The 57,410-nt window shown below is 34.3% G+C and carries 65 protein-coding genes and 2 pseudogenes (1 of these 67 running past the window's edge); 31 read left to right on the top strand and 36 right to left on the bottom strand.

All coding sequences use genetic code 11. The features are described from left to right. Positions 1 to 260: 260 nt before the first annotated feature. Entirely contained in the window at positions 261 to 743 is a 483-nt protein-coding gene (locus tag NBG71_RS03895; RefSeq protein WP_250916553.1) for a MarR family winged helix-turn-helix transcriptional regulator, read from the bottom strand. Positions 744 to 842: 99 nt separating this feature from the next. Between NBG71_RS03895 and NBG71_RS03890 the strand changes: the two genes are divergently transcribed. Next, a complete protein-coding gene (locus tag NBG71_RS03890) occupies positions 843 to 1,718 on the top strand; it encodes an EamA family transporter (RefSeq protein WP_196563724.1) in 876 nt (291 codons plus the stop codon). A 69-nt stretch (positions 1,719 to 1,787) separates the two neighbouring features. After that, positions 1,788 to 2,243 carry a YaiI/YqxD family protein gene (locus NBG71_RS03885; protein WP_075672841.1) on the top strand — a complete coding sequence of 152 codons (456 nt, stop codon included), beginning with the start codon at positions 1,788 to 1,790 and terminating at the stop codon, positions 2,241 to 2,243. A gap of 102 nt (positions 2,244 to 2,345) precedes the next feature. Here the strand turns inward: NBG71_RS03885 and NBG71_RS03880 are convergent, their stop codons facing one another. Beyond that, on the bottom strand, positions 2,346 to 3,584 hold the full coding sequence (locus tag NBG71_RS03880) for a TerD family protein (RefSeq protein ID WP_196563723.1): 1,239 nt from the start codon (positions 3,582 to 3,584) through the stop codon (positions 2,346 to 2,348). Between the two features lie 173 nt (positions 3,585 to 3,757). Here NBG71_RS03880 and NBG71_RS03875 point away from each other — a divergent pair, with 173 nt between their 5' ends. Both NBG71_RS03875 and NBG71_RS03870 read left to right on the top strand, forming a co-directional pair. After that, positions 3,758 to 5,158, top strand: a complete 1,401-nt coding sequence (locus NBG71_RS03875; RefSeq protein WP_075672868.1) for an amidohydrolase — start codon at positions 3,758 to 3,760, stop codon at positions 5,156 to 5,158. A gap of 361 nt (positions 5,159 to 5,519) precedes the next feature. Beyond that, positions 5,520 to 7,172 (top strand): DUF4139 domain-containing protein, encoded by a 1,653-nt coding sequence (locus NBG71_RS03870; RefSeq protein WP_250916552.1) that lies wholly within the window; start codon positions 5,520 to 5,522, stop codon positions 7,170 to 7,172. Between the two features lie 247 nt (positions 7,173 to 7,419). Here the strand turns inward: NBG71_RS03870 and NBG71_RS03865 are convergent. Next, positions 7,420 to 7,533 (bottom strand): annotated as a pseudogene (locus NBG71_RS03865) (helix-turn-helix domain-containing protein); the annotation flags it as partial. A gap of 83 nt (positions 7,534 to 7,616) precedes the next feature. Between NBG71_RS03865 and NBG71_RS03860 the strand changes: the two are divergent. Beyond that, positions 7,617 to 8,360: a DUF4184 family protein gene (locus NBG71_RS03860; RefSeq protein WP_075672835.1), complete on the top strand. Its 744-nt coding sequence runs from the start codon at positions 7,617 to 7,619 to the stop codon at positions 8,358 to 8,360. A 91-nt stretch (positions 8,361 to 8,451) separates the two neighbouring features. On the opposite strand, the gene mnmH is transcribed toward NBG71_RS03860, so the two are convergent. Then, a complete protein-coding gene (gene mnmH, locus NBG71_RS03855) occupies positions 8,452 to 9,537 on the bottom strand; it encodes a tRNA 2-selenouridine(34) synthase MnmH (protein WP_099660438.1) in 1,086 nt (361 codons plus the stop codon). Between the two features lie 486 nt (positions 9,538 to 10,023). Continuing rightward, positions 10,024 to 11,111, bottom strand: a pseudogene (locus tag NBG71_RS03850) (linear amide C-N hydrolase). Between the two features lie 102 nt (positions 11,112 to 11,213). On the opposite strand from NBG71_RS03850, the gene NBG71_RS03845 reads away from it, so the two are divergent. Continuing rightward, positions 11,214 to 11,627 (top strand): DUF6122 family protein, encoded by a 414-nt coding sequence (locus tag NBG71_RS03845; RefSeq protein WP_191902064.1) that lies wholly within the window; start codon positions 11,214 to 11,216, stop codon positions 11,625 to 11,627. A gap of 27 nt (positions 11,628 to 11,654) precedes the next feature. Here the strand turns inward: NBG71_RS03845 and NBG71_RS03840 are convergent, their stop codons facing one another. After that, complete coding sequence (locus NBG71_RS03840; protein WP_250916551.1) at positions 11,655 to 12,086, bottom strand: DMT family transporter; 432 nt, start codon at positions 12,084 to 12,086, stop codon at positions 11,655 to 11,657. 3 nt (positions 12,087 to 12,089) lie between these two features. After that, on the bottom strand, positions 12,090 to 12,545 hold the full coding sequence (locus tag NBG71_RS03835; protein WP_191902063.1) for a DMT family transporter: 456 nt from the start codon (positions 12,543 to 12,545) through the stop codon (positions 12,090 to 12,092). A 98-nt stretch (positions 12,546 to 12,643) separates the two neighbouring features. On the opposite strand from NBG71_RS03835, the gene NBG71_RS03830 reads away from it, so the two are divergent. Next, positions 12,644 to 13,567 (top strand): LysR family transcriptional regulator, encoded by a 924-nt coding sequence (locus tag NBG71_RS03830; RefSeq protein WP_250916550.1) that lies wholly within the window; start codon positions 12,644 to 12,646, stop codon positions 13,565 to 13,567. On the opposite strand, the gene NBG71_RS03825 is transcribed toward NBG71_RS03830, so the two are convergent. Beyond that, positions 13,568 to 14,044, bottom strand: a complete 477-nt coding sequence (locus NBG71_RS03825; protein ID WP_223672429.1) for a hypothetical protein — start codon at positions 14,042 to 14,044, stop codon at positions 13,568 to 13,570. Between the two features lie 236 nt (positions 14,045 to 14,280). On the opposite strand from NBG71_RS03825, the gene yegD reads away from it, so the two are divergent. The 5 genes from yegD (at position 14,281) to NBG71_RS03800 (ending at position 21,640) form a co-directional block, all read left to right on the top strand. Then, positions 14,281 to 15,633, top strand: coding sequence for a molecular chaperone (yegD, locus tag NBG71_RS03820; protein ID WP_191902060.1), 1,353 nt, complete (start codon positions 14,281 to 14,283; stop codon positions 15,631 to 15,633). 140 nt (positions 15,634 to 15,773) lie between these two features. Further along, entirely contained in the window at positions 15,774 to 16,799 is a 1,026-nt protein-coding gene (locus NBG71_RS03815) for a threonine aldolase family protein (RefSeq protein ID WP_250916549.1), read from the top strand. Between the two features lie 172 nt (positions 16,800 to 16,971). Continuing rightward, positions 16,972 to 17,235, top strand: a complete 264-nt coding sequence (gene yjbD / locus NBG71_RS03810) for a DUF3811 domain-containing protein (protein WP_250916548.1) — start codon at positions 16,972 to 16,974, stop codon at positions 17,233 to 17,235. A gap of 293 nt (positions 17,236 to 17,528) precedes the next feature. Beyond that, on the top strand, positions 17,529 to 19,937 hold the full coding sequence (locus tag NBG71_RS03805; protein WP_156733400.1) for an SMC family protein: 2,409 nt from the start codon (positions 17,529 to 17,531) through the stop codon (positions 19,935 to 19,937). Then, the gene (locus NBG71_RS03800; protein ID WP_075672823.1) at positions 19,937 to 21,640 is read left to right on the top strand and encodes a LeoA/HP0731 family dynamin-like GTPase; all 1,704 of its coding nucleotides are present in this window, start codon (positions 19,937 to 19,939) and stop codon (positions 21,638 to 21,640) included. The genes NBG71_RS03805 and NBG71_RS03800 overlap by 1 nt, the downstream gene beginning before the upstream one ends. A 75-nt stretch (positions 21,641 to 21,715) precedes the next feature. Here NBG71_RS03800 and xylB read toward each other — a convergent pair whose 3' ends face one another. From xylB to NBG71_RS03780, 4 genes are all read right to left on the bottom strand, one after another. Further along, positions 21,716 to 23,170 carry a xylulokinase gene (gene xylB, locus NBG71_RS03795; protein ID WP_075672822.1) on the bottom strand — a complete coding sequence of 485 codons (1,455 nt, stop codon included), beginning with the start codon at positions 23,168 to 23,170 and terminating at the stop codon, positions 21,716 to 21,718. A 71-nt stretch (positions 23,171 to 23,241) separates the two neighbouring features. Further along, positions 23,242 to 24,558, bottom strand: a complete 1,317-nt coding sequence (xylA, locus tag NBG71_RS03790; protein WP_075672821.1) for a xylose isomerase — start codon at positions 24,556 to 24,558, stop codon at positions 23,242 to 23,244. Between the two features lie 10 nt (positions 24,559 to 24,568). Next, complete coding sequence (gene nhaC, locus NBG71_RS03785) at positions 24,569 to 26,044, bottom strand: Na+/H+ antiporter NhaC (RefSeq protein ID WP_075672820.1); 1,476 nt, start codon at positions 26,042 to 26,044, stop codon at positions 24,569 to 24,571. Between the two features lie 6 nt (positions 26,045 to 26,050). Further along, complete coding sequence (locus tag NBG71_RS03780; RefSeq protein ID WP_164530483.1) at positions 26,051 to 27,220, bottom strand: MalY/PatB family protein; 1,170 nt, start codon at positions 27,218 to 27,220, stop codon at positions 26,051 to 26,053. 188 nt (positions 27,221 to 27,408) lie between these two features. Between NBG71_RS03780 and NBG71_RS03775 the strand changes: the two genes are divergently transcribed. Next, complete coding sequence (locus NBG71_RS03775; protein ID WP_075672818.1) at positions 27,409 to 28,575, top strand: XylR family transcriptional regulator; 1,167 nt, start codon at positions 27,409 to 27,411, stop codon at positions 28,573 to 28,575. 49 nt (positions 28,576 to 28,624) lie between these two features. Here NBG71_RS03775 and NBG71_RS03770 read toward each other — a convergent pair whose 3' ends face one another. Further along, complete coding sequence (locus NBG71_RS03770) at positions 28,625 to 28,915, bottom strand: VF530 family protein (RefSeq protein WP_088495627.1); 291 nt, start codon at positions 28,913 to 28,915, stop codon at positions 28,625 to 28,627. 456 nt (positions 28,916 to 29,371) lie between these two features. Here NBG71_RS03770 and NBG71_RS03765 point away from each other — a divergent pair, with 456 nt between their 5' ends. After that, entirely contained in the window at positions 29,372 to 30,160 is a 789-nt protein-coding gene (locus tag NBG71_RS03765) for an LEM-3-like GIY-YIG domain-containing protein (RefSeq protein ID WP_075673835.1), read from the top strand. A gap of 38 nt (positions 30,161 to 30,198) precedes the next feature. On the opposite strand, the gene NBG71_RS03760 is transcribed toward NBG71_RS03765, so the two are convergent. Continuing rightward, positions 30,199 to 30,870, bottom strand: a complete 672-nt coding sequence (locus NBG71_RS03760) for a Crp/Fnr family transcriptional regulator (RefSeq protein ID WP_083629120.1) — start codon at positions 30,868 to 30,870, stop codon at positions 30,199 to 30,201. A gap of 136 nt (positions 30,871 to 31,006) precedes the next feature. On the opposite strand from NBG71_RS03760, the gene add reads away from it, so the two are divergent. The 5 genes from add (at position 31,007) to NBG71_RS03735 (ending at position 34,634) form a co-directional block, all read left to right on the top strand. Next, on the top strand, positions 31,007 to 32,002 hold the full coding sequence (add, locus tag NBG71_RS03755) for an adenosine deaminase (protein ID WP_211839010.1): 996 nt from the start codon (positions 31,007 to 31,009) through the stop codon (positions 32,000 to 32,002). A 241-nt stretch (positions 32,003 to 32,243) separates the two neighbouring features. Continuing rightward, positions 32,244 to 32,480 (top strand): hypothetical protein, encoded by a 237-nt coding sequence (locus NBG71_RS03750; protein ID WP_159242199.1) that lies wholly within the window; start codon positions 32,244 to 32,246, stop codon positions 32,478 to 32,480. A 128-nt stretch (positions 32,481 to 32,608) separates the two neighbouring features. Next, a complete protein-coding gene (locus tag NBG71_RS03745) occupies positions 32,609 to 33,181 on the top strand; it encodes a hypothetical protein (protein WP_075673832.1) in 573 nt (190 codons plus the stop codon). A 353-nt stretch (positions 33,182 to 33,534) separates the two neighbouring features. After that, positions 33,535 to 33,849: an antibiotic biosynthesis monooxygenase family protein gene (locus tag NBG71_RS03740; protein ID WP_156733397.1), complete on the top strand. Its 315-nt coding sequence runs from the start codon at positions 33,535 to 33,537 to the stop codon at positions 33,847 to 33,849. A gap of 80 nt (positions 33,850 to 33,929) precedes the next feature. Further along, positions 33,930 to 34,634, top strand: coding sequence for an ArsR/SmtB family transcription factor (locus NBG71_RS03735; RefSeq protein WP_075673830.1), 705 nt, complete (start codon positions 33,930 to 33,932; stop codon positions 34,632 to 34,634). Positions 34,635 to 34,701: 67 nt separating this feature from the next. On the opposite strand, the gene NBG71_RS03730 is transcribed toward NBG71_RS03735, so the two are convergent. Then, positions 34,702 to 35,247 carry a toxin-antitoxin system YwqK family antitoxin gene (locus NBG71_RS03730; protein ID WP_075673829.1) on the bottom strand — a complete coding sequence of 182 codons (546 nt, stop codon included), beginning with the start codon at positions 35,245 to 35,247 and terminating at the stop codon, positions 34,702 to 34,704. A 337-nt stretch (positions 35,248 to 35,584) separates the two neighbouring features. Here NBG71_RS03730 and NBG71_RS03725 point away from each other — a divergent pair, with 337 nt between their 5' ends. Then, complete coding sequence (locus NBG71_RS03725; protein ID WP_075673828.1) at positions 35,585 to 35,941, top strand: DUF4186 domain-containing protein; 357 nt, start codon at positions 35,585 to 35,587, stop codon at positions 35,939 to 35,941. 259 nt (positions 35,942 to 36,200) lie between these two features. Here NBG71_RS03725 and NBG71_RS03720 read toward each other — a convergent pair whose 3' ends face one another. Further along, complete coding sequence (locus NBG71_RS03720; protein WP_250916547.1) at positions 36,201 to 36,500, bottom strand: hypothetical protein; 300 nt, start codon at positions 36,498 to 36,500, stop codon at positions 36,201 to 36,203. A 229-nt stretch (positions 36,501 to 36,729) separates the two neighbouring features. Between NBG71_RS03720 and NBG71_RS03715 the strand changes: the two genes are divergently transcribed. Then, positions 36,730 to 37,008, top strand: a complete 279-nt coding sequence (locus NBG71_RS03715) for a hypothetical protein (protein ID WP_235365882.1) — start codon at positions 36,730 to 36,732, stop codon at positions 37,006 to 37,008. Positions 37,009 to 37,069: 61 nt separating this feature from the next. Here NBG71_RS03715 and NBG71_RS03710 read toward each other — a convergent pair whose 3' ends face one another. From NBG71_RS03710 to NBG71_RS03670, 9 genes are all read right to left on the bottom strand, one after another. Next, positions 37,070 to 38,290 carry a type II secretion system protein GspD gene (locus tag NBG71_RS03710; protein ID WP_250916546.1) on the bottom strand — a complete coding sequence of 407 codons (1,221 nt, stop codon included), beginning with the start codon at positions 38,288 to 38,290 and terminating at the stop codon, positions 37,070 to 37,072. Further along, a complete protein-coding gene (locus NBG71_RS03705) occupies positions 38,287 to 39,324 on the bottom strand; it encodes a zonular occludens toxin domain-containing protein (RefSeq protein WP_250916545.1) in 1,038 nt (345 codons plus the stop codon). The genes NBG71_RS03710 and NBG71_RS03705 overlap by 4 nt, the downstream gene beginning before the upstream one ends. A gap of 11 nt (positions 39,325 to 39,335) precedes the next feature. Next, positions 39,336 to 39,623, bottom strand: a complete 288-nt coding sequence (locus NBG71_RS03700) for a DUF2523 family protein (protein WP_250916544.1) — start codon at positions 39,621 to 39,623, stop codon at positions 39,336 to 39,338. Between the two features lie 3 nt (positions 39,624 to 39,626). After that, positions 39,627 to 41,075 (bottom strand): hypothetical protein, encoded by a 1,449-nt coding sequence (locus NBG71_RS03695; protein ID WP_250916543.1) that lies wholly within the window; start codon positions 41,073 to 41,075, stop codon positions 39,627 to 39,629. Between the two features lie 91 nt (positions 41,076 to 41,166). Beyond that, positions 41,167 to 41,406: a hypothetical protein gene (locus NBG71_RS03690; protein WP_250916542.1), complete on the bottom strand. Its 240-nt coding sequence runs from the start codon at positions 41,404 to 41,406 to the stop codon at positions 41,167 to 41,169. A 7-nt stretch (positions 41,407 to 41,413) separates the two neighbouring features. Then, a complete protein-coding gene (locus NBG71_RS03685) occupies positions 41,414 to 41,632 on the bottom strand; it encodes a hypothetical protein (protein ID WP_250916541.1) in 219 nt (72 codons plus the stop codon). Between the two features lie 8 nt (positions 41,633 to 41,640). Then, positions 41,641 to 41,913, bottom strand: a complete 273-nt coding sequence (locus NBG71_RS03680) for a single-stranded DNA-binding protein (RefSeq protein ID WP_235365889.1) — start codon at positions 41,911 to 41,913, stop codon at positions 41,641 to 41,643. A 13-nt stretch (positions 41,914 to 41,926) separates the two neighbouring features. Further along, positions 41,927 to 43,042 carry a replication initiation factor domain-containing protein gene (locus NBG71_RS03675; RefSeq protein ID WP_250916540.1) on the bottom strand — a complete coding sequence of 372 codons (1,116 nt, stop codon included), beginning with the start codon at positions 43,040 to 43,042 and terminating at the stop codon, positions 41,927 to 41,929. After that, positions 43,030 to 43,230, bottom strand: a complete 201-nt coding sequence (locus tag NBG71_RS03670; RefSeq protein ID WP_250916539.1) for a hypothetical protein — start codon at positions 43,228 to 43,230, stop codon at positions 43,030 to 43,032. Before NBG71_RS03670 ends, NBG71_RS03675 begins: the two co-directional genes overlap by 13 nt. A 371-nt stretch (positions 43,231 to 43,601) precedes the next feature. On the opposite strand from NBG71_RS03670, the gene NBG71_RS03665 reads away from it, so the two are divergent. From NBG71_RS03665 to NBG71_RS03655, 3 genes are all read left to right on the top strand, one after another. Continuing rightward, complete coding sequence (locus NBG71_RS03665; protein ID WP_250916538.1) at positions 43,602 to 43,793, top strand: hypothetical protein; 192 nt, start codon at positions 43,602 to 43,604, stop codon at positions 43,791 to 43,793. 142 nt (positions 43,794 to 43,935) lie between these two features. Continuing rightward, positions 43,936 to 44,772: a DUF6236 family protein gene (locus NBG71_RS03660; RefSeq protein ID WP_137021598.1), complete on the top strand. Its 837-nt coding sequence runs from the start codon at positions 43,936 to 43,938 to the stop codon at positions 44,770 to 44,772. Between the two features lie 41 nt (positions 44,773 to 44,813). Further along, positions 44,814 to 45,041: a hypothetical protein gene (locus tag NBG71_RS03655; RefSeq protein ID WP_137021597.1), complete on the top strand. Its 228-nt coding sequence runs from the start codon at positions 44,814 to 44,816 to the stop codon at positions 45,039 to 45,041. 195 nt (positions 45,042 to 45,236) lie between these two features. Here NBG71_RS03655 and NBG71_RS03650 read toward each other — a convergent pair whose 3' ends face one another. Next, complete coding sequence (locus tag NBG71_RS03650; RefSeq protein WP_250916547.1) at positions 45,237 to 45,536, bottom strand: hypothetical protein; 300 nt, start codon at positions 45,534 to 45,536, stop codon at positions 45,237 to 45,239. A 229-nt stretch (positions 45,537 to 45,765) separates the two neighbouring features. On the opposite strand from NBG71_RS03650, the gene NBG71_RS03645 reads away from it, so the two are divergent. Beyond that, on the top strand, positions 45,766 to 46,044 hold the full coding sequence (locus NBG71_RS03645) for a hypothetical protein (protein WP_235365882.1): 279 nt from the start codon (positions 45,766 to 45,768) through the stop codon (positions 46,042 to 46,044). 61 nt (positions 46,045 to 46,105) lie between these two features. Here NBG71_RS03645 and NBG71_RS03640 read toward each other — a convergent pair whose 3' ends face one another. The 9 genes from NBG71_RS03640 to NBG71_RS03600 all read right to left on the bottom strand — a co-directional run bounded on the left by NBG71_RS03640 (position 46,106) and on the right by NBG71_RS03600 (position 52,266). Next, a complete protein-coding gene (locus NBG71_RS03640; protein ID WP_250916546.1) occupies positions 46,106 to 47,326 on the bottom strand; it encodes a type II secretion system protein GspD in 1,221 nt (406 codons plus the stop codon). Then, positions 47,323 to 48,360 carry a zonular occludens toxin domain-containing protein gene (locus NBG71_RS03635; RefSeq protein ID WP_250916545.1) on the bottom strand — a complete coding sequence of 346 codons (1,038 nt, stop codon included), beginning with the start codon at positions 48,358 to 48,360 and terminating at the stop codon, positions 47,323 to 47,325. Before NBG71_RS03635 ends, NBG71_RS03640 begins: the two co-directional genes overlap by 4 nt. Before the next feature lie 11 nt (positions 48,361 to 48,371). Further along, the gene (locus NBG71_RS03630) at positions 48,372 to 48,659 is read right to left on the bottom strand and encodes a DUF2523 family protein (RefSeq protein WP_250916544.1); all 288 of its coding nucleotides are present in this window, start codon (positions 48,657 to 48,659) and stop codon (positions 48,372 to 48,374) included. Positions 48,660 to 48,662: 3 nt separating this feature from the next. Further along, a complete protein-coding gene (locus tag NBG71_RS03625) occupies positions 48,663 to 50,111 on the bottom strand; it encodes a hypothetical protein (RefSeq protein ID WP_250916543.1) in 1,449 nt (482 codons plus the stop codon). 91 nt (positions 50,112 to 50,202) lie between these two features. Next, complete coding sequence (locus NBG71_RS03620) at positions 50,203 to 50,442, bottom strand: hypothetical protein (protein ID WP_250916542.1); 240 nt, start codon at positions 50,440 to 50,442, stop codon at positions 50,203 to 50,205. 7 nt (positions 50,443 to 50,449) lie between these two features. Beyond that, positions 50,450 to 50,668, bottom strand: a complete 219-nt coding sequence (locus NBG71_RS03615) for a hypothetical protein (RefSeq protein WP_250916541.1) — start codon at positions 50,666 to 50,668, stop codon at positions 50,450 to 50,452. Positions 50,669 to 50,676: 8 nt separating this feature from the next. Continuing rightward, the gene (locus NBG71_RS03610; RefSeq protein ID WP_235365889.1) at positions 50,677 to 50,949 is read right to left on the bottom strand and encodes a single-stranded DNA-binding protein; all 273 of its coding nucleotides are present in this window, start codon (positions 50,947 to 50,949) and stop codon (positions 50,677 to 50,679) included. 13 nt (positions 50,950 to 50,962) lie between these two features. After that, entirely contained in the window at positions 50,963 to 52,078 is a 1,116-nt protein-coding gene (locus tag NBG71_RS03605) for a replication initiation factor domain-containing protein (RefSeq protein WP_250916540.1), read from the bottom strand. Further along, positions 52,066 to 52,266 (bottom strand): hypothetical protein, encoded by a 201-nt coding sequence (locus tag NBG71_RS03600; protein ID WP_250916539.1) that lies wholly within the window; start codon positions 52,264 to 52,266, stop codon positions 52,066 to 52,068. Before NBG71_RS03600 ends, NBG71_RS03605 begins: the two co-directional genes overlap by 13 nt. Positions 52,267 to 52,637: 371 nt before the next feature. Between NBG71_RS03600 and NBG71_RS03595 the strand changes: the two genes are divergently transcribed. From NBG71_RS03595 to NBG71_RS03585, 3 genes are all read left to right on the top strand, one after another. After that, the gene (locus tag NBG71_RS03595) at positions 52,638 to 52,829 is read left to right on the top strand and encodes a hypothetical protein (protein WP_250916538.1); all 192 of its coding nucleotides are present in this window, start codon (positions 52,638 to 52,640) and stop codon (positions 52,827 to 52,829) included. Positions 52,830 to 52,971: 142 nt separating this feature from the next. Further along, on the top strand, positions 52,972 to 53,808 hold the full coding sequence (locus tag NBG71_RS03590) for a DUF6236 family protein (protein ID WP_137021598.1): 837 nt from the start codon (positions 52,972 to 52,974) through the stop codon (positions 53,806 to 53,808). A 41-nt stretch (positions 53,809 to 53,849) separates the two neighbouring features. Then, the gene (locus NBG71_RS03585) at positions 53,850 to 54,077 is read left to right on the top strand and encodes a hypothetical protein (RefSeq protein WP_137021597.1); all 228 of its coding nucleotides are present in this window, start codon (positions 53,850 to 53,852) and stop codon (positions 54,075 to 54,077) included. A 202-nt stretch (positions 54,078 to 54,279) separates the two neighbouring features. Here the strand turns inward: NBG71_RS03585 and NBG71_RS03580 are convergent, their stop codons facing one another. Further along, positions 54,280 to 54,624 carry a hypothetical protein gene (locus tag NBG71_RS03580; RefSeq protein WP_250916537.1) on the bottom strand — a complete coding sequence of 115 codons (345 nt, stop codon included), beginning with the start codon at positions 54,622 to 54,624 and terminating at the stop codon, positions 54,280 to 54,282. Between the two features lie 323 nt (positions 54,625 to 54,947). Between NBG71_RS03580 and NBG71_RS03575 the strand changes: the two genes are divergently transcribed. From NBG71_RS03575 to NBG71_RS03565, 3 genes are all read left to right on the top strand, one after another. After that, complete coding sequence (locus tag NBG71_RS03575; protein WP_196576491.1) at positions 54,948 to 55,514, top strand: DUF6037 family protein; 567 nt, start codon at positions 54,948 to 54,950, stop codon at positions 55,512 to 55,514. Positions 55,515 to 55,518: 4 nt separating this feature from the next. Next, on the top strand, positions 55,519 to 56,637 hold the full coding sequence (locus tag NBG71_RS03570; RefSeq protein WP_211839008.1) for a hypothetical protein: 1,119 nt from the start codon (positions 55,519 to 55,521) through the stop codon (positions 56,635 to 56,637). Positions 56,638 to 57,003: 366 nt separating this feature from the next. Beyond that, positions 57,004 to 57,410, top strand: the start of a protein-coding gene (locus tag NBG71_RS03565; RefSeq protein ID WP_191902050.1) for a ribosomal protein uL16 3-hydroxylase. 715 nt of this gene lie beyond the right edge of the window; 407 of the gene's 1,122 nt are visible here — the first part of the coding sequence; its start codon is at positions 57,004 to 57,006; its stop codon lies off the right edge, out of view.

The raw sequence follows: 57,410 nt of genomic DNA, 5'->3' as shown, positions 1-57,410 counted from the left end.
TAATAATTATCATTCGCTTTATAATTTAAGATTAACTATTCATCAACCACAAAAAGGTAAATAGAATACATCTTTGATTTAAATCAACGTAAAGGTGTGATCCCATGCACATTAGGTGCTTAAATTGAAAGAAACGACATAAATAGAAGGGTTTTTAAACAAGTAGAGAAAAGAAGGCAAGTAAAGACACTCGGTTTATATGCTTACCTTTATTATCGAGAGAGTTAGATTAAATGGGAGAAAATAAAAAGGGATAAAAACTATTCTAATGTTTTAAGAAAAACTTTAAGCAATTGGTTTAATGCTTGTTGCTCTTGTTGCGATAAACCAGAGACTAAACGTTTTTGATTTTCAACATGTGCTTCTATTACTTGGTTGATTAACTCCAGGCCTTCCGGTGTTAGCGAAACTAAAAAACCACGCCCATCTTCCGGATTAACTTTACGAATAACCCAACCTGCTTTTTCTAATTGATCAATACGATTTGTCATCGTGCCTGATGTAACCATCAGTGTTAATAACATCTCACCAGGAGAAAGGGTATAAGGAGCTCCTGCACGTCGTAGTGTAGCAAGAACATCAAAACTTGACGTATTTAAGCCAAATTGAGAGAAAATTTTCTCCATTTCGCGCGAAAGGTGCAAAGTTATATTCCCCAATCGACCAATTAATCCCATCGGACTAACATCAAGATCAGGGCGCTCACGCTGCCATTGCTTAGTAATTTTATCTATTCTGTCCATGTATTCATAATGTCAATTATTTATCTTGACGTCAAGGTATTATCAATTTATCTTGACCTCAAGATAAATAAGTATAGTAACAACTAAACGAGTGATTTTATGAATAGATACACAACATTACTATTAACGGCATTAGCTCCCATTGTATGGGGGAGCACTTATATTGTAACAACGGAAATGTTACCCGCTAATGTTCCCATGACGTTAGCTGCATTACGAGCATTACCCGCAGGAATTTTATTATTAATTATCATGAGACAACTGCCACAAGGTATATGGTGGTTACGTGTGATTATTTTGGGGATTTTAAATTTTTCGCTGTTCTGGTGGTTATTATTTATTTCAGCCTACCGTTTACCCGGTGGTGTTGCGGCTACAGTGGGTGCAGTTCAGCCTTTAATTGTCTTATTTTTATCTCGTTGGTTATTACAAACACGTCTGTCGTGGTTGTCTATTTCAGCTGCGTTAGGCGGTATTTTTGGTGTAGCAATACTGATATTGACACCGAATGCAGCACTTGATCCTATCGGAATAATTGCAGGATTAGGCGGCGCATTTTCTATGGCCACAGGTACTGTATTAAGTCGTCGTTGGCAACCGCCAGTTACACCTTTAACTTTTACAGCTTGGCAATTAACCGCTGGTGGCGCTGTATTATTACCTTTTGCATTATTATTTGAACCCGCATTACCTTCATTAACAGGAATTAATTTTCTAGGCTTGGCTTATTTAACCTTAATAGGTGGAGCATTAACCTATATTTTCTGGTTTAGAGGACTTGCATTATTAGGACCAAGCTCTGTGGCTTCATTAGGCTTTTTAAGCCCACTAAGCGCGGTTATTTTAGGTTGGGCATTGTTAGGGCAACAATTAACGAGCTTACAAATTCTAGGCATGATCATGATATTACTCAGTATCTGGGCTAATCAACAGTCAGAAAAACGAGAAAGAGCAAAGCTTCAATCACTTAGTTAGGATTAATGTGTTATTTTAAACACCATAAATACAGACCATTTAATACCGAATAACCAAGAGAGTGTTGTTATGCCTATATGGGTTGATGCTGATGCATGTCCAAAAGTAATCAAAGAAGTGTTATATCGTGCAGCAGATAGAGAAAAAGTGATTATTACTTTTGTCGCTAATCAACGATTAATCGTACCCGCATCGCCTTTCTTACGTACATTACAAGTTTCTGCTGGGTTTGACGTTGCTGATAACGAAATTGTTCGCCGTACTAATAAAGATGACTTGGTTATTACTGCTGATATTCCATTAGCTGCCGAAGTTATAGAAAAGGGCGCAGTTGCTCTAAATCCAAGGGGCGAACGTTATACTGAAGCAACTATTCGGGAACGTCTAAATATACGTGATTTTATGGATACGATGAGAGCAAGCGGAATTCAAACGGGAGGTCCCGCAAGTTTAAGTCAACGTGACCGCCAACTTTTTGCGAATGAATTAGATAAATGGCTTTTGCAACAAAAAAAGCGTACTTAATTTAGTCAGTAATAAATGCTTTTAATAAAATAAACGGGCATAGATATTATTGCCCGTTTTTCTTTGAGATAAACTTTAGATTATTTCTTTTTTATAATGAGATCAGACATAACGCTTGGTGCCTAAAATACTGGGTTTCTTCCCTTTAAAAACATGAGGGCCGTCCATTGTTAATTTAAGCTCATTACCGTTGCGTGTTAACCAAGGCGTCGCTTCACTGCCTGCTCTTGATGTTACACCTGATGGTTTTAATGTAATGCTATCTTGGTCAATTTCAATAATACCAATCACATAGGTATAAATCATATTATTGAAAAAGCCTTTTTTATACTCACAAGAACATTCAACCACTTGATTGCCATATTCCATACGCATTGTTGGTTTTAATGAGGCAACAGAAACACAACCGTTACTAATCGCAGAGTAAACACTACACACCAACGCCACTTTACCACCCATTAATTGGGAAATAGCGGGGTTAATCTCAACGGTTTCGCAACCGGGTTGTTCTTGACTCACACTCACCACATCACCAGTGTGGAAAACAAAAGGATCAGAATTAAAAGCACCGCTTTTATCTGGCGCTTGAATAATCGACATTTGACCATTCGGGCGTAAAATTCCCACACGAAGATCTAAATCATCATTATCCTTCCCATCTCCATTATCTATCCATGTTGCACTGACTAAAATACGTTTAGGTGCATCATTACCTTTTAGCAATGAAACACGATGACTACTATCCGGTTTAGTCAGTTTCACTACACTTTTTTGTATATTTACAGGGGCTGGTGGTGATGTAACAACTGGAGTTGGCTCTTCAACTTCAACACCGTAAAGGTTACATAAACCTGAAAGTCCAGAAGCAAAACCTTGCCAAACAGAACGGACTTTATTCTGACCATTTCGAACATAAAGTTCTAAAACGATAATGCCTGTTTCTTGTGAAAATTGGCTTGGTGCTAACTCAATAATTTCATTATTTATCAGCACTTGTGCTTTTAATTGATTAACTACAGCAAAACCGCCAGCACTGCCATCTTGCGTTAATGTAATTGCTATTTTGGTAATATTTGCGGGTAAACGGGAAAAGTCAAAATCAATACTATGAATAACTGTTGAGCCTTGAGTTATCGGTGAAATAAACGAAGCGGCACCAGAAGCATGATGAGGAGCATTAAAGAAAACCATATCATCGTCATTAACGACTTTTCCTGAGCCTGATACTAAAAATGCAGTCAGATTAATATCAAGATTATCGCCTACTGCATGAGAGACTTTAACTTGTCCTTTATTTTCACTGAGTGATGTATTTTCACCCGGTTGCAACGTTTTACTCATTAAAACTGCTCCTTGATTGATAAGACCAACTGCAAGAAATTGAGATGAAAGAAGTGATAATAACTTCAATTAATTATTTATTCGGTGATCTCTTTCACTTTCATTAGATATCAAAAACCAATGAATTTATTTATAATCTTAGGGAAATTTTCCCATCAAGACGAGAGGTAATGATGTCATTTTCTAAATCTATGCTTGCTTTGGCTGTCATGGCGGTCTCTTTTTCCAGTTACGCAGCAAAACAGGCTGATTTGATGATAGTTGACGGTACTGTTCTAACTATGGATCAGCAAAATAAAGTTATTGAACAGGGTACTGTTGTCGTAAAAGAAAATAAAATTATTGCCGTTGGTGGCCCTGAGCTTTCTAAAGAATATCAAGCCAATAAAGTGTTAGATGTTGATGGTGATATTGTGATGCCGGGTTTAATTAACACCCATACACATGGTTCGATGACTGTATTTCGTTCATTAGCTGATGATGTACCAGACAGACTTCACCGTTATATTTTCCCACTCGAAAGCAAAATGGTTTCTCGCGAAATGGTCAGAGTGGGTGCTGAACTTGCAAATATCGAAATGGTAAAAGGTGGCGTAACAACTTACGTTGATATGTATTACTTCGAAGATGAAGTAGCTAAAACTGTTGATAAAATGGGTAATCGCGCAGTATTAGGAGAATCTGTTATTAATTTCCCTGTTGCAGATGCGAAAACACCAGAAGAGGGCATCCAATACGCAGTAAACTTTATCAAAGAATATAAAGATCACCCTCGTATTATCCCAGCATTTGCACCACATGCTCCTTACACTAACACCACAGAAAACCTTCAGAAAATTGCTAAATTATCAATAGAACTTGATGTTCCTGTTATGATTCATTTAGCTGAAACTGACCGTGAACAAGAAGAAATTGCTAAACGTACTGGCGGTAAAAGTCCAGTTCAATATATGGCAGATATCGGAGCGCTAAATAATAAAGTTATCGCAGCGCACGCAATTATGGTCGATGATAAAGATATTGATTTACTGAAAAAATATGATGTTGGTGTCGCTCATAATATCAGTGCAAATACTAAATCAGCAAAAGGTGTAGCGCCTGTCGTCGCGATGTTAGAAAAGGGTGTTCGTGTGGGCTTAGGGACTGATGGTCCAATGTCGAGTAACACGCTAACGACCATGAATGAGCTAAATCTTGTGGGTAAAATCCATAAATTAGAGAATAAAGATCGTGCTGCTATGCCACCATTAACTGTAGTAGAACTGGCAACAATGGGTTCGGCGAAAGTATTACATATGGAAGATAAGCTGGGATCTTTAGAATCAGGCAAACTTGCTGATATTATCGTTGTTGATACTAAATCTCCTAATATGGTGCCAATGTATAGTCCTTATGCCGCATTAGTTTATGGCGCAAATGGCAGTAATGTTCGCCACACCATTGTTGATGGAAAGATCTTAATGGAAGATCGCCAACTATTAACCGTTGATGAAAAAGCCATTATTAAAGAAGCACAAGATTTTTCAGATAAAGTACGTAAAACCGTTATCGACAGCGGTGAAGTTGTTAAATAAAAATAGATAAAAACATCTTTATCCTAGGCAGTTTGTTTTTAAACTGCCTTTTTTATTGTTATTGCTAGAGTACATTAATCTTTTCTGCTTATTTTTATCGAAACAAGACTATATAAAGTTAATAAAAGCTAAATATTGCACCATCATTAAGATAATCCTTATTATTTAAATAGTTATTTAATTTAAAACACTAACACACTGTTTTATCTATTTTTTCTCCTTCACAACTATTAGGTATTTAAGTTTATTCTGTTATCTAATTTATTAGAGATGCAATACTATCTAAATATACTTGTGCAACAGTGCATCTCTATTTTGCAGTTCTCACTAATACTGCTCATCAACTATGGATAGAATGAAAATGATGATTAAACCCAATAAATTAACGCTATCGCTTATTACATTATCTATTATTAGTGCAACTAGTACTTTTGCTAATGAAATCAATTCAGTAGTCCCTACTAAACCGCTTAATTATGATATAAAACTCAATCAAGCAACAATTTTTTTACGGGGTGCTGAGCTTGAAAATAACGTCACGCTCAACTTACCTGCGGGGCAGAGTGAAGTTGTTTTATCTAATGTTGCAAACAATATTGATCCTAGAAGTTTATCAATTAGCATTGATAATGAAGATGTGATTATTAATACCATTAACGTTAAAAAAATTCCTATTGCTCCTAGTTACCCTTCAGACATTGCAGTATTGATGGAAAAACAGAAAGACATTAATAAGCGAATTGAAGAATTAAACATCAATATTAATGTGGGTAATGAACAAATTACTTTATTAAAAGACCAATCATTTTTTGGTTATGGTGAAACTCAGTCATTAGAACACTCATCACAAAAATTTGATTTTATTAGCCAAAAAATGACATCTATTCTAAATCAGCAAAAAATGGCGCGTGAAGAAATCGCTGAATTAACAGAACAATTAGAAGAGCTAAGCCGACAATTAGAAATTGATATGCCAATTATTGCGCAAGAGAAAACACAAATTGTTTTATCTTTAGGCACATCAAAAAATCTAATCAGTAAAATGCGTATTTCTTATATAACACCAGATGCAGGATGGTCACCTGCTTATGATATTCGAAGCCAAGGAATGGATAAGCCAATATTACTCACCTACAAAGCGGATGTTATTCAAAATACAGGCTTAAATTGGGATAAAGTAAAACTGATTTTAACATCCACAAATCCATCTTTAAATATTACTGCACCAACTTTATCGCCATGGTATCTCGCTCTTTACAATGATAATGCTAAATTTAGAAGTAAAAATATGAGTATGGAGATGGCTTCTCCAGCTGCGCCATCTCCTGCGATGATAAGAGAAGAAAGCCATGAAAAACAATTAAATAAAGGAGTAACACGATATGTAACAACCAATAATAATGGTATCAATTTAAGCCATGCTATCGCACTACCTTACACCTTAAAAAATAGCACGGAACCTAATACATTAGTGATTAATCAAAAAGAAGTTGTTGTGAATTATCGCTATTTAACGACGCCTAAATTAGTTGAAGAAGTTTATTTACAAGCTGAAGTCAAAGATTGGGAAAACTTAAATTTACTTAATGGCCGTGCGAATATTTACTATATGAATAGCTTTATTGGTAATAGTTATATTAATACTAACGAATTAACAGAGTTACTTAATATTCCATTTGGAATAGATAAAAATATTCAAATTAGCCGTATTAACAATGAGAAGATAAGAAAAGAGCCCATCTTTATTGGTACAACGATTGAACAAAAAGAGAGTTATACTATTAAAGTAAGAAATACTTATAACTCTCCTGTAAAAGTTACTATTTACGATCAACTTCCACTTAGCCAGGAAAGCAATATCAATGTAGCAGATGCAGTTTATAAAGATGGTGTACTTGATAAAGATACTGGCGAAATTAAATGGGATATTATATTAGGTGCCAAAGAGGAAAAATCATTACCATTAAATTATACCCTTTCTTATCCTAAGAATAGACAAATTATGGGGTTATAATTTCTCTTATTTAAATTAAAAAATAGAAGAGGGTGCAATTGCACCTTTTTCTATTCACAGAAGAAACTAAATAAATAGCAGTAAAATTTTTAATGGCCATTTTTCTGCATAAATTGATTAACATTATTTTTGATCGTTTCTCTTAACCACAACACTTTAGAGTTATACGCATGGCGTTTATGCCACAGTAAAATATATGAAATATCAAGCTGTTCAGAAACACTATGTGGCAGTGGTAGAGGTAATTTCCTTGTTCAAGCCATGTATACCAAGTTAGCCCAACGCCAGAGAGTGCAGCAACTTCCTCACGACGTAATCCTGGTGTGCGACGACGCCCTGTACCAGGTAATCCCATGGTTTCAGATAAAGCTTAGCTAATCTACTGATATACTCATACTTATACTCATTTTTTGTTATTCATCTTCATATTATAGAGATATTCCTATGCCGTGGACTTTTTCACATCCTTCTATTGTTTTCCCCATAAAGCAGTCCCGAATAGGAAAAAACCTTAGTTTACCTGCATTAATTGTAGGAAGTACTTCACCTGATTTACTCTATTCTTTTGGCTTATATCAATCAGCAACAACGGCACATGATTTATTGGGCTGGTTTTATACTGCATTTCCTTTTTGTTTACTGGTTTTTATTCTAAATTATTTACTACGAAATCCATTAAAGTGCGTATCGCCGATCCCTTTATATGAGCCAATAAAACCCAATATTCGAGCATTAAGCTTATTTGTTTTATCTCTATATATTGGTGCAATAACTCATATTGTATGGGATTCTTTTACCCACGAAACAGGAACTGCTGTCAGATTATTTTCTGTACTACAAGCACAGTTATTACAAGGAATGACCGATAGCCAAGAGATTGCTATCTATAAATTATTACAACATTTAGGCTCTGTATTAGGGTTGCTTTATTTGTGTTGGAAATACATTCAATACCAGCGCAAACAAGATGCTCCAACACAAAAAGAAAATCGTATTAAGTTATATCGCTTAATTGGGATCGGTTTTCTGTCTGGATTATGTGCTTTGCCTTTAGCTTTACAATTCTCAAATAAAGGGCAGGGAATTAACATTAATCGGTTTATTTTCCTTGAGCTCTCTTTGGCAGTGCCTTTTTTCTTTGGTTTAATGATAATCTTAGGAGCTTGGTTATACCGAACTAAAGTTTGACCAAGTAAACTAAAAAAAGCCCCGTAACATAAATTTACGAGGCTCTTCTTTGGTATACTCTGTATTTAATACAGAAAATCTTAGCTATTTATTAGTTTTTAAACCACTGCATGACTTCTTCATAGCTTCCTTGGTAAATAATCTTATCTTCCTTTTTGCTTAATTGATAACGATACATCGGATCGTAATATTCTTTTAGTAAAGGGGTTAACCAAGAAAAATGTGCTTCTGTATTAGACTCTTTTTTCTGAATTTCTAGGGCATCATCTAGCAACTGCGTTAATTCCATTGCTCTTTGAGAGCCCAATCGGCGGCGGATAGCAAATAAACCATGATGTAAATAATCACTGTAAGCTTGCCAACCTTTTTCTTCGCCATACGCTTCCAGATAATCGTGCGTCATACGATCAAAATACTCTGCTTTCAAACGTTCTATGCGTCGCTCGAAGGGATCATCCACAACAACTATTGAAGCATCAACCATTTTTGCTCGCAAACATTCAGGCAATCCATTGGCTCCAATAGCACGACCTTCATCCTCAAGCACCCATCGTGTATATTTCGGTGATTTTTTCAACATTTCAACACCAAGATGGTTTTCAAATGTGGCCTGCGGAAATTGCTCTTCTACTGTACGACCAAAAGATGAACCTCGATGATGTGCAATACCTTCGAGATCAATACCTTCTGGTAATGAACGCACTAAAGTCGTTTTTCCATTACCGGTACATCCACCAATTAAGATAATAGGGCGTTGAACTAATTCATTGGTCATTTCAATAACAGTCTGTCTTAACGCCTTATATCCCCCTTCAATTAATGGATAATCTATACCACTTTCTTTAAGCCATTGCTGAACGATATGAGAACGCATTCCTCCACGAGCACAGCAAATATAACCATTTGGAAATTGCTCACAAGCATCACGCCAAGCTGCGATACGGTTCTCACGAGTTTCACCACTTACCAATTGATGCCCTAAATCAACCGCTTTTTGTGAGCCTTGTTGTTTATAACAAGTCCCCACAGCAGCACGTTCTTCATCATTCATTAAAGGTAAATTAATCGCATTAGGGATTGAGCCTTGATTAAATTCAATAGGTGCACGCACATCAATAATAGGTGTGTTATTAGCAAGAATATGTCGAATATTTTGAGCAAAAAAAGCTGATTCCATAATAAAAATTGTTGTATCTAGTCTGGCTGAAAGATTGACTACTATACTCTTAAAATCATGTAACGCCCATAATTACAGTCATATTTAAAAATGGAGTCCTTCTTTCAAGAAAAAAATTTAAGATAAGGTTGTAGATTGATAGATAAAAACATCTAACTTATTCATGATGTTTCGGTTACCTATTTTAGCTATGGTGCAGCACAAAAAAGGTGAATAGTAGAGACAACACAATTAACATGTACCGCCAGTGTAGAATTTTATCGCAACGGATTGGGAACAGTAACCGAAATTAATACCGCAAAGGTTGCATTATTAAATGCACAAATGTCTCAGATTGCAACCGTTGATTTAGCATTTACATTAGGTGAAATAGGTAGGGTGTTGCCTAATTAAGCACCACATTAGAAATATTTCTTTTCTATATTGTTATTTTAGTAGAGGTGGCGTTAATAATAAGTCGCCAGCCTCTAACGCAACGATGAAAGATTATTTATTCAAGTTAATCTGTTCAAAAGCAGGTTTATTCATATCTTTAAACTGTGAAAGAGAATATTCGGTATAGTTGATATCGTTATAGCCTCTTATTTTCATTGTACCATTCGTCAAATCAGATAACGTTGTCCAAACAGTGTATTCCGTTTGCAGTTGATTACTAGTGCTTTGACTTTCGCCCATGATATCAGCCGTGATATTTTTTGTTCTATCAAAGCGATTCATAATGTGCGCTAGGGTATTCATCGCTTCGGGTGTTGATTCGGCTGTTGGTGCGTAGGTTGAAAAATAAACCGCGCGGATAAAACGGCCGACAGATGTATCTGATGAAGGTAATTGAGATGTTGCAATGCCACTATCAGGCTGTACGACATTGATATTAGCCAATTTACCTGAAGATTTATCAATATTAGTTAATTGGCTATAATTATTGAGGTTAGTTAAATGCCAAGGAAAGTCTGGACCATTTGTCATTACACGGGTTGGATTTTGATAAACGTGTAATTTACCGTTTGTAGCTTCAACGACAATACTGCCACCTTTTTTATCATAAAAAGCATAGTGAAAAGGCGATTTTAGATTGCCAAAGTTTTTTAACACGGGAGCCAAAAATAACCTGACTCAACCGCTTCTTGTACTTCTTCAACTGTTGAAAAATTAGCTAAAGCCCATTCACCTATAGAAGTAACGGGAATGGCTTTATCATAATCCTTTTTATCAAGCGGTGATAATTCAGCTTCTGTTATCATATTGGCGCTAAATGACAAACCCGCACTATTTAAACCTTGTAATAGGTTATGATCATCACCATCAAAAAAGATATCTGTTGTAACGGCTAATATGTCATATTTATTGCTATAACTTAGGCTATTTTCACCATTAGGAGCTTTTTTTGTGAATTGTGTATTTTTAGGATAAAAAGTAACCCATGAAGGTAAATCTGCCGTCAGTTCAAGTGTTCTACCTTGGTAAACGTTATTATTTTTATCAAGTATAGCCAAACTAGAACAGGCTTCACTCGCTACTGAAACAGCGAGTAATGAGGATAATAAACCAACCAATATTTTATTGCGTTTCATTATGAATTCCTTAATTAAAAAACTCCTTTAAAGTTAGTTCAAATAAAGAATACGACAACTATTTGGTAATTAAATAACAAATATTTTTAGAACATTGGAGATCTTGTGATACTTGAAATTGTTAGAACATTTTTACACTATAGCTTGCATTTTCTGGCACCCATTTTATTAGGCTATCTTTTCTGGGGTAAGAATTGGAAGATAGCCTCACTTCTTATGATAGGGACAATGGCCATCGATATTGACCATTTGTTAGCAACACCTATATTTGATCCCAATCGCTGTAGCGTAGGCTTTCATCCATTACATACTGTTTGGGCTGCCTTGATTTACTTAGGTATATGGTTTTTACCCTCATGGAAATTAAAAGCCATTGCAGTAGGGTGTTTATTTCACTTATTTACCGACTCAGTTGACTGCTATTTAGGTGGATTAAAACCCGATCTAACAATAACGATGAGTTGTGATAAAAATTACTTTATGTCTACTTTCAATAATAATTTTATTGCACCCAAATAGTAGGGATTTTAATTATCCCTTTATTTTTTATTTAGATTGCTTAGTAAATTTTATTAACACACCACCAATAATCAGCAAAACACCTATTATTTGCAATAGTAGGTTATTACTTTCAATACCACTGAATATATCAATAACTAGACTTGAGATCATTTGTCCGCAAATGGCTAAAACAGACGTTAACATAACCCCCAATAACGGTAGAACATAACTATTAATGACCACGAAGAATGCACCAATAATACCACCAGCAAAGGCAATTAAAGGGATCGTAGATAGTTCAATAGCGTGGCAATCTTTCACCCATAGAACAAAGATAGTTAAAAATATAAAACCGACTAAGTGATTGATTAAAGAGCTATAAAAAGCATTGCTATTTTGTGCTAACTTACCATTCAGAGTACGACTTGTTACAATACAAACACCATTAAATAATGCAATTAAAATAAAAACACTCATTAGTTATCTACCTATAATTAATAATGTACTACCAGAAATAAGTAAAAAGCACATAAATAAATCACGTAGGGTGATTTTCCTTTTTTCAACCCCAAACCATCCCATTGCATCAACAATAACGCTAAAAAGAATTTGCCCTGTTATCATTAAAATAATACTACCGGAGAGCGATAATGGGCTATTTACTATAATTGCAGCTAATAACACCGTAAATGCCCCAGGGATCCCTCCCAAATACAATAGGATTTTTATTTTGTTATTGTTTTTCTTAGTTAGTTGATTCTTTCTTAAATATAAAATGTATATAATTAAAGAGAAAAGAGTCCCTATACCGTGTGTTATCCATGATGCGGTTAATGGCGTTGTAAAACTGGCTAAGTAACTATTACTCATAATCATTAATGAAAGTAAAACGCCAGAAAAGACTGCAACAAGAGAGAGAATATACTTGTTATTCATAATATTAAGTCTATATAAATCATTTTTTGTGTGGGCTTAAAATATTCTCTTTCAACAATACAGGCAAGAAAACACACTGTTTACTTTAGGTTGACAATATGAATGATATGAATGTTTTTCCCATTCTGATTGCTGTGACTAAGCATTTGAGTATTACCAAAGCTGCCAAAACATTGAATATGACAAAATCAGCAGTTAGTAAGGCAATCCAGGGTGTTGAAGAGAAGTTAGGTATACGCCTATTTCATAGAACAACAAGAAGTGTCAGTTTAACCGAAGAAGGCATTGTTTATATTGGCTATATTCGAGAGTCTTATAAGTTAGCGGTAATGGCAGAAGAGGCTGTTTCACAATTTAGCGATAAAGCCAAAGGTAGAATTAAAATTTCAGCGCCCATGTCATTTGGTACGTTACATCTTGCTAAGATAATGCCTTTATTTATGCAGAAGTACCCAGAGCTTGATGTACAACTTTTATTTGATGACAAAGTAACGGATTTAGTAGCAGAAGGATACGATCTTGCAATTAGAATTAGTGAATTACCCGATTCTTCATTGATAGCACGTCAATTATCACCTTGTCATAGCCAGCTTTATGCTTCTTCAGAATATCTTGATAAATATGGTGAACCCATGCAAGTTTCTGAGTTAAAAAACCACAATTGCTTATCGTATTCATTATATCAAGCTGGCATGGAGTGGGTTTTTTATCAAAGAGGTAAAAAATATAGTCACATTCCTAAAGGTAGTTATCGTGCCAATAATAGTGAAGCATTATTACAAGCCGTTTTACAGGGAATAGGTATTGCTTTACTCCCTCATTTCATTACTCAAACAGCCTTATCAAATACAGATAAAAAGCTTATCCCTATATTGACGCACTTCGATTTACCTGAGCACTTTATTTATGCGGTTTATCCTGACAAAAAAAATCTTCCGCGCAAGATAACGCTATTTGTTGATTTCTTAAAAGAGCAATTCGGTGTTAATAGCGACTATCAACACAATATCGAAAAAGAATAATCACAATAAACGGTTATCATCGCCGAAAAAGTCATCTGCTAACCACTGCGTTACGGTTTTAGCATTAATTTGATTTGCTTGTAGCTTCTCAATCGCAAAATATTCAGGAAACGAGCTATCAGATTCATCATGCTCTTTTTCAAGTTGTTCTAATTTAACAAGCGCATTTTCATAGTTATCAAAAATCGCTTCAATATCACGATAGATCTGACCAAATCCCTCACTAAAACGTGAAACTATGTAATAAAAATCTGAAAGGGGAATATCACAGCTAAAACTATCTAATTTCACCTCTTTAACTTCTATCCATCGGTCTTTTTCAGCAAGTATTTTGACTTGATTTTCCTCGTTTTGATTATCTCTAATAAATATCGTTTTTGCTTTTTCAGCAATATCTTCGTTATCAAAAGCTCCTAAAATAAAATCTGGCCCTTCATAACCTGAAATTCCTACTACGCATAAGTGAATTGTGTTCATTTATTTATCCATAAAAAATATCTAATAAATTTGCTTACTTATCTTACCTACTTTTCTTTTTTACATTGAGTTTAATAGGAAATAAATGTGCTAAAAAATAGCGACTAATCCAATCATTTTTATTGTCGCTTTAAGGGATTTTTCTCTCTTTTAAACCTCATAATCTGGTGGTAATTGCAAAAAGCTTGATGTAGAGTGCTCAGTCTTTTTTTAATGAAGTCTATTGGGGAGGCTGAATGTTTATTGGCTTTGACTACGGAACATCGAACTGTTCTGTTGCAATTATGAAAGAGGGGAAACCCACTCTTTTGCCTTTAGAAGGTAATGATGTGTATATTCCATCAACCCTTTGTGCGCCAACCCGTGAATCTGTTTCTGAGCACTTATTTCGTCATTTAAATATTAAACCTTCCAGCGAAGTTGGCGAACAGCTATTAAGAAAGTCGATTGCGTTTAATCGAGAAGAAGATATTGAATTAGTTCCTGAAGATATTCTTTTCGGACAATCTGCACTAAGTTTATACCTACGTGATCCTCGTGATGTCTATTACGTTAAATCACCCAAATCCTTTTTAGGTGCTTCTGGCCTACATGATATACAAATTAGCTTCTTTGAAGATTTAGTTTGCGCCATGATGGCAAATATTAAGCACCAAGCAGAAAAAAGTACACAAGAAGCGATCACTGATACCGTTATTGGCAAGCCGATTAACTTTAATGGGTTAGGTGGCGACGCTTCAAATAGGCAAGCTGAAAGTATTCTTATCCGTGCAGCTAAAAGGGCCGGCTTTAAGAATATTATGTTTGAATTTGAACCTGTTGCTGCTGGGCTGGAATATGAGTCAACGTTAACTAAAGACCAAACTGTATTAGTCGTTGATATTGGTGGCGGTACCACTGATTGCTCATTAATTCAAATGGGGCCAAGCTACCAAGGCAAAACCGACCGTTCAAATACATTACTTGCCCATAGTGGACAACGTGTTGGTGGTAACGATCTTGATATTTATCTTGCTTTTAAACAGCTTATGCCATTATTTGGTATGACAGGGTTAACGTCTTCAGGGATTAAATTACCACTGAGGCAATTCTGGGACCCGATTGCGATAAATAATGTTGAAGCACAAAAGGATTTTTATTCTCGTCAAAACCTAGCTGCATTAAACCAGCTAAGACGAGATGCTAAAGAGCCTGAAAAAATAGCGCGTCTTATTGAAGTCTATAATGAAACATTGGGTTATAGCATTGTTAGACGTGCTGAAGAAGCTAAAATCGCTTTATCAGATTCTCCTGAATATATTGCTAATATCGCCTTATTAAGTGAAACATTAGAATGCACCATTGAGCGTGAGCAAATGGTGGAGTCGATTGAATCACCTAAAAGTAAAATGATTGAATTAGTTAATGATGCCGTTTTGCAAGGGGGAATAAAACCCGATGCTGTCTTTATGACGGGAGGCTCTGCGCGTTCACCTATTTTATGTCAAGCCATTGAACAGCAATTGCCTAATATTCCAATTGTTAAAGGTAATGACTTTGGATCGGTTACTGCAGGTTTGGCGCGTTGGGGCGAGGTCTGCTTTAAATAATGAGTATTAAATAGTCGGTTTTAAATAACTGATGTTTTCAATATATTAAAGCGCTTTACATTCAATCTTTGTATTGATTAGATGTAGAGCGTTTTGCTTTATAAAACACGATAAAAATACAACATTCGACAGGAGAACACATGTACCGCTTCCAAAATGATTATAATGAAATTGCACATCCTGCGGTCATGAAGGCAATCACTGATACAGTGGGGCAACGCTATGATGGATATGGCATGGATAAGCTTTGTCATCAAGCTGCTCAATCAATAAAACAGCGTATTCAACAACCTGATGCAGATATTCACTTTTTTAATGGTGGTACCATTACTAATTTAACTGCGATCTCTCATTTTTTACGTCCACACCAAGCAGTTATTTCTGTCAGTACTGGGCATATTGCGACACATGAAACAGGCGCTATTGAAGCAACAGGACATAAAGTTATCACGACATTTTCCGCTGATGGCAAATTAACACCAGAGTTATTAAAACCTATTCTTGCTGAGCATAATGATGAACATTGGGTTCAACCCAAACTTGTTTATATAACGAATGCCACAGAAATTGGTACGGTTTACCGCAAAGCGGAGTTGCAAGCATTACGTAACTACTGTAACGAACATAATTTATGGTTGTACCTTGATGGTGCTCGTTTAGCCGCAGGATTAATGTCCGCACAAAGTGATCTGACTATTGAAGATATCGCCAGCTTAACCGATGCATTTTATATTGGTGGTACTAAAATCGGTGCAATGTCAGCTGAAACGCTCGTGATTTGTCATCCTGCACTAAAATCTGATTTCCGTTTTAGCTTAAAACAAAAGGGTGGATTACAAGCGAAAGGTTGGTTATTAGGTGCGCAGTTTGAAGTTTTATTTAAAGATGATCTCTATTTTAAATTAGGCAAACACATTAATGAAATGGCATCACAATTAACTGAATTCTTTACTGAACAAGGCTTTGAATTTTTAGCGCCACCTGAATCTAACCAAGTTTTTGTTATTTTACCAAACACAATTGCGGAAAAATTAACACAACAGTTTGTTTTTCATCGTGTATTACTTAAAAATCCTAACTTGAGTTGCTTACGTCTTTGTACTTCTTGGGCAACAACACAGCAAGATATCGATGGGTTTAAAACAGCATTTCTGCAATTAGTTTAAATTTTCCGTTTAAACTTATCTCTTATTGTTATGCATTACACGCTTATTACGTGTGTAATGCATTTTCAATATAATCAGAATTTAATTGCCTTAAATCTAAATATAATGCTGGAGAGGTACATTAATAATGTTATATTAATTACTCCTCTCTCAACATAAGTAGGGTAAAAGAATGAAGAAATTGACACTCCAAGAGATGATCGATGCCCAAAAAATGCGAGTAAAAACCAGGATAGGTCAAGAGAGAAAGAAATTAGGGCGCGAATTAACCAATGCCGAAATGAATAAAGTCAAAGACTCCATTATTACTGAAATCTCCCTCGAAGTTGAAAAAGCCACCAAAAAAGCACAAGCCCTCAAGAAAAAACAAAAACTAGCCCCTAGTGATGAAACCTATAGCTGGTCCGCTAAAAACCATCGTAGTGGCTATCGTTAATTTTTTAATTAGCCCTGATATATTTATTTATCAGGGCTAAGAGATTAAAATTCCTAACCACAAAATATCGCACAAAATTAAAATAAAATATTTAGTCAATTTCAATAAAAAACTCATAAAATGAGTATTTTATATACGTAATATATTTATTTTTAAGATATAAGTACTGAGTTGTTTCGTTATTATCAATTCAATCTTAAAGGTAAATTAGAGCTTTTAATTATTAGCTTAAATTATTAAAATAAAATAATACATTTTATTTTTACTGACATATTTTTTAGATGATTTAACTAATGACAATAAAACCTCATAACCCCAATGAAATATATAGAAAGATCAATGATGAACTTACAATTCTTATACACTCGATGTGTGAGCAATCATCTGATGAAATAATAAACAAAGCAGGAAGTGATGCACGAAATAAATTAGAACAATTTCAAGAAGTATTAAAAAAAGATCTTGATTCTTTACAAAAGAATGCAGAATGGAATATTTTTACTATCGCGTTTTATGGGGAAACAGGCGCAGGCAAATCAACATTAATTGAAACACTGCGAATACTTTTGCGTGAATCAAAAAAATTAGAGAATCAGAAGAAATACCGTCAACAATATGCTAATTATCAATACTGCTCTGATGATATTGAAAAAACTAAAAACTCTATAGATGAAATCAAGCATAATGCAGAGAAAACAACATCAAAAATCAATGAATTAAATGATTTCCACGCTCAGGAAAGATATGATATCCAACAATTAATTAAAGAAAGTGATATTGAGTTTTTACCGCAACTTAATGAAATTAAAAATCAATTAGAACAAAAAGAGCGCATTAACACTCAGATATTGCAGCAAATTGATGATATTAATATTCAAATTTCTGAATATAAAAAAAAGGCATCATTATGGCAGAAATTTCTTCTTTTTTTTAATAAACTACCTGAAGAAATCACATTAAGTAATTTAGAAAAACAAGTTATTTTAACTGGAATCGAATGCAAAACCATACATCAACAATATAATTCACGCAAACTATTGATTAAAGAAAAACAAAAACCCTTATACTCTAAGCTAGCAAATTTAAATGAAAGGTTAGAACAGGAAAAGCAACAATTTGAAGATCAATTACAGTTTTTAAAGAATGAGGGTATTTCGTTAACAAAAAAAAATGAACAATTAGAAACACTATTAGAAAAACAACATGCATTATTATCTCAATATGCTGATGGTGAGATTATTGGTGATGGCCGCGCTGATTTTACAAGAGAAACTCAATGTTATAATTTAACACTAAATGGAAATGTTTTTTCTTTATTAGATGTTCCAGGCATTGAAGGAAAAGAAGAACTTGTTTTAAAAGAAATTGAAAATGCCATTGAACGAGCTCATGCTGTCTTCTACATCACAAATAAAGCAGCACCACCACAAACAGGGGATGAAGGAAGAAAAGGAACATTAGAAAAAATAAAACAACATTTAAATTCACAAACAGAAGTATGGTCAATTTTTAATAAAAAAGTAACCAATCCAAAATTAACATTAAAAAATAGGCCATTGCTATCTGATGATGAATCAAGCAGCTTGTCTGTATTAGATGAAAAAATGAGTGAACAACTTGGTTCTCATTATAAAAAAACAATTGCATTAACCGCATTACCTGCTTTTTTAGCATCGACAGACTGTTTAGTTCCTCATTCTCAAAATGCCAAACGTCGTACTAAATTTTTACAAGATTTCATGGAGTATGATTTATTAGAATTGACTGGTATTCTTGATTTTATCAATTTGTTGGAAAAAGAATTACTACCCGATAGCCAAAATAAAATTTATCAAGCAAATCTTAATAAAGCTAAAGAAGCTCTTAACAAAACTACCAAAGGGCTTGATGATGTAGAAAAAACTTATCAAGATCTCGCTGATGATGTTTCTGTCAAGTGTGAAGAATCAAAGATATTACTGGATTCAAGCTTCCGCATCATGCAAACACGATTAAATAGCAATATCGCAAATCTTATTCGTGATGCTATACATGATATACGTACAAATGTTTATTCACGTATTGAAGATAATATTAGTAATGATCATTTTAAAGGGATTTTAGAACAAAAGGTCAAAGCAGAATTGAGTAAACTTTCAGCCTCTTTACCTCATACAATCAAACAACAAATTGAGCATTTTCAAACTGAGGCTTCTGATATTTTTCAGCGTTATGAAGAGCAAACACAAGATTTAATGCATCTAACTGAGAAATTGAATAAAGCTAAATTAGATAACGATATCAATATAAAAATCAACATTGACAGTGGGATAAATAAAGCTGGTTTATTGGGTGCATTAGCTGGGTTGGCACTTATACCAATTACAGGTGGAGCTAGTGCGTGGATTATTGCTGCGTCAGCATTTACAGCAATTGTCTCTATTGGTAAAGCAGTTGTGGGTTTCCTGAGTAGTAATTATAAAATGTCTCAACAAAAAAAATCAACTAACGAAAACTTACGCAAAATTGAATCTCATTTGACAGAAACTTTAAACGACAATTTAGCTCAAGTTCTTCCTAAAATGAAAGATAGTATAAAAACAATTAAACAATCACTTGATGAGCCAATAATCAAAATGAACCAAACGGCAGTATTGTTAAAAAATTCAAATCAAAAACTAAAAATCTTATCTAGAAGTATTCAAACAGAAGGTAATTTGTAATGAAACATACACTCACTAACTTTAACGAAAAGCAAACTCAAATCCTTAATTTATTGAATAGACTCTTACGCTTTTTACAACAAGGTACTCAAGCAGGTGTTTCCATTGATCCTTCTTTAATTAAAAAATTAGAAAATAATATTGCTCATGTAGTTGATGAAAAGTTAAAAGTTGCATTAATAGGTGGTTTTTCAGAAGGGAAAACCTCAATAGCGGCTGCATGGATGGAAAAACTAGATAAATCCACGATGAAAATTAGCCATCAGGAATCTTCTAATGAAGTTAAAGTTTATGAAATTGGCGAAGAGTTCGTGTTAATCGATACTCCGGGGTTATTTGGTTTTAAAGAGCAGCAAAATGCACAAACATTTGAGGTAGAAAAATATAAAGATCTCACTAAAAAACATGTCAGTGATGCACACCTTGTTCTTTATGTTATGAATTCAACCAATCCGATTAAAGAAAGTCATAAAGAAGATATGTATTGGTTATTCCGTACTCTAAATTTATTGCCACGTACTATTTTTGTCTTAAGCAGGTTCGATGAAGTTGCCGATGTTGAAGATGAAGATGACTATCAAGAAAATCTTAATATAAAACAACAAAATGTCATTGGTCGTTTACAAGATATGATATCTCTTACACAAGAAGAGATTAATACATTATCTATTGTTGCTGTTGCCGCCAATCCTTTTGATGAAGGTATTGATTACTGGCTTGAAAATATTGAGCAATTTAAAGCACTTTCTCATATCACTCATTTGCAAACAGCGACAGCAAATAAAATTACTCAAAATGGAGGAAGTGAGGCATTAGATGCTGAAATGCGTACAAGCGTTATCAGTGATATTCTTCATAAGCAATTGCCTATAGCTATTGATGCTAATGCTAGTATTTCCCATGAAGTGGGCCAACTTGAAAAAGCTTATCAGCGTTTAGATAATCAAATGAGAAATACCCAAGCACAAATTAGTGAAACTCAAATTACATTGAGTAATTTTGTTACTCACTACTTTGCTGACTTAATCATGCAAGCCAAAGGATGCAGCATTGAAACATTTAGTGATTTTTATGAGCGTGAAATTGGTGATGAAGGCATCATGATTAATAATAAACTGCAAAATGAATTTCGTAGTCAGATGGGTGTTATTAATCTTGAAGTTGAAAAAATACAAACCAGTTTTGATAGTGAAGTGAGCCATTTTAATAATACAATTAAATCCCTAGGTAAAATGGGAATAAATAACGTCCTAAAAGGCAATTTTATTAATAATAAAACTGTACTTGCAACACGTGATGGCATCGTGTCTGTTGCTAAAACTGTTGGTCTTGATATTGGTAAATATCTTAAATTTAAACCTTATGGTGCTATTAATTTTGCTAAAGGTGCCAATGCGGCGTTAGCGGCTGTTGGTGTGATTATAGAGATTTGGGATAGCTATGATAAATATAAAAAAGAAGAGCAATTTAAACAAGTTATTGATGATATGGTCAAAGGATTTAACGAACAAAGAAGCGACCTTGTTGCATTAATTGACTCACCTGAATTTGCAGAAAAATTCTTCGCTAATTACATAACACTTAACAATCAAATCAAAGAACTGGGTTCAAATTTATCTGATAGTCGAGAAAGAGAAAATGTATTCTCAGCTTGGCTTACAGAAGCAAAATTATTAGAAAGTGAACTAGTGACTCTTTTTTAATTAAGCGAACATAAAATAGCGCTAACTTTTGAAAAATTAGCGCTATTCTTTTACCCTGATATTGACGCAATATAGTTATATTTCCATCGTATCAATTAATGAATATAACTTTTTAAAGGCATGATATTTTTTTTCATATGTTTTATGTTTTTCTAAATTTGGTGTGTGGCGTTTGTTAAGCTTAGGTTGAGAAAGAATAACCTGTGATGAATGAGCAGGGTTTACTGCCAATTGTGCTAGTCTCGCAGCTCCAAGTGCCGGACCAACATCGCCACCTTGGCGATAATCGAGGGTTTTTCCTGTAATATCTGCGAGCAATTGTCGCCAATATTCACTCCTTGCACCACCACCAATTAACGTAATGTTATTAGCTAATTGACCTGCATTTTCAGCAACTTCAATCCCTTGTCGTAACGCAAAGCTTATACCTTCAAGAACAGCTTGGCATAAGTCAGCACGTTGATGTTCATGGGTTAATCCCCAAAAGACACCTTTCGCATTAGGATTGTTATAAGGCGTCCGTTCGCCTGAAAGATAAGGTAAAAACAGGAGGGGGCTATCAGCAAAAATTGCGTGTTCAATCTCTTCAAACATCGCACCCACACTCTCAATTCCTGTCAATTGACACACCCAATCAAGGCACGATGCAGCACTTAGCATCACAGACATTAAATGCCAAGTATTAGGTAATGCATGACAAAAACTGTGTACTGCATTGTCACTATTTTGGAGAAACTTTTCGCTAACAACAAAATAAACACCTGAAGTACCTAGAGAGAGCATCGCTTGACCGGGCTGATAAACGCCGACACCAATTGCACCCGCTGCATTATCGCCACCACCAGCAATAATAGGCACTTGTTTCATCTGCCATTTTTTAGCGATATCAGCCAATAGATAGCCGGTTATTTGATTGCCTTCAAACAACGTCGGCATTTGACGACGCGTTAATCCTGTGGCATTTAAAAGCTCATCACTCCAATCTCGCTTTTGCATATCTAGCCAAAGCGTACCTGCTGAATCCGACATATCACTGGCGAAATTACCGCTCATCTTCCAACGTAAAAAATCTTTAGGTAATAAAACATGCGCAATGCGTTGAAAAATTTCAGGCTCATTTTCAGCAACCCATTGTAGTTTTGGCGCAGTAAAGCCGGGCATAACTAAGTTACCCGTAATTTTTTTAAACTGGGGATATTGCGCTTCAAGTGCCTGACACTGTTTAAAACTACGGCCATCATTCCATAAGATTGCAGGACGCAACACCGCTTGTTGAGCATCAAGCAAAACGGCACCATGCATTTGACCGCTTAGTCCAATCGCCTCGATTTGATCCATTGGATAACTGCGTCCAAGCTGAAGAATGGCTTCATCTGTTGCTTGCCACCATTGCAGGGGATCTTGTTCTGACCATTGAGGGTGAGGGCGTGATATTGCTAAAGAAACGGAATGACTGGCGATAACGTCACCTTGCTCATTCATAATGATCGCTTTAACGCTCGAAGTGCCTAAATCTAGCCCTAAATACATAAAGTTATCCCATGACCTGTATCTAATTAATAACACAGCGGAAAGCCCGCTATGTTATTACATTTATGCCATTAGCCAAAAATATAGCGATTCACTAAACTTTCTAGCATTTCTTGGCGTCCACTTTGTAATTGTGGCGCTAAGGTGTTGCTTTGTGCATATTTTGCTACTTCTTCAAGGCTTAATTTACCTTGTAAGATATTTTGACCAAACTCTGCACTCCAGCCTGAATAACGCTGCGCTGTAAATTTATCAAGACCACCATCTTGGATCATTCTTGCTGCAATGCGTAATGCCATTGCCATTGTATCCATTCCTGAAATATGTCCGTAGAAAAGGTCATATTTATCATTACTTTGACGACGAACTTTTGCATCAAAGTTTAAACCACCTGTTGTAAATCCACCTGATTTAAGAATTTCATACATGACTAGTGCATTTTCTTCTACGCTATTTGGGAATTGGTCTGTATCCCAACCTAATTGTGGATCACCACGGTTAGCATCAACAGAGCCTAAAATACCTAACGCAATGGCAGTCGCAATTTCATGATGGAAGCTATGTCCTGCTAACGTTGCGTGGTTGGCTTCAATGTTTACTTTGACTTCTTTTTCAAGACCAAACTGTTTTAAGAAACCATAAACAGTCGCAGTATCGTAATCGTATTGATGTTTTGTCGGCTCTTGTGGTTTTGGTTCAATCAGTAATGTGCCTTGGAAACCAATTTTATGTTTATGCTCAACAACCATCTGCATAAAGCGACCAATTTGCTCTCTTTCTTGGCGTAAGTCTGTATTTAACAGCGTTTCATAACCTTCGCGTCCGCCCCATAATACATAGTTTTCACCCCCCAGCGCTTTTGTTGCTTTCATTGCTTCACAAACTTGTGTCGCAGCCCATGCAAAAACATCAGGATCAGGGTTAGTCGCTGCACCCGCACCATAACGAGGATTGGTGAAGCAGTTTGCGGTTCCCCATAATAGCTTAACGTTGGTTTCTTCTTGTTTTTTCGCTAATACATCGGTGATCGCCGCCATATTAGAGATATATTCATTGATGTTATTGCCTTCAGAAATAACATCCACATCATGAAAACAGTAGAAAGGAACATTGAGCTTATGAAAGAACTCAAAGGCAACATCTGCTTTACGTTTTGCTTGTTCTAATGCTTCACCCGGTGTTTGCCACGGTCTATCAAAAGTACCTATACCGAACATATCAGAACCATTCCAGCAAAAATTATGCCAGTAGCAAGCGGCAAATCTTAGGTGATCTTCCATGCGTTTACCTAAAATAATCTCATCTGGATTATAGTAACGAAACGCTAATGGATTATCGCTTGTTGTGCCTTCATATTGAATTTGTTCAATTTTATCAAAGTAAGACATGGAACCGTCCTTATTTAGTATCAAGTTGTAATTCTGAATGTGATTCAAGCTCAGCAGTCATCTCTTCCTGCTCTTCTGGTGTTAATTTGGCAATGCCAAAGCCCGTGAAACCCCACAGCATGGCGAAGAAGATGCCACTCCAGCACAATACAGCCCAAGGTAAGTAACTTAAGGTTGCAACGCCTAACGTACCTGCCATATAAGCGCCTGCGGCTGTCCACGGTAAAATGGGTTCAAAGATAGTGGCAGAGTCTTCTACCGTACGAGCTAGGTTTTTAGGGTGTAAGCCTCGTTCGATATAAGCACCGCGCAACATTTCAATAGGAATAAGGATTGAGATTTGTCCATTACAGGTCACGCCAATCATGGTTAGCCCACAAGCAATTGTGGCTAAGATCATTGAACCAGTTGAGTGAACCATTTTTAATAATGCATGGACAATCACTTCTAATGCGCCACTTAACGATAAAGTACCGGCAAAAGAGAGGGCGCAGAAGCAGATAAGCAGGGTGCTCATCATTGAGTTCATGCCACCACGATTTAATAAGTTACCTAATAATTCAGGAACTTCTTTCCCTTGGATCATTGAGACATTGAAGCCATCAACCGCACTTTTTACGATGTCATGTAATCCAAAACCTTGAATAAGATAAGCATTAAACATAGCAATGGCGGCCGAAGCTAACATCACAGGGATAGTTGGTTTTTTCGTTACTGAACCATATAAAATCACTAATACAGGAATGAGAAGGATTAGATTGAAGTTATAAACATTCTCAAGACCATTGGTAATTAATGTCACTTTTTCTGGCACACCTTGTCCTGCTAAATCACCGTTCATGCCATAAACAGTCATCACAATTGCGGTTAAAATGAGCGAAGGCAGTGTGGTATAAAGTAAGTGCCAGATATGTTGATAGAGGTCGATCCTTGCGGCCATTGCGGCAAGGTTAGTATCACCTGATAGCGGTGAAAGTTTGTCGCCGAAATAGGCACCCGCAACTACGGCACCCGCTGTTGCAGCAAGATTTGCTTCCATACCAACAGCAACCCCCATAAAGGCAACACCGATGGTTCCTGCTGAGCCCCATGAAGTTCCTGTACAGACCGACACTAATGATGTCACCAATAATGCCGTAACATAAAGCATTTCTGGGCTGATCATTTTTAAGCCGTAATAGATCATCAATGGAATGGTACCACCAATCATCCATGTGCCGATTAACAAGCCCACGCTGATTAAAATCAGTAAAGCTGGCATGGTTTTAGCAATTTTTTGTGATATTGCCGTTAAGATCTCGTCATAGCGATACCCTAATCGTTTGACCAATAGTGCAGCTACAACTGTAGACAGCACCATTAAAGGCTCTGGTGGTAAATCAAAAGCGGCGTAGCCTCCTCCTAATAGCACCACCATGGTGAATATAGGAAAGAGTGATTCGAGTAATGTAGGTGTTCTCGGGCTGTTTATCGTTTGCGTTTTCATTGTAATTTATTCCAAACTGGCGTGAGGTAAGGTACGAATAAGCCGAGTGAAAACGGTTTCTAATATTGAACGAGGTGTCGCGATATTAATGCGGAAAAAACCATCCCCAACCGCACCAAAACCACGCCCCCAACTCATTTCCACTTCAGCTAATGAAACAAACCAATGTTTTAGTTGTTCTTCAGATAACTGCATTTTTTGGTAGTTAATCCATAGCATGTAGGTGCCATGACTTTGAGTGATAACCCAATCAGGAAAATAACGTTCACATTGTTCTTTTACCCAATGTCGGTTATCAGCAAGATACGTTTTTAATTCACCAACCCATTGTTGGCCCTGTAAGGTGTAAGCTTGTAAAAAAGCGGGAACTGAGAAATAACCTGGATTATGAATACCCGCAGCAATTAAGCATTGCTTGAATTTTTCACGATATTCCGGATTAGCAATAACGATATTGGCGACTTCGAGTCCGGCTAAATTGAATGTTTTAGCGGGAGAAGTACAAATAAAAGAGTGTTGTTTTACATAACTATTTATTGATGAAATAGGGTGATAAGTTGCACCATCAAAAACAAAATCAGCATGTACATCATCAGAAATAATAAAAATCTGATATTTCTGTGCAAGTTCCGCTATTTTTAATAGATCACTTTTTTGCCATACCGTTCCTGTTGGATTATGTGGCGATAGTAAAATAAAGCAGACAGACTGTTTAAACTTACTTTCTAAGTCATCAAAATCAATTTCATAATAGCCGTCACGATAAATCAACGGGCTTTCTAATAGTTCACGTTGATTGACACAAACCGCATTACTAATAGGGTGATACGCCGGTGACAGGGTTGTGACTTTATCACCAACGCGTGTGAAGTTTTGAATATAAAGTGAAACAGCTTGAATAATACGAGGACAAAAAACAATAGATTCAGGCTCAACAACCCACTGATATTGCGTTTTAAACCAATTTACAGCAACGTTATTCCAATCATGGCTAAGGTCGGTATAGCCATAAATTCCTTTGAGATTGAATTGAGCCAATGCATTAATAATAAAATCAGGCGCAGGAATATCCATATCTGCAACAGATAACGGAATAACATTAGCGTTACTATTACACCATTTTGCGCTATAGGTATTTTGCCTAGAAATTAATTTATTAAAGTTATTCTGATACATGAAAAATCTCCTCGGCAACCGTGTTTAAAAACAAAATACTCGTTGTGATTAACATTGGTTATTCCTATTTTTTACTTTGCTATTACGAAATTTGGCTTGTGTGATAGTAATCACATAGCGATGAAAGCAAGTTCTAGCAACATTAAAGCTGTGGTTTAATGCCTAGCTGGATAATTAGGTAGAGTAAAATGAAAAAAGATAAATACTTTCGTATTGTGCTGTTATTCAACGCTAATAAAGTCTATGACCGACAAGTGGTTGAGGGTGTTGGAGAGTATCTTCAGGCATCACAGTGCCATTGGGATGTATTTATTGAAGAAGATTTCCGCACTCGACTTGATAATATAAACCATTGGGTTTGTGATGGTATTATTGCTGATTTTGATGATCCGATTATTGCTAAGCATTTAAGCCAATCACCATTAACGGTTATTGGTGTCGGAGGCTCTTATCATCAAGAAGAAAATTATCCCCCCGTTCCTTATATTGCTACTGATAATTATGAATTAGTTCAACAAGCCTTTTTGCATTTAAAACAAAAAGGGCTTAAACACTTTGCATTTTATGGTTTACCAGCAAAAGATCATCCCCATTGGTCTAATGAACGAGAGCATGCATTTCGACAATTAGTTACCAGCGAAAAATATCCGGGTATCGTTTATAACGGCATGGATATTACACAAGAGAACTGGCAACACGCACAAAATCGTTTATCCGATTGGATACAAACTTTACCACCACAAACTGGAATTATTGCGGTCACCGATGCAAGAGCACGACACTTACTGCAAGTTTGCGACAATTTAAATATTAATGTGCCTGAAGAAATAAGCATTATCGGTATTGATGATGAAGATATGACACGTTATTTATCTCGCATCGCATTATCTTCTGTTGTGCAAGGTTCACGACAAATGGGATATTTAGCAGCAAAACTATTACACCAAACGCTGGAAGGGCATCCAACCAATAAACAACAAAGAGTGTTGGTTCCACCCGTTAAAATAGTCGAACGTCGCTCAACCGATTTTCACTCATTTAACGATCCTACCGTTGTGCAAGCTATGCATTATATTTATTACAATGCCTGTAAAGGGATAAAAACAGAGCAAGTTTTAGATGCGGTTAATATGTCGCGCTCTAATTTAGAGCAACGGTTTAAAAAGGAGATTGGCAAGACAATTCATACTGTTATTTATGAAGAGAAACTCAAACGCGCTCAAAATTTATTAGCCACCACAACACTCGCAATCCAAGAAATATCAGTGATGTGTGGCTATCCTTCATTGCAATATTTTTACTCTATCTTTAAAAAAGAATTTGGTATGACGCCAAAAGAGTTTAGGGATGAGTGAATTCCAATATATGTCTATATGTCACATCATATTTATAATTAATTGAATTTTATTTTCTACGGCTATTCGCCCAAGGATCACAATCTGGGTGGTCGATAACTTCAATCACATCATCAATATCAGCTTCGAGAGAATCAAGATAGAGTGCTTCTACTTCAGCACGTGCCCAAGGAGTTCTGCGCAAAAATTTTAAACTTGATTTCACGCTAGGATCACTTCTAAAGCAGTTAATTTTGATGAGTTGACCTAATTTAGCCCAGCCATATTTAGCCACCAGCGCATTTATTTGCATTTCGAGAGTAACGCCATGCAAAGGATCTTTAGAAACGTGTCCGGTCATTACTATTTTACCTACAATGAAATAGAAGAAACGGTGCAGAGTACAAGAAAGCAGTGAGAGTGGCAATAAAATGGACTGAATAAAATAGAGATGATGTGTTGTTACCCAGCATAGCTTGTAATATAAAAAATTCCCATTTGTTTGTTTTAGAAAACTATAAGCAAACAGATAGCCAGAAGCGGGAGTTTCTCTTATGAATTAAAAATCATAAAAAATCAAAAAATAGTTGTAATAAATCCATTATTTCATCGCATAATAGATTATTTAATATAGAAGGAAAAACCCCGCCCATTGAAAATGAGCAATTATTTCAAACATATAAAAATATAATTATTATTACCTCATATTTATTAAATTAAATGATTAAAGCAATAGCCGTTATTTATACTACATAATCCATCCATTAAAAATAGAAATATATTATATAAATAAATTTTTATAGCGCTGGAAATAAAAATGAAAGAATTTAATAAGTACAAAAATATATTGAATGAAATTGACTACTATGTGTATGCCCTTTGTGAAGTAAATGGGACTCGTCGTATACCATTTTATATTGGGAAAGGTAAAAATTCTCGCTGTCTTACCCACATTGCTGAAGCCGAAAAAATGAAGAAAAGTGGCGATAAATTAGATGAAAAAACACAAAAAATCATTGAATTACAAAAAAATAATATGCTTGGTATTGATATTTTGTGTCATGGGATTAATAACTCAGATAGTGCATATATGGTCGAACGGACTTGCCTAGATTTAATTGGTATTGACCTTTTGACTAATAAAATTAATGGAAAAAGTAGTAGCAATAATGAAACCTACAAAAGACAAGGTAGGTTAACAATAGAGGAAATACAATCCATTTATTCTCGTGAAGATGTTGATGTTTCACCTGAACACAGTGGTTTAGTTTTTATTTTAAATAAACTTTATAAATTTGGTATGACTGATCTTCAATTATTCGAGGCAACCAGAGGTGTGTGGCATAATCCACCAAGAAATGATGAATCTGTAAAGTATGCTTATGCTACCTATAATAATATTGTTAAGGAAGTATACGAAATTCACGGATGGGTAAAAGCTGGAACACAAGAATATTTTACTCGAACAATAAAATTACCTAGTGAACGTTGGGAATTTATAGGTCGAAAAGCACCTCAAGATATTCGCGATCGCTATGTTGGAAAAGTAATCAATTATAACCGTAGTTATAGTAGTCCATTTGTCAGAGTTGGAAAAAATAACTAATTTAAGATAATGAATAAAATAGAAATATAAATTTCTATTTATATTTCTATTTTGGCTAGCCATTCACAATCCAACACCGTTATCGATTTACTCTTTAATTTAATCGCCTTAATACTGACTAAATGTGCCAAAGCGCGGTTTAATTGTCTGGTTGAGATCCCAAGCATTGCTGCTAATGAGTCTCTTTTTTCTAATTGAAAAGAGAGTCCTTCTTGTTGTGCTTTAAAAAATAAATATCGACGTAATTTAAATTCTGAAGAATAGGGTGATTGAGCGTGTTTTAATGACGTTTGATAAAGTTTTTGGCTTAATTGCTGGCAAATAAAGGTTAGAAAGTTAGCATCTTGTAATGCTTTTTGTCTGACAATGGAAAGAGGTAACGCTAATAAATAGGAAGGAACTAAGGCTTGTACGGTACTAAATACCATTTCATCTTTAGCTGAAAACAGCTCTAAATCACCAATAACACAGAAAGCTTGTTCAAAAGAAAAAACCACATGCTCACCGTTTATTTCATAACGTTCAATCTGTAATTTTCCTTCCACTAGACAGTATAAATGTGTTGCTTGGCTATTTTGCGTTATTAAATATTCCCCCGTTTTCACTTCCATTAATCGCATAGAAGACAACAATGCATCAGATAAATAAGTATCAAGTTGATGCATTAAAATAAAAGCGTTACGCTTTTTTTCGTCATTAACTATTTTCACTCTTATTTTCCTTTCGCAATTAAGCCTCAATTTATTATCGAAAATAGCATACTTTTTAAAAAAGGACATATGTCCTTTTTTAGGCTGGTGGAGGTGATTACTATCATGATATTCCTAATATTTAGAGACTATATTAATGACATTCAATCCCAGCTTATTACCTAAAGTCGAGCTTCATGTGCATTTAGATACTTGTTTAAGCTATTTTTATATTAAACAGTTAGATCCAACAATAAGTTTTGATAAGTTTAATCAGCAATTTGTTGCTCATAAACCCTGTTTTGATTTGGGCGATTTTTTAAGTAAAGTCACTCCTCAAATTGATATTTTGCAGACTAAATCAGCAATTACGCTGGCTGTTGACGATCTATTTTATCAGTTGAAAGCAGACAATGTTATTTATGCTGAAATCCGTTTTTCCCCGTTATTACACACAAAGCAGGGCTTAACAGATAAAGACGTTGTTGAAGTTGTTATTTCAGCAATGAATGAAGCATCTCAAAAATATGATATTAAAGCGGGATTGATCTTATGCACATTGCGTCATTTTAGTGCGTTAGAGAGTCTACAAACCGCCAAATTAGTTGTCGAATATCTGAATAAAGGTGTTGTCGCACTTGATTTAGCGGCTGATGAAGCGCGTTTCCCTTTAGATAATCATATTGCTGCTTTTGATTATGTTAAAAAATCAGGAGGGAATTTAATTGCTCATGCAGGGGAAGCGAAAGGCGCTGAAAGCATTACTGAAACATTGGATAAACTGCATGTTACTCGAATTGGTCATGGTGTAAGAAGTATTGAAGATAGTGAAGTCATTAACAGGCTTAAATCTCAAAATATATTATTAGAGGTTTGCCCAAGCTGTAATATTATCTGCAATATTTATGAGCAAATAGACCAACATCCCGTTAATCAACTAAAAAAGCAGGGTGTTAAATTAAATATTAATACCGATGCGCGAACAGTTGCCAATACTTCGTTAAATAAAGAGTATCAGTTATTACATGATATTTTTGGTTGGAGAGAAAAAGACTTTCAGCAATGCAATATCGATGCTCTTAATGCCAGTTTTATTACAAATGACGTTCATAAAAAGCTAATGGATAAACTCTGTTATGTTCATGCAAAATAGTGACTACACATAATAATCATCAAAGAGAACACCTTTATTTTTAAGGTGTTCTCTTTATTTTTAAGCGGAAATACCTACTTATCAGATTGCGATTACTCAATTTAGATAAAACAATGTGATATAAAACATAAGAATGGTGAAATCTAATCACATCCTTCCTGTTTTAAGAATAATTACATTCAATAAGTAAAAAGAATTGATGACTATGCTTGTATAACCCTTATCAATGTAAGGATACAACATGTCAGAAGAACAGCGTCATCAAATGGATAATTTAGCAAACATTAAACAGTGTTTAATACACTGCCTTAATGAGAATTGGCTATTCTCAGATGATCCCTTGACGCAAGCATTCTGCCTTAAACGTTTAACTCAATGGGCTTATAGCGACATTTTAGAGCAAAAAGTAACGAATGAATTAGGGAATAAATACTGGCGAGCTTTTCATTCTAATAATGATTACCTCATCATTTTTTGAATACTTTATAAACAAATTAAGCATATTCTTAGGTAAGTGAACATACCATTTATTCTAGAAGATGATAACCTCAAGTAGGTTAACAATTTGATATATCATTAAATTTATCTTTTAGTTATGGAGTGAAAATGCAAAAAAATATGCTGGCGTTACTACTGTTGAGCAGTTCTACACTGTTACTTTCGGGTTGTAACTCAACGTTTGAAGCATGGGATAAATTCACCACAATTTTAGCGAATACTGCACCTTACGTTAAAGAATCCCAAGAATGGGAAGCATATAGCATAAAAGCGACTCAACAAGGTGTTATTTATAGCGTAGCGAATGCATCAGATAGACAATTTGTAAGTAAAAAAATGGACGCGGAATATGTAGATGCGATCGCACGTCTTTCAAGCCCTTTTGCTATTGGGGAAGATGCTAAGGAAGAGCTTGCTAGAGAAAATCAAGGATATCGTTTTAAATATAATGACATCATGACGGTAAAAGATAAAAAAACCTCAAAAACTCTCGGTTACTGCGTGAATTATGACTCTGATAGAGTGATTGACGGTAAATTAAGAGAGGTCAGCGAAGAAGATAAAATCCGAAAGTCTTTTATTTATATTGCTAAAGATCACCCTGTATCAGTATCTACCGGAAGTTTTGAATTTACCAAATTAATGTGTGGCGAAAAATTTTATAACAAGAATAAAATGTAGTGATTAATCACAAATAACCTTAGAGCACTGTGGTTTATATTATACCAACCCTTTTAACTCGACTTGAATTAAAAGGGTTGGCCACATAAAAAATCATCATAAATCTCACCCTTCGTTCGACTTTTAATTTATACATAAAAATATGACATCATATATAAATGGAATTATTGATAATATTCGCAAAGCAATACAACACTCCAAGGTATGATTGGGCGCGAACAACTTTCTCAAGAATAAGCTGGCCATACGCTATTATTTTTTAAAATAGATAATTGCGCTCATTTCAATAATTATCGAAGTGTTTTACCTTTTTTGTCAATACACTCACTATCACCCAATAAAGGAGAACACTAATGATTGCTGTAATATTTGAAGTAAAAATCAAACCGAGAAAGCAAGATCGTTATTTATCTTTAGCGGCTGATTTAAAGCCATTACTAAAGGATATTGAGGGATTTATTTCAATAGAGCGTTTTCAAAGTTTATCAACCGAAGGAAAATTATTATCACTTTCTTGGTGGGAAAATGAAGAGGCTGTTTTGCAATGGAAGAAAAATATTTTACATAAACATGCTCAACAAGAAGGTCGGGAATCTATTTTCGATTTTTACAAAATTAGCATTGTTTCTTTGATCCGTGAATATTCATTTGATGCAGAAAGTCAGTAATTAAATAGACTTAAGAGTCTTACTAAAATCACGTTATTACACTATTAATAGCACATGCTAACAAAGGACTTAAATTTAAAATGGCTAAATCAGAAATAAAATCGGAATATCAACACACCCTAGAGTCAGCAATTACTGCTGTTGGTGCAGCGATATCTGATATTTCCAGAGTCAAAATATTGTGTGCGTTAATGGATGGAAGGGCGTGGACCGCAACGGAACTAGGTATCGTGGCTGATATTTCTGCTTCTACAGCAAGCAGCCATTTATCCAAATTACTCAGTAGCGGGCTTATTTCTGTCATATCTCAAGGTAAATACCGTTATTTTCGATTAGCTAACGATGAAATTGCCAACGTTATTGAAAATTTAATGAGTTTTTCTACCGACCATATTTCACAAGCTAAAATTACAACTCCAAAAAACTTAAGGAAAGCGCGAACTTGTTATAATCATTTAGCAGGTGAAGTTGCTGTCGATATTTATCATTCACTTTGTCAGCAAAAATGGATAACACAGGACGGCCACGCTATTACAACACTAGGTCTTGAGCGATTCAAAAATATGGGTATTGAATTTCAAGCAAAGCATTCTCGTAATATTTGCTGCCCATGTTTAGATTGGAGTGAACGTCGTTTTCATTTAGGTGGACAAATTGGTACTGCTTTTCTTAATTATGCAGAAGCGCAGACATGGTTAACACGACATCAAGGATATAGAGAAGTGACTATCAGCGAGAAAGGTTATAAAGCATTAGCTCAACACTTTAATATAGAAAAGAGATAGAGTGTATTTGAAAAATAAAACAAAAACCGGCTTTCGAAAATAAAAAAAGCCGGCGACTCAAATCAAGCTATTTTAAAATTTTAACCTTACCATCTAGCACTTGACCTTTATTAATAACTTTTCCATTTTCATCATATTGAGTTATTACGCCAATAAGAGCGCCATGCTCCATATGTCCCTGCAAATTAACATTATTTTTAGGTGTATTATGATAATATTTAAAAGCACCATACGGTAAGCCATTACGCATAGCTATTTCGCTGTATATGTTGCCATTAGTCTGATAACTTTTCACCACACCGTTAACCTCACAATTCTTCAGTGGTATGATCATTTGTAATTTACCATTTTCATAATAAGCATTAACATAACGATCATAACAACCTTTAGTTACCCATGATTTATATTTAATTTGCCCACCTGGATAATAACGTAAATATTCACCATCTTTTGTTCCTGGCGGTATAGCCGGCACTTTCAGTTTCGTTGTATTTTCCATCAATTTAATATTACTCAGTGACATTTCTGGATTGTTGCCTAGGCTAAAAAGGAAGGCAGAACAACCAGAGAGCAATAGTGTTGAACTCAATATTAAAGAAAGTACAATTTTCATGTTTACCCTCGTATAATATAAATAAAAATACTTAGTTTCATTTTGTAAATATTTTTTTCACAGTAAATATAATGTTAGCGTAAAGCAGGGTAATTAGAGCGAATATAGGAAAGAACTGACACTGGCTTGATTTTTGCAGTTTTTAGATCATTTATAATAGAATTAAACGAATCCGACTAGTAAGGAGATAACGTAATCACACTTAAATAAATATTCTTTATTCCGGTGTTTATAATGCATGTTTGAAACTTATTCTTTTAATGATTAGAGAGATATTATGTGTGATTGCAAGCTATGTACTATAAGCGTACGATCATTGTCTTAGGGGGCAAATTTAATGAATAATGTAGATCTTTTATTTAACAGATTATCCAAATCAACTTTTCGACAAAAGTTTAAACTAGGGCCAAAAGAGCGACAATACTGTATTGATAAAGGCCCTGATACTATTGATCAACATGCTTTAGATTTTATTCAAAAACGCTTAGCTACTGAAGAACCCAAAAATGATGGTAAGCAAACTCCAATGCGAGGGCATCCTGTATTTATTGCTCAGCATGCAACGGCAACGTGTTGTCGTGGATGTTTAAAAACCTGGCATGGTATAGAAAAACACCGCCAATTGACGGAAGAAGAACAGGCATATATTGTCCAAATCATTCATCGCTGGCTAGTTAATCAAATGAATTCTTAAAGATTAATCCATTGAAGTAGAATAATACGTTTCTTATCTATGCGTAAATTCTGTATTGAGCTAGAAGGGAAGTTATAAATTCTTAACACGTATCTGAGGTAATAGGGCTTTGAATAAAATAGCTAATTCGTTGAGAGTAACCACCTCATGATGGTTATTATATTCAATTTAACATAATATACATTATGCGAACCTTGGTATCTAAATACGGGTAGATATTGAAATCTCTATTTCTGGCTGATTGATTGTGTTGGTTAATTTAGTCTAGCCACTGGCTTTGATATTTTATTGGTAATCGTTTTTTATCAAAAAATATGCGATAACAAAGAATCTTTCCATTAGGATCTACTTTAGGAACTGAAGCAAAACCCTTATTAAATTCAGCTTGAGACCAATCTTCGGTTAATAAACCTTTTTCGTCTGCCTTGATAAAACCGCAGATATCAGACTTTCTTTTTATCAAACACAGCAAATCTGATAATAATAAATCATGTTTCTTTGCCGTCTTACATAAGTCAAATAATAAAGATTTATTACGTTTAATTAATTTTCTCTTCATCGTGTCGCTTCACCTATCTTTTGTCTTCGACCATCATGCAATTCAGCTGTTGAACGTTATGTTAATAAAACGCTTTTCAGGAGGCGCAAGCGCGGTCTCTTACCATTTAATTAGTCCCCCCTTGTTTCGGCGAATTTACCACTGTACTCTATGTAACATAATATATTGTCGCCTTACATGCCCTTTGGGCATATTTCATCTTTCTTGAGCATAATAGGTAATTTTTAATATGGATATCACCAAAAGTAAAATTCTTGGGTATTGTATTGGTCGTGGGTTTTGTTGTACTTATGCTTATAACGATGTTAGTAATAAATGGTTTGCTAATATAGATAAATCAACAAATTACGACTCTGTAGAAAAAGCCATTATTGTATTGGATAAAATAAAAGAAAAATGGAAAACTGCCCAAATCTACGAAATAGTACAATTTCCTAATGGAGAAGAAAGGGTTGGTACTTTAGGTGGTTTATCATCTATGATAGCAACAAAAAAATTATTCTCATGATAATAAATTACACCTAAGCCTTGTTCCTCGCATAACTGCGGTACAAGGCTTAGGGTAATTATTATCGTGCGATTTTCTTTACTTGTAACATCACAAGAATATCGGTTTTACTTTGTTCGTCAGATGAGCCTGTAAACCAATCTTTGGGTAAAAAGGAGAAGCCTGTTTCTGCTTCTGAAACTTTGTTTTCAGCTAATCCTCCTAATAAAATAATATCGCCATCAGCAACGCTAACTTGCGTATTAACCTGTCGTTTTATTAACGTTGGGCTATTATTGACTCCCGTTTCAGTTTTAGCAAAATTTGATATTTGTTGATCGATTGTCAATTCAATCAGATCTTGTCGAATCTGAGGTTTGACACTCAAAATAACACCACTTGAACGATATTCGATAGATTGAATAGGTTTATTATCCGAATAACTTACTTGCCCCAATACCGGAACTTCTGAACCAACAGAAAATGATGCTTGAGCTCCATTACTAACGCGAAGCCGTGGTGAACTAACAACATGAAAACGGCTATCTGTACGAAATAATTCATAAAGAGCATCTAATGAACCCGTTTTAAATCGGATAAAATTATCAAAACCACTTTCAGTGCCCATACCAACATTAAATTTCCCTGATACTAATTTCGCGGCTAAAGCCAATCCTGAACCGTTACGTTCAGCTGTTTGCACTTCAAACACATAGGCAGAAACCACAACTTCATCAATAGCTGTATCAATCAAAGGCAATAAAGATTTCATTCTTTGGATGTCGCTTTTAGTACCATAATAAACAAGCACATCGCCATGATGATTAATAAAATCAGTCGCACTATTGGGTTGCGATTCAGTCACACTCGTAGTTGAATAGGATCCAACACCACCTTGTTGATTAAATCGCCCTTCAAATTGTCCTCGTAACATATCTGAAAGATAAGCGACACTTCGATAACGAGGCAGATAAAGATAGGTCTCCCTTTTTATTTCTGGGGTATTTGGTGTGAATGAGGAAATATAATCAATACCATTTTTATGCCAAATCCGAATATTCATATTAGAAAGGTATCGAATAATAAACGCCCTTTCATCCACATCAGGTGTTATATGAAAATACACTTTCCGTTCATCATTAATTAATTCAGGGGATAACATAAAAGGTTGATTAAATACTTCACTGTATAATAATCCTATTGCTTCAGGTAATAATACTCCTCTCAATTCAAAATCAATATCTTTAGCCGAAGCATTAATACCTAATAATAGAAAAAATAATCCGAACACTATTCTTTTCAAGATGCATCTCCTGAGTACACCGTCACAATTTTTCCATCAATAGTTCCTGCTTGCATCATTCCTTTCAGCATAAAGTTTGATGCTGGCTCTAAACGTAAATGCCCTTGTTTATTCCGTAAAATAACCCATGACTGACCTGACTTTTCAAGCTTCCCCACAAGTCTCCAAGCATCAGACATCATCGGAGGTGTTGACGATGAAAAAGATTTATTTTCTACAGTATCAGGCATCGTAATAACCTGTTTATCCTCTTCTTCTACAACAGTTTCCGTTTGAAAACGCGTAAAAAATTGATATAGAAAAGCAAGGCTAATAGCTAAAAGAATAGGAAAACTAATTAACATAAATAAAACTTTAGGAGATGAAAAAATACTTTGACGCTTATCGACAACCTGCTCTATACCCTGTGCATTTACATGTGATTGATATAAAGGAAAAATAGCTTTGTCATATTTACATTGATAAGCACTTACCTTATTGGCCTTAAAGAGTTTTATTCCCGTAAAAACATCGACACGATAACGACTTCTTAATCCCAATGCGGTTAATTTTGTCATTCTGAATGTTGTTTCTACACGATCTTTAATAAAACGAGGTAATCCTGAAACAGATTGATTTAATACCACTAAATCACAAGTTATTCCGTTTTCCCCATCAAAATGACGATGTTCAGCAATAAAAGATTGATGATTTTTGGGGATCTTTTTATCATTTTCCCAAATACGCCAGATTTCATCTAAACAAATTAAATCACCAGAACGGCAAAATGTATTTTCGGCTATTGCATCATTTTGCATATAGGGAAAAAACTCATCATCCATTACTTTTTCATTATCAACGAAAATAATTTCACCCAATTTTTTAATATCAGATTTATGTTTCGTTAAACAATATTCCGTAATTTTCTCTTGAGAGATCCCATATATATTAGTAACAATTCGGCGTCCATTCATAAATGCAGGAATAATCACATGACTCACAACCTCATATGACTTCCCACTTCCTGGCACTCCAATATAAGCTGATATGGCCATATTTCCTCTTATTAGCCAATGAGCGGAATACGTCTAATAATAAATCGAGTGAATAAGGCACTTAATAATAAAGTGATCCCATAAGGAATAAGAAATAGATTCATAAAATACCATACACCATCAGGCAATGATGAAAACAATTGAGGTAAATTCGTACTTTTAGGTAACCATGTCGCCATAACAGCAATAAACTCATGAACAACAAAATATAATGAGAAGAATAAAATAAATTTAATAATGAGTGTTCTAAAAATAAAACCTAAAGAGGTATTAAATACGGAAAGTAATAATTTAAACATAATTTATGCACTTAAAATAATACGTAAAGATAAAAAACCCCAAACAATGCTCGCGATAAGTTGAAAAATAGCCTTATTTTCTTCTAATAAGACACAATGCGAATCTAGTTTATAAGGTGTATTAAAAACATGAAACTCAGCAACAGGACAACTCACCTCTTTAGAGGAAATATTAATCTCTTTCATAAATGGAAATAAATTTTCGATTGGCTCTAATATTTCTTTTCCTGTGGGCGGTTCATCAAGCTCTGGCGCATCAATATTAGGATAATCACCAAAATCTAATTCAACCTTTCCTTTTCCATTATTACCTTGAGAAACTCCTGGCGTATTAACAATTAATTCACCATCAGGTTTAACTTGTGCTGGATATAACAAGTCAAAATCAGTAAGTTTATTATAGTCTGGATAAACCGCTCTGATTTCATCCGCCGTAATTGGATTAGATGATGTAATAGGAATACCATCATAATCAGGTTGAGTTGCTGATTGATAAAAAAGATTATTTAAAATTGAGGCCAATTTATCTAAATCTAATTGTTGCTCTTTAAGTTCTTCTAAAGAAGAGAAACCATCATTATCATTAGCTAGTGTATATTGTTTCTCTGGTTCGTTTTGGTCGGCAATAAACTCTTTATTATAGTAAATTTGATATTCTTGAATAGGATAATAAGATCTTGTTTTTTGCTCTCCTTCACTATTTGTATAATGGACAGTAAATTCGTATTTAACATACGATGTTGATTTAGGGTTTGACTCTATATTTTTAATTTTGAATTCATAATGACAGCCCTTCGCATCTGATGGGCATTCACCGCCAGATCGCCTGTCGTACTCAAAAATGCCTGAGGCTACACTTTCTATACTGCCAGTAACATACTGCTTAGGATCATATGAAATTGGGGAATACCACTGCACACTGGAGTCTAATTCAGACACAATACGGCTTTGGTTATTTTTATTGATAATAGGAGTGGCAATAAAAGGGTTATCTTCTGTTGGTAAGAAGTCTGTAATATATGTTTTTCCATCAATTTCAACAGAATAACGACCATCTCCCAATGATTTTCCCGTAGTCGCAACCATGACATTTCCTTTATCAGAAAAATAAGAGGCTGGCAGATCACCCACTGAGTATCCCACACCTGCCCATGTTAATGCTCCTGATGATGAACGAAAAAATGATTGAGTTCCAACTGCTGTGGCGTTCGCCCGTGTGGTTGCTGAAATAGCTCTTGTGGTGTTATTTACAACATTAAGATATACAGCATCATTCGCGGCCGTTTGCATCGCACGCGTCATGATTAAGCGTCCTGTAATAGCAGGAATAATTGCTCTTGCGGCAAGAAGCGGTAAAGCGGCATAAGCTCTATATACAGGATAAAATAGGCCAATAAAAATAATTAAAATAAGGATTATCCCTTTAGCCCTAGAATAACTGCCCATGCGCATAATAATCCCCAAATAAATATTATCAAATACCAAAGTTCAGTTATCATTAATATAAAGGGAGCAAAAGCCCCCTTCCTTATTGAATTATAATTTAAGCACCTTTCACCATACGTAATATCCAACGAACGCCTGCAAATCCTCCATATAAAGCTACAAGCGACCCCCCGACAGCCAAAACACCAACAAGAACAGAATCAAAGTTGACGCCATTAGTCATTTGAGTTAAATCAACACCTTTACTCACATTTTCAACAGCAAAACTTGAACTTGAAAAAAGAGTTAACAATACTAATCCTGCTTGTAATGATGATTTCAATTTCATTTTATTCATAATAACCTTATGCATTTTTAACTAATTTTAAAATTTGACCAATTCCCAAAGAAAATAAATAAAGGGATATGATCGTCATGAATGCTACCCCCCAATATTGACTTGCTATGCCATAATCAATATTAGGAATATAATCTTTATTATTTGTTTGAATAGTTAAATTAATAGTTTGGCATTTCTCACCTGATTCATAACAAATAGTACCCACTACCGAATTATTATTCATTTCCCATTTTATTTATTGTTTATTGGAATGAGTTTCAATGATTTTATTTTTAGAGAGCCAAAGTCACCAACACTAAATGAGCAATCATCTAAAGTATAAAAACCTGATGCATAAGGTGGCGCTTCTTTATCTAATTGAATAATAAATTTTTCAGGATAAACACCACCATTATAAATATAAGCAACTTGTTCACGAAATGTTAGTACTTCACCTGTTGATTTAGATACAACTTGTTTACTATTGACCTTTCCATCAATATCATTGATTTCTATTTTAATCATTATTTATTACCTTTTAAAAAGGACATTGGTTGGTTTTTAATTTGTCATTTAATAACTTTTGATATATTGGAGGAATATCAAATTTTAATTTCATGTCACTAATATGTTCTTCACGAATTATCATAGATAAAACAGTATTAATATCACCATTAAAAAAATGGAATACTTTGGCAATATTCGCAGAGGCTTGTTTTCTTAACCATCTTACTTTAGCTTCAATAGAGTCGATGGCTTTTCTGCCTAATAATCTTGGCATTGATTGCGGTTTACTCGTATTTATTTGAGCAGAATAAGCACACAGTCCTGTATAGATGCTTGAAATATTTAATAAAACATCAACAGATATTTCCTTTAATTCGACTTCTGAACGATACCAGGTTCCTGATACTTTTTGTTCTAACGCTTTATTATATATACGCCAATAAACGCGAGATTTTCGAGAACCAACATTTACAATTTCTTTTGTTGGACACCCATCAGAATCAATCGCTAATGAAGTCTCTAATTTTGGTTTGGGTCCTTTTCCTCCATAAAAAGCATCATCACGATATGCCTGTAATGCTGAATCACATGTGTAAATTCCATCATAATCATCAGTTGCCAGATCAAGACGTTTCACAGTCAAAATATCTAAATGAGTTAGCCATTTATGCACTTTTTTTGGCGTGATTCCGTTAAACACATGGGCACACCCCTTTCCCGATATTTGAACGTAAAATGTGTTATTATTTCCGCCCCAATAAACCATTCCATAGTGTTCAGAACCCGATTCATCACTATATAAGATCGCTGAATCTTGATAAGCAAATCCTCCTTTACCGCGAGGAGCTCCCATCACTAAACCAAAAACAGATGACAACCAAGTTTTTAATCGAGAAAAATAACAAGATAAAATCTTAGATTCATAATAATTAAGTTCTTCTTCAGATAATGCTGATACTGGTACATCAACAATATCAGCGTAACTCACTAATTCTTCAGATTTATATCTTTGATAGCTAGGTAACGATTTGAATTTTTCCCATAAAAACCCTTGTTCTTGGAAAGTATGGACATCTCTCATAACGGATATTGGTGCTGAAAATGCCAAAAAATCAATAAAAACAGCATGTTCATTCATATCAGGCATAATAATATCTCCTGATAGCCAATAAAACTCCCTGATTTAGCAGTTGTTGGCGCTAAAATAAAATCATCAAAAAAACAACATGAACATTCTTTAATCAATTCATCGAAAGAACGATAAAAATCCCAATCAATCCCAACTTTGGCATTGATCCCGTATCCCTCAATAAAATCAAAATAAACAATATTCATAGTCGTTTTTCTATAAAAAATAAGATATTAGCAAATAATTTATATTTTCAAACTCATCTAAAGATTAACAAAACGATAACATTTAAAGATAATATTCTTTAAAATCAATCAATTAATATTGAAAAATCATTTTGCGATCGCGTGCGCAAGGTGTTTTTCATAACATATTGATTTTTAAAGAAAACACTGTTTTGTAAAGATTTGAAAATATTCATTTTAATGTCCTCTTTAGTAATGAAAATACTTACCAAGTTATTTTCTAAGAATCTAAATATTTATTTGATGGGGTATTTATAAGTTCTTAGATTCTAATAGTCAACATAATTTTAGAATTTAGATTATGATAATCTAAGAATTTCGATGGAGGTCTCATGCCAACAAAACACATTAATGACAACACATGGCGATTAGTTGAAAAAGAAACAGTGAAAGCTGTGATTGAATTAAAAGTCCCAGTAAAAGATACGGAAGTTTTAGACTGGCTTATCCGTAAAGGGATCGACTCAATTACAGAGGATGATTACCGCAAATTTTCAAAATCAGCGGGAGAAAAGAAGAGCTAAATGCCCTTTTTATGAAGAAAGGAATTTTAGTTATGTTGGCTGAAAGCCTGTAGTTACCCTGAGACTACCCCCGTAGTACAGCACGGGGGTTTTAGAGCTGGCACTTTCTTTAACAACTATAAGGTTATTTTCTGAGGTAAAAATGAGCAAAAAAAAAGGAATTGTAATATCGCCCCCATTTGAACCAATATATACGGGCGGAATTAGATGTGGTATGCCAATAAATCCAATCGACCTTAGAAAATATCTGATGTATTGGGATGAAATCGATTATCCATCAAATCCATTAATCGAAATAGGTTCTGAAGATATTGATTATTTAATAACAACAGGTCATGTAAAGCGCACTCGGGTTATGTTTCAAGGAAGAGTAAATTCTGGTAGAGGTGAGTTTTTTGTGGCAGCTCAAGAAGCTGCTTTTAGAAAAAATAACACTGATGAACCAGGATGCTGGACAATAGCTCAACTTGCAAATATACCTTTTTATACTGATTATGCGGAAGTTACAGGTGTAGAATTAGAACTTTATGACATGTTGCCGGTTCCAAGTGCAAATACGCCTTTAGATGATATATTAAATTTTAAAGATAAAAGAAAAGATGAATTAATTGCTTTCAGATGTTATTTAGATGAAATTAATGAAGCAATTATTTCAGCAAAAGATATACCTAGAGCAAAAAACATGCAGCTAGCTAAATTGGAATTAGCTTTAAAGGATATAGATAAAACCATTCGTGAATCAGGAATGAAAAGATTAACAACAAACTTAAAACATGTAATCCACTCTGATTTTTCAGGTATTATCTTTAGTGGAGCAATTAGTGCAGCAGGTATTCATTCATTAATAGGAATGAGTCCATTGATTGCAGGAGTTGCGGGAGCTGGATTAATTACAGCAATAAAAACAATAATGGCACCAAAAGCACAATGCCCATCAAATTTCAATTATATCAATAGCATAAGAAATAACTTTAAATGATATTTTATTGAAAATCTGTTTGCATAATAATAGAGGTTAATATGAGTGATTTAATAAAAGACATACAAAAATTAACTGCTGTAGAAGCTTTAACGGATGCAAGAACAACTGTCTTAGGAAATATGAATTATATAATTCATGAAATTGATAAAATCTTTGGGAATGGATTTTCCAAAAACAATCCAATGTTTATTGCTGAATTAACTAAAGCAATTTCAATTGAGTTAAACACAACAATTAATGCAAAAGTACAAATAAATAAAAGTTAAATAATATAGATTCGCATAATGCGCTCTATGTCTAAAGACGAACCTTCCCGATTGCGGTAAACCCCAACCCCATTTTACCGCAATCGGTCAGAACCCTTTTTAACATAGCGACATATCTATTATGCGAACCTTGGTATCTAAATACGGGTAGATATTGAAATCTCTATTTCTGGCTGATTGATTGTGTTGGTTAATTTAGTCTAGCCACTGGCTTTGATATTTTATTGGTAATCGTTTTTTATCAAAAAATATGCGATAACAAAGAATCTTTCCATTAGGATCTACTTTAGGAACTGAAGCAAAACCCTTATTAAATTCAGCTTGAGACCAATCTTCGGTTAATAAACCTTTTTCGTCTGCCTTGATAAAACCGCAGATATCAGACTTTCTTTTTATCAAACACAGCAAATCTGATAATAATAAATCATGTTTCTTTGCCGTCTTACATAAGTCAAATAATAAAGATTTATTACGTTTAATTAATTTTCTCTTCATCGTGTCGCTTCACCTATCTTTTGTCTTCGACCATCATGCAATTAAGCTGTTGAACGTTATGTTAATAAAACGCTTTTCAGGAGGCGCAAGCGCGGTCTCTTACCATTTAATTAGTCCCCCCTTGTTTCGGCGAATTTACCACTGTACTCTATGTAACATAATATATTGTCGCCTTACATGCCCTTTGGGCATATTTCATCTTTCTTGAGCATAATAGGTAATTTTTAATATGGATATCACCAAAAGTAAAATTCTTGGGTATTGTATTGGTCGTGGGTTTTGTTGTACTTATGCTTATAACGATGTTAGTAATAAATGGTTTGCTAATATAGATAAATCAACAAATTACGACTCTGTAGAAAAAGCCATTATTGTATTGGATAAAATAAAAGAAAAATGGAAAACTGCCCAAATCTACGAAATAGTACAATTTCCTAATGGAGAAGAAAGGGTTGGTACTTTAGGTGGTTTATCATCTATGATAGCAACAAAAAAATTATTCTCATGATAATAAATTACACCTAAGCCTTGTTCCTCGCATAACTGCGGTACAAGGCTTAGGGTAATTATTATCGTGCGATTTTCTTTACTTGTAACATCACAAGAATATCGGTTTTACTTTGTTCGTCAGATGAGCCTGTAAACCAATCTTTGGGTAAAAAGGAGAAGCCTGTTTCTGCTTCTGAAACTTTGTTTTCAGCTAATCCTCCTAATAAAATAATATCGCCATCAGCAACGCTAACTTGCGTATTAACCTGTCGTTTTATTAACGTTGGGCTATTATTGACTCCCGTTTCAGTTTTAGCAAAATTTGATATTTGTTGATCGATTGTCAATTCAATCAGATCTTGTCGAATCTGAGGTTTGACACTCAAAATAACACCACTTGAACGATATTCGATAGATTGAATAGGTTTATTATCCGAATAACTTACTTGCCCCAATACCGGAACTTCTGAACCAACAGAAAATGATGCTTGAGCTCCATTACTAACGCGAAGCCGTGGTGAACTAACAACATGAAAACGGCTATCTGTACGAAATAATTCATAAAGAGCATCTAATGAACCCGTTTTAAATCGGATAAAATTATCAAAACCACTTTCAGTGCCCATACCAACATTAAATTTCCCTGATACTAATTTCGCGGCTAAAGCCAATCCTGAACCGTTACGTTCAGCTGTTTGCACTTCAAACACATAGGCAGAAACCACAACTTCATCAATAGCTGTATCAATCAAAGGCAATAAAGATTTCATTCTTTGGATGTCGCTTTTAGTACCATAATAAACAAGCACATCGCCATGATGATTAATAAAATCAGTCGCACTATTGGGTTGCGATTCAGTCACACTCGTAGTTGAATAGGATCCAACACCACCTTGTTGATTAAATCGCCCTTCAAATTGTCCTCGTAACATATCTGAAAGATAAGCGACACTTCGATAACGAGGCAGATAAAGATAGGTCTCCCTTTTTATTTCTGGGGTATTTGGTGTGAATGAGGAAATATAATCAATACCATTTTTATGCCAAATCCGAATATTCATATTAGAAAGGTATCGAATAATAAACGCCCTTTCATCCACATCAGGTGTTATATGAAAATACACTTTCCGTTCATCATTAATTAATTCAGGGGATAACATAAAAGGTTGATTAAATACTTCACTGTATAATAATCCTATTGCTTCAGGTAATAATACTCCTCTCAATTCAAAATCAATATCTTTAGCCGAAGCATTAATACCTAATAATAGAAAAAATAATCCGAACACTATTCTTTTCAAGATGCATCTCCTGAGTACACCGTCACAATTTTTCCATCAATAGTTCCTGCTTGCATCATTCCTTTCAGCATAAAGTTTGATGCTGGCTCTAAACGTAAATGCCCTTGTTTATTCCGTAAAATAACCCATGACTGACCTGACTTTTCAAGCTTCCCCACAAGTCTCCAAGCATCAGACATCATCGGAGGTGTTGACGATGAAAAAGATTTATTTTCTACAGTATCAGGCATCGTAATAACCTGTTTATCCTCTTCTTCTACAACAGTTTCCGTTTGAAAACGCGTAAAAAATTGATATAGAAAAGCAAGGCTAATAGCTAAAAGAATAGGAAAACTAATTAACATAAATAAAACTTTAGGAGATGAAAAAATACTTTGACGCTTATCGACAACCTGCTCTATACCCTGTGCATTTACATGTGATTGATATAAAGGAAAAATAGCTTTGTCATATTTACATTGATAAGCACTTACCTTATTGGCCTTAAAGAGTTTTATTCCCGTAAAAACATCGACACGATAACGACTTCTTAATCCCAATGCGGTTAATTTTGTCATTCTGAATGTTGTTTCTACACGATCTTTAATAAAACGAGGTAATCCTGAAACAGATTGATTTAATACCACTAAATCACAAGTTATTCCGTTTTCCCCATCAAAATGACGATGTTCAGCAATAAAAGATTGATGATTTTTGGGGATCTTTTTATCATTTTCCCAAATACGCCAGATTTCATCTAAACAAATTAAATCACCAGAACGGCAAAATGTATTTTCGGCTATTGCATCATTTTGCATATAGGGAAAAAACTCATCATCCATTACTTTTTCATTATCAACGAAAATAATTTCACCCAATTTTTTAATATCAGATTTATGTTTCGTTAAACAATATTCCGTAATTTTCTCTTGAGAGATCCCATATATATTAGTAACAATTCGGCGTCCATTCATAAATGCAGGAATAATCACATGACTCACAACCTCATATGACTTCCCACTTCCTGGCACTCCAATATAAGCTGATATGGCCATATTTCCTCTTATTAGCCAATGAGCGGAATACGTCTAATAATAAATCGAGTGAATAAGGCACTTAATAATAAAGTGATCCCATAAGGAATAAGAAATAGATTCATAAAATACCATACACCATCAGGCAATGATGAAAACAATTGAGGTAAATTCGTACTTTTAGGTAACCATGTCGCCATAACAGCAATAAACTCATGAACAACAAAATATAATGAGAAGAATAAAATAAATTTAATAATGAGTGTTCTAAAAATAAAACCTAAAGAGGTATTAAATACGGAAAGTAATAATTTAAACATAATTTATGCACTTAAAATAATACGTAAAGATAAAAAACCCCAAACAATGCTCGCGATAAGTTGAAAAATAGCCTTATTTTCTTCTAATAAGACACAATGCGAATCTAGTTTATAAGGTGTATTAAAAACATGAAACTCAGCAACAGGACAACTCACCTCTTTAGAGGAAATATTAATCTCTTTCATAAATGGAAATAAATTTTCGATTGGCTCTAATATTTCTTTTCCTGTGGGCGGTTCATCAAGCTCTGGCGCATCAATATTAGGATAATCACCAAAATCTAATTCAACCTTTCCTTTTCCATTATTACCTTGAGAAACTCCTGGCGTATTAACAATTAATTCACCATCAGGTTTAACTTGTGCTGGATATAACAAGTCAAAATCAGTAAGTTTATTATAGTCTGGATAAACCGCTCTGATTTCATCCGCCGTAATTGGATTAGATGATGTAATAGGAATACCATCATAATCAGGTTGAGTTGCTGATTGATAAAAAAGATTATTTAAAATTGAGGCCAATTTATCTAAATCTAATTGTTGCTCTTTAAGTTCTTCTAAAGAAGAGAAACCATCATTATCATTAGCTAGTGTATATTGTTTCTCTGGTTCGTTTTGGTCGGCAATAAACTCTTTATTATAGTAAATTTGATATTCTTGAATAGGATAATAAGATCTTGTTTTTTGCTCTCCTTCACTATTTGTATAATGGACAGTAAATTCGTATTTAACATACGATGTTGATTTAGGGTTTGACTCTATATTTTTAATTTTGAATTCATAATGACAGCCCTTCGCATCTGATGGGCATTCACCGCCAGATCGCCTGTCGTACTCAAAAATGCCTGAGGCTACACTTTCTATACTGCCAGTAACATACTGCTTAGGATCATATGAAATTGGGGAATACCACTGCACACTGGAGTCTAATTCAGACACAATACGGCTTTGGTTATTTTTATTGATAATAGGAGTGGCAATAAAAGGGTTATCTTCTGTTGGTAAGAAGTCTGTAATATATGTTTTTCCATCAATTTCAACAGAATAACGACCATCTCCCAATGATTTTCCCGTAGTCGCAACCATGACATTTCCTTTATCAGAAAAATAAGAGGCTGGCAGATCACCCACTGAGTATCCCACACCTGCCCATGTTAATGCTCCTGATGATGAACGAAAAAATGATTGAGTTCCAACTGCTGTGGCGTTCGCCCGTGTGGTTGCTGAAATAGCTCTTGTGGTGTTATTTACAACATTAAGATATACAGCATCATTCGCGGCCGTTTGCATCGCACGCGTCATGATTAAGCGTCCTGTAATAGCAGGAATAATTGCTCTTGCGGCAAGAAGCGGTAAAGCGGCATAAGCTCTATATACAGGATAAAATAGGCCAATAAAAATAATTAAAATAAGGATTATCCCTTTAGCCCTAGAATAACTGCCCATGCGCATAATAATCCCCAAATAAATATTATCAAATACCAAAGTTCAGTTATCATTAATATAAAGGGAGCAAAAGCCCCCTTCCTTATTGAATTATAATTTAAGCACCTTTCACCATACGTAATATCCAACGAACGCCTGCAAATCCTCCATATAAAGCTACAAGCGACCCCCCGACAGCCAAAACACCAACAAGAACAGAATCAAAGTTGACGCCATTAGTCATTTGAGTTAAATCAACACCTTTACTCACATTTTCAACAGCAAAACTTGAACTTGAAAAAAGAGTTAACAATACTAATCCTGCTTGTAATGATGATTTCAATTTCATTTTATTCATAATAACCTTATGCATTTTTAACTAATTTTAAAATTTGACCAATTCCCAAAGAAAATAAATAAAGGGATATGATCGTCATGAATGCTACCCCCCAATATTGACTTGCTATGCCATAATCAATATTAGGAATATAATCTTTATTATTTGTTTGAATAGTTAAATTAATAGTTTGGCATTTCTCACCTGATTCATAACAAATAGTACCCACTACCGAATTATTATTCATTTCCCATTTTATTTATTGTTTATTGGAATGAGTTTCAATGATTTTATTTTTAGAGAGCCAAAGTCACCAACACTAAATGAGCAATCATCTAAAGTATAAAAACCTGATGCATAAGGTGGCGCTTCTTTATCTAATTGAATAATAAATTTTTCAGGATAAACACCACCATTATAAATATAAGCAACTTGTTCACGAAATGTTAGTACTTCACCTGTTGATTTAGATACAACTTGTTTACTATTGACCTTTCCATCAATATCATTGATTTCTATTTTAATCATTATTTATTACCTTTTAAAAAGGACATTGGTTGGTTTTTAATTTGTCATTTAATAACTTTTGATATATTGGAGGAATATCAAATTTTAATTTCATGTCACTAATATGTTCTTCACGAATTATCATAGATAAAACAGTATTAATATCACCATTAAAAAAATGGAATACTTTGGCAATATTCGCAGAGGCTTGTTTTCTTAACCATCTTACTTTAGCTTCAATAGAGTCGATGGCTTTTCTGCCTAATAATCTTGGCATTGATTGCGGTTTACTCGTATTTATTTGAGCAGAATAAGCACACAGTCCTGTATAGATGCTTGAAATATTTAATAAAACATCAACAGATATTTCCTTTAATTCGACTTCTGAACGATACCAGGTTCCTGATACTTTTTGTTCTAACGCTTTATTATATATACGCCAATAAACGCGAGATTTTCGAGAACCAACATTTACAATTTCTTTTGTTGGACACCCATCAGAATCAATCGCTAATGAAGTCTCTAATTTTGGTTTGGGTCCTTTTCCTCCATAAAAAGCATCATCACGATATGCCTGTAATGCTGAATCACATGTGTAAATTCCATCATAATCATCAGTTGCCAGATCAAGACGTTTCACAGTCAAAATATCTAAATGAGTTAGCCATTTATGCACTTTTTTTGGCGTGATTCCGTTAAACACATGGGCACACCCCTTTCCCGATATTTGAACGTAAAATGTGTTATTATTTCCGCCCCAATAAACCATTCCATAGTGTTCAGAACCCGATTCATCACTATATAAGATCGCTGAATCTTGATAAGCAAATCCTCCTTTACCGCGAGGAGCTCCCATCACTAAACCAAAAACAGATGACAACCAAGTTTTTAATCGAGAAAAATAACAAGATAAAATCTTAGATTCATAATAATTAAGTTCTTCTTCAGATAATGCTGATACTGGTACATCAACAATATCAGCGTAACTCACTAATTCTTCAGATTTATATCTTTGATAGCTAGGTAACGATTTGAATTTTTCCCATAAAAACCCTTGTTCTTGGAAAGTATGGACATCTCTCATAACGGATATTGGTGCTGAAAATGCCAAAAAATCAATAAAAACAGCATGTTCATTCATATCAGGCATAATAATATCTCCTGATAGCCAATAAAACTCCCTGATTTAGCAGTTGTTGGCGCTAAAATAAAATCATCAAAAAAACAACATGAACATTCTTTAATCAATTCATCGAAAGAACGATAAAAATCCCAATCAATCCCAACTTTGGCATTGATCCCGTATCCCTCAATAAAATCAAAATAAACAATATTCATAGTCGTTTTTCTATAAAAAATAAGATATTAGCAAATAATTTATATTTTCAAACTCATCTAAAGATTAACAAAACGATAACATTTAAAGATAATATTCTTTAAAATCAATCAATTAATATTGAAAAATCATTTTGCGATCGCGTGCGCAAGGTGTTTTTCATAACATATTGATTTTTAAAGAAAACACTGTTTTGTAAAGATTTGAAAATATTCATTTTAATGTCCTCTTTAGTAATGAAAATACTTACCAAGTTATTTTCTAAGAATCTAAATATTTATTTGATGGGGTATTTATAAGTTCTTAGATTCTAATAGTCAACATAATTTTAGAATTTAGATTATGATAATCTAAGAATTTCGATGGAGGTCTCATGCCAACAAAACACATTAATGACAACACATGGCGATTAGTTGAAAAAGAAACAGTGAAAGCTGTGATTGAATTAAAAGTCCCAGTAAAAGATACGGAAGTTTTAGACTGGCTTATCCGTAAAGGGATCGACTCAATTACAGAGGATGATTACCGCAAATTTTCAAAATCAGCGGGAGAAAAGAAGAGCTAAATGCCCTTTTTATGAAGAAAGGAATTTTAGTTATGTTGGCTGAAAGCCTGTAGTTACCCTGAGACTACCCCCGTAGTACAGCACGGGGGTTTTAGAGCTGGCACTTTCTTTAACAACTATAAGGTTATTTTCTGAGGTAAAAATGAGCAAAAAAAAAGGAATTGTAATATCGCCCCCATTTGAACCAATATATACGGGCGGAATTAGATGTGGTATGCCAATAAATCCAATCGACCTTAGAAAATATCTGATGTATTGGGATGAAATCGATTATCCATCAAATCCATTAATCGAAATAGGTTCTGAAGATATTGATTATTTAATAACAACAGGTCATGTAAAGCGCACTCGGGTTATGTTTCAAGGAAGAGTAAATTCTGGTAGAGGTGAGTTTTTTGTGGCAGCTCAAGAAGCTGCTTTTAGAAAAAATAACACTGATGAACCAGGATGCTGGACAATAGCTCAACTTGCAAATATACCTTTTTATACTGATTATGCGGAAGTTACAGGTGTAGAATTAGAACTTTATGACATGTTGCCGGTTCCAAGTGCAAATACGCCTTTAGATGATATATTAAATTTTAAAGATAAAAGAAAAGATGAATTAATTGCTTTCAGATGTTATTTAGATGAAATTAATGAAGCAATTATTTCAGCAAAAGATATACCTAGAGCAAAAAACATGCAGCTAGCTAAATTGGAATTAGCTTTAAAGGATATAGATAAAACCATTCGTGAATCAGGAATGAAAAGATTAACAACAAACTTAAAACATGTAATCCACTCTGATTTTTCAGGTATTATCTTTAGTGGAGCAATTAGTGCAGCAGGTATTCATTCATTAATAGGAATGAGTCCATTGATTGCAGGAGTTGCGGGAGCTGGATTAATTACAGCAATAAAAACAATAATGGCACCAAAAGCACAATGCCCATCAAATTTCAATTATATCAATAGCATAAGAAATAACTTTAAATGATATTTTATTGAAAATCTGTTTGCATAATAATAGAGGTTAATATGAGTGATTTAATAAAAGACATACAAAAATTAACTGCTGTAGAAGCTTTAACGGATGCAAGAACAACTGTCTTAGGAAATATGAATTATATAATTCATGAAATTGATAAAATCTTTGGGAATGGATTTTCCAAAAACAATCCAATGTTTATTGCTGAATTAACTAAAGCAATTTCAATTGAGTTAAACACAACAATTAATGCAAAAGTACAAATAAATAAAAGTTAAATAATATAGATTCGCATAATGCGCTCTATGTCTAAAGACGAACCTTCCCGATTGCGGTAAACCCCAACCCCATTTTACCGCAATCGGTCAGAACCCTTTTTAACATAGCGACATATCTATTATGCGAATCTTGGTATCTAAATACGGATAGCCACTGAAATCTCTGTTTTAGGCTGGTTGATTATGTTGGTACATTCTTAACTTAAGGCTTATTCGCCAATGCTTTTTCTAGGTCTTGAATATAGGTTTTCTGTCTTTTCTTCAGATACCACTTCACTAAAGGTTTTAAGAATATCTTTTTGGATATCACGACTTCCGTAAAGTCGATTTCAGTAATTCCATTATCAGAGGTAAAAACACCAATCCAATGGCCTTTGATGTTTTCATTTTCCATATCAAACTCCCATCGTTGATATGGCACTTGGGCTGTTACCGTAAAGATGGTCGAATAACCATCTTTGGTATGTTCAATAAATTTATGATCGTTTATCACTTCAATACTGCGTAAATCACTTCGCCATTGATAATTTTCTGTCGATGTAATCACTTGCCACAAATCTTCAATATCACACTGAAAATCACTTTTATATTTCGTGTTGCCATAAATGACCTCTAAGCCACTTTTTCTTCTTGTCTGATATCCGTTGCTCGGAAATTAGAAATGCGGTACCTAACACTATCCAATATATAAGGATATGTTATATTAAATATAATAAAGATTTTTTATGTGAATGATTAATAAATGTAGCTCTTTTTTTAGTCATTTATGCGGAAATCTTGATATTCCCCTGAGACTACCCCCGTAGTACAGCACGGGGTTTTAACTGCCCTTCACTAAAGATAATGCTTGTACTAAAAAGAGGATTAGATATGCCACAAATTGTTATGGAAAATCTTAAAAGTCTTTACAACGACATGCGTTCAAATAAATTGTCAGTTCAAATTTATAATGTTCAGTTAGGCGCCATTAGTTTCAATGTCTGTTTTTCAATTTCAGAAAACCCATTTGTCTTAACTTTGACGTCTCGTACAGATACCCCCGAATTTTTTCTATTCAATGTAACAAATGGATTTAAACTAGAAACATTCATCAATATCGATACATTCAAACGACTTCAACATCTTCTATATATTGGAAAAAATAGTAATAAGCTAAGTACCAAATCATTTTTTTTAGATCTAGATAAAAAATCACCAACAAAAGCTAATCTTGAGAAAATAGATGAACGAGAGATTTTAAATTTAAGACGAGATATCAAATATGACCGAGAAAGACCGTATTTTGATCATTGGCGCGAACATATAACAGATGGTAAAAATGTAACAGAAGATAATTTAGCAAAAACATTAGCTCTCTTAGGAAGGGAAGCTTATTATTTTTCTAGAAATAATAACAATTCAGCAATTTGGAGTCATTGCCCCGTTATCAGGAATTAATATCATGGAAGATAAATTAAAAGAAATTATAAAAAAAGATTTAATTAGAGAGTTTCGAGATTTAGTGAATGATAATAATCGCTTTATTTATGTAAAATATTCAAATATTCGCAATAAAAATTTATTCAATCCTATATGTAGTAGCATGGATTGGATTGGTGTCACAACTAATTATTTATATAATTTTCCCTCTCTATCTGAAGATATAGATGTAAAGGTTATGCAAATATACTCTTTTATTTCTTCAATTGATATTACTTTAGACGCGATAAAACAATTGCATCGTATTTTATTGGATGATTATAAGCTTAAAAAATGGCCATTTCTCAAAGAGAATAATATATTTAAAAACAAAGCAATAAAAAATATAAATGATGACGACTATTTTAAAGAGATTCGAGCTCATTTTGGTGCTCATCCAACTAATCTCAATGGAAATGAAAATGAAAAATTATTTGCTAGCTGGCCTTTTCATCCAATATTTGATGATAATGATTTAAGTGTACGAGTTTACCCCAATGCAATAGATAAAGATGATTTAAAATTTGGTATAAAAATCAATGAATTGATAGAGTATTTTAATTCTAGATATTGTTACATAAAAGATTTAATGACGGAAATTAACAAACAGTATAAGAATTTTTGTGATGAATACAAAAAAATACCAATTAAAAATTCACAAGATATTGCTTCTGAATTGGAGATATTAAAAAACGAAGCTGAGATAAGGTTAAATAATGAACATTACATCTATACCATAAATGATTTAATCAAGATATTCCGAATTAACTTAGGCGAAAATGGGCTAAAGAAAAAAGAAATTATATTTAAGAAAGCTTTAGAGCCTTTAATTAGTGAGATAAGAAAAAATCTGCAAGACATGAATTTAATTGATTTAAAAGAAAGCAAAGCTATTAACTACTCTTTAAAAAATAAATCCCATACATACGAATTAACTAAATTACATACATGGCTTTACAATGATAATATCGACTCATTAGGCGAATATTATTTAGATAGAATGAATGAAATCAGCAATGGAGAGTATTCCTTTTCCATATTAGATTCTAAAGAAGTTAATTTTTTAAAATTAAAAATAATGCTTTATTTCGACAATAATTGATTCGCATAATGCACTCTATGTGTAAAGACGAACCGTCATCAAACTCCCATCGTTGTCTTCTAAGTATAAAGACATAATATGGCTAACGCTCCGTAGGAATATCGGTTAAATATAGCAATAGTTAATAAGAAATAAACTAGACTCTATTAACTTTATAATAAATAAGAAAAAGAAGAAAAGCACAGAATTAAAAAGAGATAGATAAGCACTAAAACCTCAGTGAGAGAAGTAAAATCCCCTACCCATATCCCTTTATATTGTCATATTCCTATCCGTGTTATTGATGGGCATTTGACACCAAACAAAAATATTGCAGTGCATTACTTCTATAATTACCCACTTATTTATTTACACAGATGTGGTCACATGGTTAACAAACTGAATCTTAACTGGCCTGAATTTTTAGAAAAATACTGGCAAAAGAAACCTGTTGTATTGAAAAATGCATTTCCTAATTTTGTCGATCCTATCACACCAGATGAACTGGCAGGTCTGGCAATGGAGCCAGAAATCGACAGCCGTCTTGTCAGCTTAACTGACAACAAATGGCAGGCAAGTCATGGTCCGTTTGAAGATTATAGCGGATTAGGCGAAGAAGGATGGTCACTACTAGTACAGGCCGTCAACCATTGGCATATGCCGTCAGCTGAGTTAGTGAAACCGTTCCGTGTATTGCCTGAATGGCGTCTTGATGATCTGATGATCTCCTATTCAGTACCCGGAGGCGGTGTCGGACCACATATTGATAACTATGATGTTTTTATCATTCAAGG

The organism is Proteus sp. FZP2095 (genome assembly GCF_023701425.1).
Classification (GTDB): domain Bacteria; phylum Pseudomonadota; class Gammaproteobacteria; order Enterobacterales; family Enterobacteriaceae; genus Proteus; species Proteus cibarius.
The sequence above is the reverse complement of the archived record's forward strand: the minus strand, read 5'-3'. Positions and strand labels throughout refer to the sequence as shown.

Coding starts and splice junctions, on each gene's coding strand:
- mnmH (WP_099660438.1), bottom strand. CDS start 9,537: ATGGAATCAGCTTTTTTTGCTCAAAATATTCGACATATTCTTGCTAAT.
- NBG71_RS03600 (WP_250916539.1), bottom strand. CDS start 52,266: ATGAATATTGTTTATTTTGATTTTATTGAGGGATACGGGATCAATGCC.
- NBG71_RS03705 (WP_250916545.1), bottom strand. CDS start 39,324: ATGGCCATATCAGCTTATATTGGAGTGCCAGGAAGTGGGAAGTCATAT.
- NBG71_RS03605 (WP_250916540.1), bottom strand. CDS start 52,078: ATGCCTGATATGAATGAACATGCTGTTTTTATTGATTTTTTGGCATTT.
- NBG71_RS03680 (WP_235365889.1), bottom strand. CDS start 41,913: ATGATTAAAATAGAAATCAATGATATTGATGGAAAGGTCAATAGTAAA.
- yjbD (WP_250916548.1), top strand. CDS start 16,972: ATGAAGAAATTGACACTCCAAGAGATGATCGATGCCCAAAAAATGCGA.
- NBG71_RS03595 (WP_250916538.1), top strand. CDS start 52,638: ATGCCAACAAAACACATTAATGACAACACATGGCGATTAGTTGAAAAA.
- NBG71_RS03670 (WP_250916539.1), bottom strand. CDS start 43,230: ATGAATATTGTTTATTTTGATTTTATTGAGGGATACGGGATCAATGCC.
- NBG71_RS03675 (WP_250916540.1), bottom strand. CDS start 43,042: ATGCCTGATATGAATGAACATGCTGTTTTTATTGATTTTTTGGCATTT.
- NBG71_RS03830 (WP_250916550.1), top strand. CDS start 12,644: ATGAATGATATGAATGTTTTTCCCATTCTGATTGCTGTGACTAAGCAT.
- NBG71_RS03750 (WP_159242199.1), top strand. CDS start 32,244: ATGTCAGAAGAACAGCGTCATCAAATGGATAATTTAGCAAACATTAAA.
- yegD (WP_191902060.1), top strand. CDS start 14,281: ATGTTTATTGGCTTTGACTACGGAACATCGAACTGTTCTGTTGCAATT.
- NBG71_RS03800 (WP_075672823.1), top strand. CDS start 19,937: ATGAAACATACACTCACTAACTTTAACGAAAAGCAAACTCAAATCCTT.
- NBG71_RS03665 (WP_250916538.1), top strand. CDS start 43,602: ATGCCAACAAAACACATTAATGACAACACATGGCGATTAGTTGAAAAA.
- NBG71_RS03735 (WP_075673830.1), top strand. CDS start 33,930: ATGGCTAAATCAGAAATAAAATCGGAATATCAACACACCCTAGAGTCA.
- NBG71_RS03895 (WP_250916553.1), bottom strand. CDS start 743: ATGGACAGAATAGATAAAATTACTAAGCAATGGCAGCGTGAGCGCCCT.
- NBG71_RS03780 (WP_164530483.1), bottom strand. CDS start 27,220: ATGTATCAGAATAACTTTAATAAATTAATTTCTAGGCAAAATACCTAT.
- NBG71_RS03725 (WP_075673828.1), top strand. CDS start 35,585: ATGAATAATGTAGATCTTTTATTTAACAGATTATCCAAATCAACTTTT.
- NBG71_RS03835 (WP_191902063.1), bottom strand. CDS start 12,545: ATGAATAACAAGTATATTCTCTCTCTTGTTGCAGTCTTTTCTGGCGTT.
- NBG71_RS03805 (WP_156733400.1), top strand. CDS start 17,529: ATGACAATAAAACCTCATAACCCCAATGAAATATATAGAAAGATCAAT.
- NBG71_RS03745 (WP_075673832.1), top strand. CDS start 32,609: ATGCAAAAAAATATGCTGGCGTTACTACTGTTGAGCAGTTCTACACTG.
- NBG71_RS03655 (WP_137021597.1), top strand. CDS start 44,814: ATGAGTGATTTAATAAAAGACATACAAAAATTAACTGCTGTAGAAGCT.
- NBG71_RS03885 (WP_075672841.1), top strand. CDS start 1,788: ATGCCTATATGGGTTGATGCTGATGCATGTCCAAAAGTAATCAAAGAA.
- NBG71_RS03610 (WP_235365889.1), bottom strand. CDS start 50,949: ATGATTAAAATAGAAATCAATGATATTGATGGAAAGGTCAATAGTAAA.
- NBG71_RS03720 (WP_250916547.1), bottom strand. CDS start 36,500: ATGAAGAGAAAATTAATTAAACGTAATAAATCTTTATTATTTGACTTA.
- NBG71_RS03890 (WP_196563724.1), top strand. CDS start 843: ATGAATAGATACACAACATTACTATTAACGGCATTAGCTCCCATTGTA.
- NBG71_RS03695 (WP_250916543.1), bottom strand. CDS start 41,075: ATGCGCATGGGCAGTTATTCTAGGGCTAAAGGGATAATCCTTATTTTA.
- NBG71_RS03660 (WP_137021598.1), top strand. CDS start 43,936: ATGAGCAAAAAAAAAGGAATTGTAATATCGCCCCCATTTGAACCAATA.
- NBG71_RS03575 (WP_196576491.1), top strand. CDS start 54,948: ATGCCACAAATTGTTATGGAAAATCTTAAAAGTCTTTACAACGACATG.
- NBG71_RS03645 (WP_235365882.1), top strand. CDS start 45,766: ATGGATATCACCAAAAGTAAAATTCTTGGGTATTGTATTGGTCGTGGG.
- NBG71_RS03840 (WP_250916551.1), bottom strand. CDS start 12,086: ATGAGTGTTTTTATTTTAATTGCATTATTTAATGGTGTTTGTATTGTA.
- add (WP_211839010.1), top strand. CDS start 31,007: ATGACATTCAATCCCAGCTTATTACCTAAAGTCGAGCTTCATGTGCAT.
- NBG71_RS03875 (WP_075672868.1), top strand. CDS start 3,758: ATGTCATTTTCTAAATCTATGCTTGCTTTGGCTGTCATGGCGGTCTCT.
- NBG71_RS03715 (WP_235365882.1), top strand. CDS start 36,730: ATGGATATCACCAAAAGTAAAATTCTTGGGTATTGTATTGGTCGTGGG.
- NBG71_RS03815 (WP_250916549.1), top strand. CDS start 15,774: ATGTACCGCTTCCAAAATGATTATAATGAAATTGCACATCCTGCGGTC.
- NBG71_RS03870 (WP_250916552.1), top strand. CDS start 5,520: ATGATGATTAAACCCAATAAATTAACGCTATCGCTTATTACATTATCT.
- NBG71_RS03825 (WP_223672429.1), bottom strand. CDS start 14,044: ATGAACACAATTCACTTATGCGTAGTAGGAATTTCAGGTTATGAAGGG.
- NBG71_RS03880 (WP_196563723.1), bottom strand. CDS start 3,584: ATGAGTAAAACGTTGCAACCGGGTGAAAATACATCACTCAGTGAAAAT.
- NBG71_RS03860 (WP_075672835.1), top strand. CDS start 7,617: ATGCCGTGGACTTTTTCACATCCTTCTATTGTTTTCCCCATAAAGCAG.
- NBG71_RS03775 (WP_075672818.1), top strand. CDS start 27,409: ATGAAAAAAGATAAATACTTTCGTATTGTGCTGTTATTCAACGCTAAT.
- NBG71_RS03625 (WP_250916543.1), bottom strand. CDS start 50,111: ATGCGCATGGGCAGTTATTCTAGGGCTAAAGGGATAATCCTTATTTTA.
- NBG71_RS03620 (WP_250916542.1), bottom strand. CDS start 50,442: ATGAATAAAATGAAATTGAAATCATCATTACAAGCAGGATTAGTATTG.
- NBG71_RS03615 (WP_250916541.1), bottom strand. CDS start 50,668: ATGAATAATAATTCGGTAGTGGGTACTATTTGTTATGAATCAGGTGAG.
- NBG71_RS03770 (WP_088495627.1), bottom strand. CDS start 28,915: ATGACCGGACACGTTTCTAAAGATCCTTTGCATGGCGTTACTCTCGAA.
- NBG71_RS03570 (WP_211839008.1), top strand. CDS start 55,519: ATGGAAGATAAATTAAAAGAAATTATAAAAAAAGATTTAATTAGAGAG.
- NBG71_RS03700 (WP_250916544.1), bottom strand. CDS start 39,623: ATGTTTAAATTATTACTTTCCGTATTTAATACCTCTTTAGGTTTTATT.
- NBG71_RS03585 (WP_137021597.1), top strand. CDS start 53,850: ATGAGTGATTTAATAAAAGACATACAAAAATTAACTGCTGTAGAAGCT.
- NBG71_RS03730 (WP_075673829.1), bottom strand. CDS start 35,247: ATGAAAATTGTACTTTCTTTAATATTGAGTTCAACACTATTGCTCTCT.
- xylB (WP_075672822.1), bottom strand. CDS start 23,170: ATGTATTTAGGGCTAGATTTAGGCACTTCGAGCGTTAAAGCGATCATT.
- NBG71_RS03690 (WP_250916542.1), bottom strand. CDS start 41,406: ATGAATAAAATGAAATTGAAATCATCATTACAAGCAGGATTAGTATTG.
- NBG71_RS03765 (WP_075673835.1), top strand. CDS start 29,372: ATGAAAGAATTTAATAAGTACAAAAATATATTGAATGAAATTGACTAC.
- NBG71_RS03685 (WP_250916541.1), bottom strand. CDS start 41,632: ATGAATAATAATTCGGTAGTGGGTACTATTTGTTATGAATCAGGTGAG.
- xylA (WP_075672821.1), bottom strand. CDS start 24,558: ATGTCTTACTTTGATAAAATTGAACAAATTCAATATGAAGGCACAACA.
- NBG71_RS03590 (WP_137021598.1), top strand. CDS start 52,972: ATGAGCAAAAAAAAAGGAATTGTAATATCGCCCCCATTTGAACCAATA.
- nhaC (WP_075672820.1), bottom strand. CDS start 26,044: ATGAAAACGCAAACGATAAACAGCCCGAGAACACCTACATTACTCGAA.
- NBG71_RS03740 (WP_156733397.1), top strand. CDS start 33,535: ATGATTGCTGTAATATTTGAAGTAAAAATCAAACCGAGAAAGCAAGAT.
- NBG71_RS03635 (WP_250916545.1), bottom strand. CDS start 48,360: ATGGCCATATCAGCTTATATTGGAGTGCCAGGAAGTGGGAAGTCATAT.
- NBG71_RS03650 (WP_250916547.1), bottom strand. CDS start 45,536: ATGAAGAGAAAATTAATTAAACGTAATAAATCTTTATTATTTGACTTA.
- NBG71_RS03630 (WP_250916544.1), bottom strand. CDS start 48,659: ATGTTTAAATTATTACTTTCCGTATTTAATACCTCTTTAGGTTTTATT.